53 protein-coding genes, 2 tRNA genes and 1 rRNA gene (1 of these 56 running past the window's edge) are annotated in these 57,671 nt (G+C 55.9%); 33 read left to right on the top strand and 23 right to left on the bottom strand.

Annotated elements, in window-relative coordinates; translation table 11 throughout:
* Both VGK23_02725 and VGK23_02720 read right to left on the bottom strand, forming a co-directional pair.
* On the bottom strand, positions 1 to 191 hold the beginning of the coding sequence (locus VGK23_02725; GenBank protein HEY3419444.1) for a VOC family protein. The gene continues 250 nt to the left of window position 1, outside the view; 191 of the gene's 441 nt are visible here — the first part of the coding sequence; the start codon lies at positions 189 to 191; the stop codon falls past the left edge of the window.
* 36 nt (positions 192 to 227) lie between these two features.
* The gene (locus VGK23_02720) at positions 228 to 746 is read right to left on the bottom strand and encodes a nitroreductase family protein (protein ID HEY3419443.1); all 519 of its coding nucleotides are present in this window, start codon (positions 744 to 746) and stop codon (positions 228 to 230) included.
* Positions 747 to 874: 128 nt separating this feature from the next.
* Here VGK23_02720 and VGK23_02715 point away from each other — a divergent pair, with 128 nt between their 5' ends.
* The gene (locus VGK23_02715) at positions 875 to 1,105 is read left to right on the top strand and encodes a KEOPS complex subunit Pcc1 (protein ID HEY3419442.1); all 231 of its coding nucleotides are present in this window, start codon (positions 875 to 877) and stop codon (positions 1,103 to 1,105) included.
* Positions 1,106 to 1,109: 4 nt separating this feature from the next.
* Here the strand turns inward: VGK23_02715 and tgtA are convergent, their stop codons facing one another.
* Positions 1,110 to 3,062 (bottom strand): tRNA guanosine(15) transglycosylase TgtA, encoded by a 1,953-nt coding sequence (gene tgtA / locus VGK23_02710; protein ID HEY3419441.1) that lies wholly within the window; start codon positions 3,060 to 3,062, stop codon positions 1,110 to 1,112.
* A 114-nt stretch (positions 3,063 to 3,176) separates the two neighbouring features.
* Here tgtA and VGK23_02705 point away from each other — a divergent pair, with 114 nt between their 5' ends.
* The 3 genes from VGK23_02705 to VGK23_02695 are packed head-to-tail and all read left to right on the top strand — an operon-like array spanning position 3,177 to position 4,390.
* Entirely contained in the window at positions 3,177 to 3,407 is a 231-nt protein-coding gene (locus tag VGK23_02705) for a hypothetical protein (GenBank protein ID HEY3419440.1), read from the top strand.
* A 48-nt stretch (positions 3,408 to 3,455) separates the two neighbouring features.
* Complete coding sequence (pth2, locus tag VGK23_02700) at positions 3,456 to 3,818, top strand: peptidyl-tRNA hydrolase Pth2 (protein HEY3419439.1); 363 nt, start codon at positions 3,456 to 3,458, stop codon at positions 3,816 to 3,818.
* The gene (locus tag VGK23_02695) at positions 3,818 to 4,390 is read left to right on the top strand and encodes a DUF99 family protein (GenBank protein HEY3419438.1); all 573 of its coding nucleotides are present in this window, start codon (positions 3,818 to 3,820) and stop codon (positions 4,388 to 4,390) included. The genes pth2 and VGK23_02695 overlap by 1 nt, the downstream gene beginning before the upstream one ends.
* Here the strand turns inward: VGK23_02695 and VGK23_02690 are convergent, their stop codons facing one another.
* Positions 4,391 to 5,071, bottom strand: a complete 681-nt coding sequence (locus VGK23_02690) for a hypothetical protein (GenBank protein HEY3419437.1) — start codon at positions 5,069 to 5,071, stop codon at positions 4,391 to 4,393.
* 290 nt (positions 5,072 to 5,361) lie between these two features.
* On the opposite strand from VGK23_02690, the gene VGK23_02685 reads away from it, so the two are divergent.
* From VGK23_02685 to VGK23_02650, 8 genes are all read left to right on the top strand, one after another.
* Positions 5,362 to 5,790: a 30S ribosomal protein S12 gene (locus VGK23_02685; protein HEY3419436.1), complete on the top strand. Its 429-nt coding sequence runs from the start codon at positions 5,362 to 5,364 to the stop codon at positions 5,788 to 5,790.
* Positions 5,787 to 6,386: a 30S ribosomal protein S7 gene (locus VGK23_02680; protein HEY3419435.1), complete on the top strand. Its 600-nt coding sequence runs from the start codon at positions 5,787 to 5,789 to the stop codon at positions 6,384 to 6,386. Before VGK23_02685 ends, VGK23_02680 begins: the two co-directional genes overlap by 4 nt.
* 17 nt (positions 6,387 to 6,403) lie before the next feature.
* Positions 6,404 to 8,599: an elongation factor EF-2 gene (locus tag VGK23_02675; GenBank protein ID HEY3419434.1), complete on the top strand. Its 2,196-nt coding sequence runs from the start codon at positions 6,404 to 6,406 to the stop codon at positions 8,597 to 8,599.
* Between the two features lie 86 nt (positions 8,600 to 8,685).
* Entirely contained in the window at positions 8,686 to 9,969 is a 1,284-nt protein-coding gene (tuf, locus tag VGK23_02670) for a translation elongation factor EF-1 subunit alpha (protein HEY3419433.1), read from the top strand.
* A gap of 37 nt (positions 9,970 to 10,006) precedes the next feature.
* Complete coding sequence (rpsJ, locus tag VGK23_02665; GenBank protein ID HEY3419432.1) at positions 10,007 to 10,318, top strand: 30S ribosomal protein S10; 312 nt, start codon at positions 10,007 to 10,009, stop codon at positions 10,316 to 10,318.
* A 106-nt stretch (positions 10,319 to 10,424) separates the two neighbouring features.
* On the top strand, positions 10,425 to 11,282 hold the full coding sequence (locus VGK23_02660; protein HEY3419431.1) for a mechanosensitive ion channel family protein: 858 nt from the start codon (positions 10,425 to 10,427) through the stop codon (positions 11,280 to 11,282).
* Between the two features lie 62 nt (positions 11,283 to 11,344).
* A complete protein-coding gene (gene ilvD / locus VGK23_02655; GenBank protein HEY3419430.1) occupies positions 11,345 to 12,994 on the top strand; it encodes a dihydroxy-acid dehydratase in 1,650 nt (549 codons plus the stop codon).
* 112 nt (positions 12,995 to 13,106) lie between these two features.
* Positions 13,107 to 13,180 (top strand) — tRNA-Ala (locus VGK23_02650).
* 251 nt (positions 13,181 to 13,431) lie between these two features.
* Here VGK23_02650 and VGK23_02645 read toward each other — a convergent pair.
* The 7 genes from VGK23_02645 to VGK23_02615 all read right to left on the bottom strand — a co-directional run bounded on the left by VGK23_02645 (position 13,432) and on the right by VGK23_02615 (position 19,805).
* Entirely contained in the window at positions 13,432 to 13,560 is a 129-nt protein-coding gene (locus VGK23_02645) for a CxxC-x17-CxxC domain-containing protein (GenBank protein HEY3419429.1), read from the bottom strand.
* A 250-nt stretch (positions 13,561 to 13,810) separates the two neighbouring features.
* A complete protein-coding gene (locus VGK23_02640) occupies positions 13,811 to 14,938 on the bottom strand; it encodes an SPFH domain-containing protein (protein ID HEY3419428.1) in 1,128 nt (375 codons plus the stop codon).
* Between the two features lie 37 nt (positions 14,939 to 14,975).
* Positions 14,976 to 15,458: an NfeD family protein gene (locus tag VGK23_02635; GenBank protein ID HEY3419427.1), complete on the bottom strand. Its 483-nt coding sequence runs from the start codon at positions 15,456 to 15,458 to the stop codon at positions 14,976 to 14,978.
* A 149-nt stretch (positions 15,459 to 15,607) separates the two neighbouring features.
* Positions 15,608 to 16,915 (bottom strand): anion transporter, encoded by a 1,308-nt coding sequence (locus VGK23_02630; protein ID HEY3419426.1) that lies wholly within the window; start codon positions 16,913 to 16,915, stop codon positions 15,608 to 15,610.
* 246 nt (positions 16,916 to 17,161) lie between these two features.
* A complete protein-coding gene (locus tag VGK23_02625; GenBank protein HEY3419425.1) occupies positions 17,162 to 17,383 on the bottom strand; it encodes a ferredoxin in 222 nt (73 codons plus the stop codon).
* Between the two features lie 130 nt (positions 17,384 to 17,513).
* Complete coding sequence (locus VGK23_02620) at positions 17,514 to 18,524, bottom strand: winged helix DNA-binding domain-containing protein (protein HEY3419424.1); 1,011 nt, start codon at positions 18,522 to 18,524, stop codon at positions 17,514 to 17,516.
* A gap of 855 nt (positions 18,525 to 19,379) precedes the next feature.
* The gene (locus VGK23_02615) at positions 19,380 to 19,805 is read right to left on the bottom strand and encodes a MarR family transcriptional regulator (protein ID HEY3419423.1); all 426 of its coding nucleotides are present in this window, start codon (positions 19,803 to 19,805) and stop codon (positions 19,380 to 19,382) included.
* A 113-nt stretch (positions 19,806 to 19,918) separates the two neighbouring features.
* On the opposite strand from VGK23_02615, the gene VGK23_02610 reads away from it, so the two are divergent.
* The 4 genes from VGK23_02610 (at position 19,919) to VGK23_02595 (ending at position 27,251) form a co-directional block, all read left to right on the top strand.
* Entirely contained in the window at positions 19,919 to 21,460 is a 1,542-nt protein-coding gene (locus VGK23_02610) for an MDR family MFS transporter (protein ID HEY3419422.1), read from the top strand.
* Positions 21,453 to 21,899 carry a universal stress protein gene (locus tag VGK23_02605; GenBank protein ID HEY3419421.1) on the top strand — a complete coding sequence of 149 codons (447 nt, stop codon included), beginning with the start codon at positions 21,453 to 21,455 and terminating at the stop codon, positions 21,897 to 21,899. The genes VGK23_02610 and VGK23_02605 overlap by 8 nt, the downstream gene beginning before the upstream one ends.
* A gap of 134 nt (positions 21,900 to 22,033) precedes the next feature.
* Positions 22,034 to 23,917: a fibronectin type III domain-containing protein gene (locus VGK23_02600; protein HEY3419420.1), complete on the top strand. Its 1,884-nt coding sequence runs from the start codon at positions 22,034 to 22,036 to the stop codon at positions 23,915 to 23,917.
* A gap of 406 nt (positions 23,918 to 24,323) precedes the next feature.
* A complete protein-coding gene (locus VGK23_02595; GenBank protein ID HEY3419419.1) occupies positions 24,324 to 27,251 on the top strand; it encodes a fibronectin type III domain-containing protein in 2,928 nt (975 codons plus the stop codon).
* A 323-nt stretch (positions 27,252 to 27,574) separates the two neighbouring features.
* Here VGK23_02595 and VGK23_02590 read toward each other — a convergent pair.
* From VGK23_02590 to VGK23_02570, 5 genes are all read right to left on the bottom strand, one after another.
* Positions 27,575 to 27,662: transfer RNA gene (locus VGK23_02590), tRNA-Leu, on the bottom strand.
* Positions 27,663 to 27,740: 78 nt separating this feature from the next.
* Positions 27,741 to 28,634, bottom strand: coding sequence for a type II methionyl aminopeptidase (map, locus tag VGK23_02585; GenBank protein HEY3419418.1), 894 nt, complete (start codon positions 28,632 to 28,634; stop codon positions 27,741 to 27,743).
* Between the two features lie 92 nt (positions 28,635 to 28,726).
* Positions 28,727 to 29,644, bottom strand: a complete 918-nt coding sequence (gene map, locus VGK23_02580; GenBank protein HEY3419417.1) for a type II methionyl aminopeptidase — start codon at positions 29,642 to 29,644, stop codon at positions 28,727 to 28,729.
* Positions 29,613 to 30,254: an L-threonylcarbamoyladenylate synthase gene (locus VGK23_02575; GenBank protein ID HEY3419416.1), complete on the bottom strand. Its 642-nt coding sequence runs from the start codon at positions 30,252 to 30,254 to the stop codon at positions 29,613 to 29,615. Before VGK23_02575 ends, map (VGK23_02580) begins: the two co-directional genes overlap by 32 nt.
* Complete coding sequence (locus tag VGK23_02570) at positions 30,255 to 30,896, bottom strand: MBL fold metallo-hydrolase (protein ID HEY3419415.1); 642 nt, start codon at positions 30,894 to 30,896, stop codon at positions 30,255 to 30,257.
* 118 nt (positions 30,897 to 31,014) lie between these two features.
* Here VGK23_02570 and VGK23_02565 point away from each other — a divergent pair, with 118 nt between their 5' ends.
* The 3 genes from VGK23_02565 to VGK23_02555 all read left to right on the top strand — a co-directional run bounded on the left by VGK23_02565 (position 31,015) and on the right by VGK23_02555 (position 36,419).
* Positions 31,015 to 32,148, top strand: a complete 1,134-nt coding sequence (locus VGK23_02565; protein ID HEY3419414.1) for a succinate--CoA ligase subunit beta — start codon at positions 31,015 to 31,017, stop codon at positions 32,146 to 32,148.
* Positions 32,145 to 33,029, top strand: coding sequence for a succinate--CoA ligase subunit alpha (sucD, locus tag VGK23_02560; protein HEY3419413.1), 885 nt, complete (start codon positions 32,145 to 32,147; stop codon positions 33,027 to 33,029). The genes VGK23_02565 and sucD overlap by 4 nt, the downstream gene beginning before the upstream one ends.
* Before the next feature lie 461 nt (positions 33,030 to 33,490).
* A 23S ribosomal RNA gene (locus tag VGK23_02555) occupies positions 33,491 to 36,419 on the top strand.
* 462 nt (positions 36,420 to 36,881) lie between these two features.
* Here the strand turns inward: VGK23_02555 and VGK23_02550 are convergent.
* Positions 36,882 to 37,280 carry a DUF61 family protein gene (locus VGK23_02550; protein ID HEY3419412.1) on the bottom strand — a complete coding sequence of 133 codons (399 nt, stop codon included), beginning with the start codon at positions 37,278 to 37,280 and terminating at the stop codon, positions 36,882 to 36,884.
* A gap of 135 nt (positions 37,281 to 37,415) precedes the next feature.
* Here VGK23_02550 and nifB point away from each other — a divergent pair, with 135 nt between their 5' ends.
* The 7 genes from nifB to VGK23_02515 all read left to right on the top strand — a co-directional run bounded on the left by nifB (position 37,416) and on the right by VGK23_02515 (position 46,036).
* Positions 37,416 to 38,696 carry a nitrogenase cofactor biosynthesis protein NifB gene (nifB, locus tag VGK23_02545; protein HEY3419411.1) on the top strand — a complete coding sequence of 427 codons (1,281 nt, stop codon included), beginning with the start codon at positions 37,416 to 37,418 and terminating at the stop codon, positions 38,694 to 38,696.
* Between the two features lie 6 nt (positions 38,697 to 38,702).
* Positions 38,703 to 40,337 (top strand): acetolactate synthase large subunit, encoded by a 1,635-nt coding sequence (locus VGK23_02540; protein ID HEY3419410.1) that lies wholly within the window; start codon positions 38,703 to 38,705, stop codon positions 40,335 to 40,337.
* 70 nt (positions 40,338 to 40,407) lie between these two features.
* Complete coding sequence (gene alaS / locus VGK23_02535; protein ID HEY3419409.1) at positions 40,408 to 43,086, top strand: alanine--tRNA ligase; 2,679 nt, start codon at positions 40,408 to 40,410, stop codon at positions 43,084 to 43,086.
* A 253-nt stretch (positions 43,087 to 43,339) separates the two neighbouring features.
* Complete coding sequence (locus tag VGK23_02530) at positions 43,340 to 44,053, top strand: 30S ribosomal protein S13 (protein ID HEY3419408.1); 714 nt, start codon at positions 43,340 to 43,342, stop codon at positions 44,051 to 44,053.
* A 9-nt stretch (positions 44,054 to 44,062) separates the two neighbouring features.
* Positions 44,063 to 44,797 (top strand): 30S ribosomal protein S4, encoded by a 735-nt coding sequence (locus VGK23_02525; GenBank protein ID HEY3419407.1) that lies wholly within the window; start codon positions 44,063 to 44,065, stop codon positions 44,795 to 44,797.
* Entirely contained in the window at positions 44,798 to 45,181 is a 384-nt protein-coding gene (locus VGK23_02520) for a 30S ribosomal protein S11 (GenBank protein HEY3419406.1), read from the top strand. It begins immediately after the preceding gene.
* Positions 45,182 to 45,193: 12 nt separating this feature from the next.
* On the top strand, positions 45,194 to 46,036 hold the full coding sequence (locus VGK23_02515) for a DNA-directed RNA polymerase subunit D (GenBank protein ID HEY3419405.1): 843 nt from the start codon (positions 45,194 to 45,196) through the stop codon (positions 46,034 to 46,036).
* 40 nt (positions 46,037 to 46,076) lie between these two features.
* Here the strand turns inward: VGK23_02515 and VGK23_02510 are convergent, their stop codons facing one another.
* A complete protein-coding gene (locus VGK23_02510) occupies positions 46,077 to 49,616 on the bottom strand; it encodes a DNA polymerase II large subunit (protein ID HEY3419404.1) in 3,540 nt (1,179 codons plus the stop codon).
* A gap of 28 nt (positions 49,617 to 49,644) precedes the next feature.
* Positions 49,645 to 50,643: a GTPase gene (locus tag VGK23_02505; protein ID HEY3419403.1), complete on the bottom strand. Its 999-nt coding sequence runs from the start codon at positions 50,641 to 50,643 to the stop codon at positions 49,645 to 49,647.
* A gap of 66 nt (positions 50,644 to 50,709) precedes the next feature.
* Between VGK23_02505 and VGK23_02500 the strand changes: the two genes are divergently transcribed.
* The 4 genes from VGK23_02500 (at position 50,710) to VGK23_02485 (ending at position 53,178) form a co-directional block, all read left to right on the top strand.
* Positions 50,710 to 51,447: an NUDIX domain-containing protein gene (locus VGK23_02500; protein ID HEY3419402.1), complete on the top strand. Its 738-nt coding sequence runs from the start codon at positions 50,710 to 50,712 to the stop codon at positions 51,445 to 51,447.
* Between the two features lie 78 nt (positions 51,448 to 51,525).
* Positions 51,526 to 52,134, top strand: coding sequence for a hypothetical protein (locus VGK23_02495; GenBank protein HEY3419401.1), 609 nt, complete (start codon positions 51,526 to 51,528; stop codon positions 52,132 to 52,134).
* A 79-nt stretch (positions 52,135 to 52,213) separates the two neighbouring features.
* Entirely contained in the window at positions 52,214 to 52,654 is a 441-nt protein-coding gene (locus tag VGK23_02490) for an Lrp/AsnC family transcriptional regulator (protein ID HEY3419400.1), read from the top strand.
* A 119-nt stretch (positions 52,655 to 52,773) separates the two neighbouring features.
* Positions 52,774 to 53,178, top strand: coding sequence for a cupin domain-containing protein (locus VGK23_02485; protein ID HEY3419399.1), 405 nt, complete (start codon positions 52,774 to 52,776; stop codon positions 53,176 to 53,178).
* Between the two features lie 82 nt (positions 53,179 to 53,260).
* On the opposite strand, the gene VGK23_02480 is transcribed toward VGK23_02485, so the two are convergent.
* From VGK23_02480 to VGK23_02470, 3 genes are all read right to left on the bottom strand, one after another.
* On the bottom strand, positions 53,261 to 53,488 hold the full coding sequence (locus tag VGK23_02480; GenBank protein HEY3419398.1) for a helix-turn-helix transcriptional regulator: 228 nt from the start codon (positions 53,486 to 53,488) through the stop codon (positions 53,261 to 53,263).
* Positions 53,485 to 53,871, bottom strand: coding sequence for a hypothetical protein (locus VGK23_02475; protein ID HEY3419397.1), 387 nt, complete (start codon positions 53,869 to 53,871; stop codon positions 53,485 to 53,487). The genes VGK23_02480 and VGK23_02475 overlap by 4 nt, the downstream gene beginning before the upstream one ends.
* Positions 53,872 to 53,982: 111 nt before the next feature.
* Positions 53,983 to 54,906 (bottom strand): 4Fe-4S double cluster binding domain-containing protein, encoded by a 924-nt coding sequence (locus tag VGK23_02470; protein ID HEY3419396.1) that lies wholly within the window; start codon positions 54,904 to 54,906, stop codon positions 53,983 to 53,985.
* Between the two features lie 90 nt (positions 54,907 to 54,996).
* Here VGK23_02470 and VGK23_02465 point away from each other — a divergent pair, with 90 nt between their 5' ends.
* The 3 genes from VGK23_02465 to mvk all read left to right on the top strand — a co-directional run bounded on the left by VGK23_02465 (position 54,997) and on the right by mvk (position 57,442).
* The gene (locus VGK23_02465; GenBank protein ID HEY3419395.1) at positions 54,997 to 55,635 is read left to right on the top strand and encodes a class I SAM-dependent methyltransferase; all 639 of its coding nucleotides are present in this window, start codon (positions 54,997 to 54,999) and stop codon (positions 55,633 to 55,635) included.
* Between the two features lie 143 nt (positions 55,636 to 55,778).
* Positions 55,779 to 56,387, top strand: coding sequence for a hypothetical protein (locus VGK23_02460; protein HEY3419394.1), 609 nt, complete (start codon positions 55,779 to 55,781; stop codon positions 56,385 to 56,387).
* Between the two features lie 92 nt (positions 56,388 to 56,479).
* Positions 56,480 to 57,442, top strand: a complete 963-nt coding sequence (gene mvk / locus VGK23_02455) for a mevalonate kinase (protein HEY3419393.1) — start codon at positions 56,480 to 56,482, stop codon at positions 57,440 to 57,442.
* A 26-nt stretch (positions 57,443 to 57,468) separates the two neighbouring features.
* Here mvk and VGK23_02450 read toward each other — a convergent pair.
* Positions 57,469 to 57,671, bottom strand: a 203-nt coding sequence (locus VGK23_02450) for an NAD(P)/FAD-dependent oxidoreductase (protein HEY3419392.1), incomplete at its 5' end; no start/stop codon positions are given.

Here is a 57,671-nt window from a genome sequence, read left to right as displayed (position 1 = left end):
CCGCCCCTCTCGATGAGCTCGATGACCACCCCTCCGAGATCGAGGAAAACAATTCGCTGGATGCCCGGCACTTTGGATTCCCAGTGGTTCGTCTCCACCGCGCCGAAGACATCGGTGTAGAACCTGAGCGATCTCTCGGCGTTCTGGACCTCCAGCGCTACATGCTCGAAACCTTCGATCATCTGGACCATGGGACCCTATGGACCTTCGGCATGAAGAAGTCTCCTTCACCATTTCTCCCTGTGCACGATGGTGTCCTGCTCCATCCTCGGAGAGGTCCGGCCGGAATCCTTGGGCCTGCCGATGGGGACCATGGCCACCGCCCTGGCGCATTCCGGCAGCTGCATCAGCCGCCCCACCTCCTTTTCGTCGAAGGCGCCCACCCAGCATGTGCCGTATCCTTGGCTGACCAGGTATAGCATCATGTTCATTACGGAGGCGGCGGTGTCCTGGATGGTGTACAGGCTCTCCCCTCTTTCACCGTAGTTCTTGATGCGGTTCATGTTGGTGCAGACCACGATGACGACCGGAGCTTCCTCCACGAACCGCTGTCCGAACGAGGCCTTGGACAGTTTCTTCTTCATCTCGCCATCCCTGACGATGATGAAGTCCCTGGCCTGCAGATTGCCTGCGGAGGGTGCCAGGTTGGCCAACCGGAGCGTCTCGTCGATGATGTCATTTGGTACGTCCTCGGCCGTGAAGCCTCTGACGCTGTGCCGTTCCTCGATAGCTTTCACAACATCCATGTGTGCACCTCAAGCTCTGATGGCACATAGTCGACCCCAACATAGATAAGCATTACATCTGCACGCGTCCAAGACCGATTCCAGACCGATCCGAACCGCTTATTACCCCGAACACACAATCACCTCCCGTGTCCGTTGAATGCGAGATCGAGATGGACCTGGAGAGCGAGGCTCAGGCCAAAGCGATACTGAAAGCGATCGAGCTGGATAACGGTCCCTACGCCAAAGCCACCATTTCCGGGAAGACCCTGCGTCTGGTCTGCGAGGCGAGATCGATGCCGTCCATGCTGCATACCCTGGAGGACCTGCTCGCCTGCATCAGGGTGGCCGAGGAGATGACCTGCGCTGGAAATAAGTGATGACCTAATCCTTCACGCCTTCGCGCACCTTCACCGCAATGCCCTTGGACATGGCCCTCATCTCATCCGGAACGAGCACCGCCCTTCCGATCGCCAGCATCCTGTCGTTCTGGTCGACGACGATCACCTCGTCCATCGGGCGGATATCTGGGTCGGCGTCGGTCACGAAACCGCAGAAAGCGTTCTTGCCTTCCCTGACGAACGGTATGGCATCATCCCGGACCATCACCCGGAGCCGTGGCGAAGGGAAGGCCTTCAAAAGCCTCCTTCCTGCCCCTGGCCTCATGGTGAAGAACCCGTCCTCCGCCCTCATCGACAGGATGTGCTCGCCATCGACGATGACGTTGCGGATCTTGTCCGTGTTCTTGGATTTGACCAGATCGACCTTGCCCGAGAACAGGGCATCGGCCGCCCCCTCACCGAACTGGTAGTCAGCGACCGCCCGGATCCGGTAAGCGTCAATGTCGAACGTCGTCTTCCCTTGGGCGATCTCGGAAAGCATCTCCAGGGTCGGTTCGCCGTCGTACATGAGCGAGAGCTTGTATGTCTGGCGGTGGGACTGCCTTTCCATCAGCTCCTTTATCCGCTCCTGGGTCTCCCGGTCGTTCGTGCTCGGGAAAAGAGACTGGGCGATGGGATACATCTCGTCGAGCTCGATCGGCACCGGGCCGAACGGGGTGACCACCATGAAGTGGGCGTCTGAGGTCTCGGAGATCCTGGCGATCTCGTTCGAGTACTGCCGGCCATAGGGCTTGCTGTTGTCGGCGAAACCGACCATTATCTCATTGCCCGGTTGTCGGTAGCGGGAGAAGATGCGTCTCTCGTAGCGCAGCATCGCCGGGCGGTTCAGCGATTCCGGCCCGGTGTAGAACATGGCACGGTCCCGGGAAAGCGGCTCGAACCTCTCCAGGTATTCGGTATGCTCGTGCAGCCGGCGGAGTCCGTCCAGCAGGGCCGGGTGGGAACGGCAGCGTCTTTCGGCCAGCTCCCAGATGTCCCCTTCCAGGATGGCGCGCCGGCATCTTTCGATCTCGGTGAGCGATGTGTACAGGTTGTGCCTGGCCAGCGTCATCAGCCTTTCGGACGGCTTCATGGCCTTGATCTGCTCGATGGTCTTTCCCACGCACGCCGGGCAGTCACAGTCGTTCACCTTCATGTCGGCCAGGTGCATGGTACCCTCCACCGTCATGAGACGGTCGTCACGGGCGAACTTGGCGTACGATGCGGAATCGAACATGTCACATCCGAGCAGGACAGCGAGCGAGAACACCATCGGATGTCCCGCTCCGAACAGGTGCACTGGCCGGGAAGGGTTGAGTCCCTTCTTCGATGCGACGATGACATCCACCAGATCTGCGAACCGGTATTGTTCCATGAGCGGTACCACGCCGCCCACCGGGTGGACATCGACCGGCATCGAGGCCATCTCCCGGGCGCAGTGCTCTCTGAGGTCGGGATAGACGGAGCCTTGGACCACTCCGGCGAGCATCATGCTCCCCTTCAGGCCGGCGGCCTCCTCTGTCCTCTCCAGGGTCACATCCACCGCGGCCGCGGTCTGTTCCTTGGTCCATTCCGGCTCGGTGAAGATGTCCAGGACCGTTCCGATGTCCGTTCCGATGTCCTTCTGGAAATTGACGATGTCGCTGTTCTTTAGGTCGACCTCACCGTACATATGGGATTGGAAGGTCCCGCTGTCGGTCATGATGACCCCGGGGAAGTCAAGGAGATCGTGGAGCTTACCGTCAAGCGCCTTCTCCTTCAGTACTGGATCGTTCCTAATGATGTACGAGTTGGTGATGAGTCCCTGGAAACCGAACACGTCGTACAGTTCCCTGGGCGAGACGGTGATCAGCCGGGGATTGATGACCGGAAGCAAGGCGGGCGTTTCCAGGATACCGTGGGCGGTCTCGAGTTTACCGATCCTGGCCAGTCCGTCCCTTTTTGTGATCTCGAACATTATTCATCCCAATGTGAGCAGGATATTAATATTCACTACCGAACCCTAGAATACCCGAAACCGGAACAATGCGTGGCAATGCTGAAATACCGGAAAGCACACTCGACCGTTCCGATGCCCGAGGTAGAGGAAAGCCTTCTGTTGGATTGTCCGAAGTGCGGTATCAAGATCACGGTGCCGGTGAACGCATGTCGGGAGGGTGAGCATTACCAATGTCCCATATGCACTGCGGATGTGTGCTTCCATTACACAGACGAGGAGCTGAAGGCCCTGGTCGTGAAGATGAGAAAGTTGCAGGAACGGGAGCTGTACAAATCATTCCCGATGACCTTCGGCGATCTCTGACCCGAGGAAAGCTTTTTACCCTCGGGGCAAATCATACAGCGAATCCAGATGGCATCTTTCAATTACAAAATGATCATAGTCGTGCGCAAGGACCTGAAGCTGTCCCCGGGCAAGATGGCGGCACAGGTGGCACACGCCGCCGTTAACTGTGCGCTGATCGCCAAGAAACGCAGCCCCATGTATTTTGACGCCTGGTACAACGAAGGCCAGAAAAAGGCGGTGGTCAAGGTGAACAGCCTTCAGGAGCTCCATGAGATCAAGACGGCGGCCGAGGCCGCCGGACTGGTGACCTCGCTGATCGTCGACGCGGGCATGACCGAGCTGCCGCCCAACACCACCACCTGTCTGGGCATCGGACCCGCTCCGGACAACCTGATCGACAAGGTGACCGGGCATCTAGGGCTGATGTGATGAAACGGCAGGTGCGCGTCCTGGGGATCGATGACGCACCTTTCTCTTTCAGGGACGGCAAGGTGCCCATCGTCGGCGTGGTCGTCCGTCTGCCGGGTTATGTTGAGGGGGTGATCGTCTCGGAGGTCACGGTCGACGGGGACGATGCGGACCAGGTAATCACCGACCTGATCCTGAGGTCGAGGTACCGGGAGCAGATCAGAATGGTCATGATCGACGGGACCTCGCTGGGCGGCTTCAATGTGGTGGACATCGATCGCCTATCAAAGGACACCGGCATCCCGTTCTGCACGGTCACCAGGGACCGGCCGGACATAGACTCCATGAGGGGGGCGCTGCAGAAACATTTTCCGGATTGGCAGCGAAGGATGGAGATCGTGGAAAGGCACAGACCGGTCCCGGTTCAGACTGGCCACGGTCCGATATTCGCTTCCATCACCGGCGCTTCTTCTGCGGAGATGGAGGAACTTCTGCGGGGGAGCACTATCCAAGGCGCGATACCGGAGCCGATCCGGATGGCCCATCTGATCGCCGCCGCGATGGTCAAAGGAGAATCTAAAGGCAATCCCTGATCAGGCAACGATGCCGGCCTTTACAGCCTCGACCAGCGCGTCAGAGGCCCCGGCCTGTCTTTCCAGGATTATCTCAGAGGATTGAGACCCCAACGGTTTGATGTGAATGTTCATCGCATCGGTCTTAGTGGAGAGCAGGAACCCGTTCTTGGTGGTGGTGACCTCGAAGGCCGTCCCCGAGGTCCCGAGCACGCTGATGACCTTGTCCCGGGCCTTGTCCGAGGTCAACCGGAGGCAGCGTTTGTCCATTTCGGCCAGGGTCTTTCCGTAGCGGTCGTTGAACGCGAGAACGACTATCAGGACCATCATCAGGCCTCCGATTATGGCGAAGGTGAGCGGTTGCTCCGGGTTGAGTCCCTTATATATTGATAACAGCGAGGCGGCGAAGACCGAGACCTCGGATATGTAGATCATGCCGAGCATCCCATTGACCAGCTTTTTCGGCATGACGTGTTTGGACCAGCATCGGAAGTGCAGGTCGCTGACCATTTTGGCAGGTATCACCAATACCGCAGCCGACAAGATCGACAGGACGAAGAATAGGTTGAAAAGCTCCTGCATCAGGACATATGAGAATAGCATAAGGGCAAAGAACGAAGGTATGACCACCGCTAGCCCATATTCAATTATTGTCTGAGCTCGCTGAAGCTGGTCAGCGCGGTCGCACGCTTTCTCTACCATGTCCCATCCCTGGAAATCATAATGCCCCCCGGATTCATAAATCTATGCCGTTTGGTCCGAACAATGTTTTTCATACCGCCGGGAAGGACCAAAATCTGACTTACGACATATTTGCAAATGATAGGAAGGGATATAAGTGAGTTGTACTTTCCATCGCTCAACATAAATCGCAGACGGTTCGCCATCCATACGTCAAAATTCGAGAGCCAGAGGGCACATTCGCAAACCCTATACTCTTAAATACGACATGCGGTATTGGGAGTCTGCTTCAGATAATGAAGGTGAATATATTGGCACGAGGATTATACACTGCCAGGAAGCTCTCATCAGACAGGCAGAAGTTCCGATGGAGTGACAGCTCTTATAAGAAGAGAATGCTCAAGCTCAAGGAGAAGTCTGACCCGTTGGAAGGGGCATCCCAGGCCAGGGGCATCGTACTTGAAAAGGTCGGTATCGAAGCCAAGCAGCCGAACTCCGGGATCAGAAAGTGCGTCAAGGTACAGCTGATCAAGAACGGCAGGCAGATCACCGCTTTCGCTGTAGGCGACGGCGCCATCAATTTCATTGACGAGCACGACGAGGTCCTGGTAGAGGGCATCGGCGGCAGAATGGGTCGTTCATACGGTGATATTCCTGGTGTCAGGTTCAAGGTCATCCAGGTGAACAACGTGTCCCTAAACGAACTGGTTAGGGGCAGGAAAGAGAAGCCAGTGAGGTGAATTCTTTGGCAGAAGAGACTACCCTTCAATTCAACAACATCCTGTTGTTCGGAAAGTTCGCAATGGCCGACGTCGTCGTAAAGGACGGCGGATTGGCCAAGTACATCAACCTTAGCCCGATATCTTTGCCGCACAGCGACGCGAGGCACGCGAACCGCTGGTTCGGAAAGTCCAAGGTCAACATCGTGGAGCGCCTGCTCAACAACATGATGAGGACCGAGGTCTACACGGGCAAGAAGATGAAGGCCTACCGTGTGACCAAGGACGCATTCGACGTCATCGCCGAGAGGACCAAGAAGAACCCGGTCCAAGTGCTCGTCGAGGCATTGGAGAACGCCGCACCGCGGGAAGAGATCACCCGGCTTCAGTTCGGAGGAATATCCGTCCCGAAGGCCGTCGATATTGCACCTTCAAGGCGTCTGGACATTGCCCTGAGGAACATCTCCAAGGGAGCGATCCAGGCATCGTTCAAGACAACAAAGCCCATCGAACTGTGTTTGGCCGACGAGCTCATACTCGCCGCCAAGAACGACATGAACAGCTTCTCCGTCGCCAAGAAGGAAGAAGTTGAAAGGGTCGCGCAGTCGGCACGCTGAACCAAAAGGTGGGATCTATGGGACGTAAAGAGGATAACATCGCAAAAGCCCAGGCCATTATGCGTACGCCGAAGTACATCCGCAACATCGGAACGGCGGCGCATATCGACCACGGCAAGACAACGCTCAGTGACAACCTTATCGCCGGCGCCGGCATGATGTCGGAGAACCTGGCAGGAAAGCAGCTGATGCTCGATTTCGATGAGCAGGAGCAGGCCCGCGGCATCACCATCAACGCCGCGAACGCCTCCATGGTTCACAGCTATGGCGGCCACGAATACCTGATCAACCTGATCGATACCCCGGGTCACGTCGACTTCGGCGGGGACGTCACCAGGGCCATGAGGGCTCTGGATGGCTGCATCATCCTGGTCTGCGCGGTCGAGGGCATCATGCCTCAGACCGAGACCGTCATCAGGCAGGCGCTCAAGGAGCGTGTCAGGCCGGTCCTGTTCATCAACAAGGTCGACCGCCTGGTCAACGAGCTAAAGGTCACCCAGCAGCAGATGCAGGAACGCTTCGTGAAGATCATCGCCGAGGTCAACAAGAGGATCAACGCCCAGCTGCCCGAGGATCTGCGCAAGTCGTGGCAGGTCAAGGTCGAGGACGGCTCCGTCGCCTTCGGTTCCGCTTACAACAACTGGGCAATATCCGCCCCGTACATGAAGAAGTCCGGAATATCGTTCAAGGACGTCTACGAGTACTGCAAGAACGAGGACCAGAAGACCCTGGCCAAGAGGTCCCCGGTCCATGAGGTCCTGCTCGACATGGTCATCACCCACGTCCCGAACCCGCAGGACGCACAGAAGGTCCGTATCCCGGTCATCTGGAAGGGCGACCTGGAGACCGATGTCGGCAAGGCCATGATGACCTGCGATTCCAATGGTCCGGTCACCTTCATGTGCACCAAGATCATCATGGACCCGCACGCTGGAGAGGTGGCCATCGGCCGTCTGTTCTCCGGTAAGGTCATCCGTGGCATGGAACTCAACATCGTCGGCATGGGAATGAACCGCTGCCAGACCGTCTCCCTGAGCGTCGGGGCGGACCGTATCCCGGTCGATGAGGTCGACGCAGGCAACATAGTGGCTCTCGCCGGACTGAAGGATGCCTTCGCCGGTTCGACCATCTCCACCGCCAAGGACATGGAAGCGTTCGAGAAGATCACCCACTACTCCGAGCCGGTGGTCACCGTGGCCATCGAGGCCAAGCACATGAAGGACCTGCCGAAGCTGGTCGAAGTGCTGAGGACCGTCGCAAAGGCGGACCCGTCCATCCAAGTACAGATCAACCAGGAGACTGGAGAGAACCTCCTGTCCGGAATGGGAGAGCTGCACCTGGACATCACCCAGTACAGGATAGTCAACGACCACAAGGTGGAGATCAAGGCATCTGCACCGATCGTCGTCTATCGTGAGTGCGTGAAACAGCACGGAGGCCCGTTCGAGGGCAAGTCCCCGAACAAGCACAACCGCTTCTTCATGGAAGTCCTGCCGCTGGAAGACGCCATAGTGGCCGCGATGAAGGCTGGCGACATAAAAACCGAAGGCAAGATAAAGGACCCGAAGGCACTGGCCAAACAGCTCAGCGACCTGGGAATGGACAAGGACCAGGCAAAGGGGATCGTTGGCTTCAAGGACAACAACATCCTGATCGATATGACGAAAGGTATCCAGAACCTGCACGAGACGATGGAATTGTGCAAACAGGCTTTCGATGAGGCAATGACCGTCGGACCACTCGCTCAAGAGAAGTGCGCCGGCGTGAAGATGCTACTGGTCGATGCCAAGCTGCACGAGGACTCGATCCACAGGGGACCGGGCCAGGTCATCCCTGCCACAAGGTCTGCCATCTATGGCGCCATGTGCATGGGAGAGCGGGTATTGTTAGAGCCGATAACCAAGATCTACATCAACGTCCCGCAGGACCTGATGGGAGACGCAATACGTGAGCTCCAGTCCAGGCGGTCCACCATCGAGGAGATCAACCAGGAGGGCATCAACGCGGTCATCGTCGCCAGGGCGCCGGTCGCCGAGATGTTCGGGTTCGCCAGCGCCATACGCGGTGCCACACAGGGCCGCGCTCTGTGGTCCACTGAGAACGCTGGCTTCGTGATCGTCCCGAAGGAACTGCAGCCGAAAGTTGTAGGCGACATACGCAAGAGGAAGGGCCTCAACCCAGAGCCTTACGACGCCGCATATTACTCTGGCTAAGGATGAAAAACCGTTATATATCAAGAACGGTATCGAGAAAAATCAAGCATATTACAGTATATAGAAAATAAAAAGGAGGATGAAAAATGGCATCAGAAAAGCCCCACATGAACATTGTGTTCATAGGTCATGTCGATCACGGAAAGTCCACCACAGTCGGTCGGGTGTTGCTCGAGACCGGCGCGATAGACAAGTTCGTCATCGAAAAGTACAAGAAGCTCGCGGAAGAGAAGGGAAAGGCAACATTCGAGTTCGCATGGGTCATGGACAACCTGAAGGAAGAAAGAGAGCGTGGTGTGACCATCGACGTCTCTCACAAGAAGTTCGTGACGGACAAGTACTACTTCACCGTCATCGACGCCCCCGGTCACCGTGACTTCGTCAAGAACATGATCACTGGTACCTCCCAGGCAGATGCAGCATGCGTCGTCGTATCCGCTTCCGACGGACCGCAGGCCCAGACCAAGGAGCACATCTTCTTGGCCAAGGTGCTAGGCGTCAAGCAGATCATGATCGCCATCAACAAGATGGACGCCACCAAGCCAGCCTACGACGAGAAGACGTTCAACACCACAAAGGAAGCCGTATCCGCCCTCCTGAAGAACATCGGCTACAAGCTGGAAGATGTACCGTTCATCCCGATCAGCGCCTACACTGGCACCAACATCCTGAAGAAGGGCACCGCGGAAATGCCGTGGTACAAGGGAGACACCCTGATCGAGACCCTCAATAAGCTGAAGGTCCCGCCGACCCAGGCCAACCTGGCCCTCAGGCTGCCGATCCAGGACGTCTACACCATCACCGGTATCGGAACCGTCCCAGTCGGACGTGTCGAGACCGGTACCCTGAGGCCGGACATGAAGGTCATCTTCATGCCGTCCAACAAGATAGGCGAAGTCAAGAGCATCGAGATGCACCACGAACAGCTGCCCCAGGCACTCCCCGGCGACAACGTCGGATTCAACGTCAGGGGTATCGCCAAGAACGACATCAAGAGGGGAGACGTCGCAGGCCCAGTCGACAACCCGCCGACCGTTGCCAAGACCTTCATCGCCCAGATCGTCGTCCTGAACCACCCGACGGCAATCCCAGTTGGATACACCCCGGTGTTCCACTGCCACACCGCTCAAGTTGCATGTTCCTTCATCGAGCTCCAGAAGAAGCTCGACCCGAAGACCGGCGCAGTTAAGGAGGAGAACCCGACCTTCCTGAAGACCGGCGATGTCGCCATAGTCAAGGTAGAGCCGACCAAGCCAATGGTTGTGGAGAGGGCAAAGGACTTCCCGCAGCTCGGCAGGTTTGCCATCCGTGACATGGGCGCTACCGTCGCAGCCGGTATGTGCATCGAAGTCGAAAAGAAGGAGATGTAAACCCCTTCCCTTTCCTCTTATATTTTGAGATGATCACATGGCACAGCGCGCAAGGATTTCACTGAGCGGCACGGACCCAAAGAAGGTCGACTCTGTCTGTGGACAGATAAAGCAGATCTCCCAAAGGACCGGCGTCGCTATACGCGGACCTATCCCCCTGCCTACCAAGAGGCTCCAGGTTCCCTGCCGGAAGAGCCCGGATGGAGAGGGCTCTGAGACATGGGACAGATGGGAGATGCGTATCCACAAGAGACTGATCGATCTAGACGCAGATGAGCGCGCCCTGAGGCAACTGATGAGGATTCAAGTGCCCGATGGTGTTAACATCGAGATCGTTCTCAGGTCCTAAACGCTTCAAACCAATTCCAGTATCAATTGAACAAATCCCTTCCCCTTAATTCTCTTTATTTTTAGACAGATACAATCTTATCCAGTATATTCTCATCGCCTAGACGATGGCTGAGGTGTTCGGCATAGACCTGGAAGGACTTGTCTACTTCTCGATCCTGATCTTCCTATCATTATCGGTAGGTCGGCTCGCGTATGCGATCTTCCGCAGGGGATTTGACACACGTATCGGTAAGAGACGTTCGAAGCTGATCGCCCGCTGGATCCAATATGCGATCATCGCGGCCGGTCTGTCATTCGGAATGATCACCTTTCTGAACATCGATTTCACGACGGTCGCCGCCGGTATCGGGTTGGTCGGTATCGTCATTGCGTTGGCCTCACAGCAGATATTGCAGAACTTCATGGCGGGAATACTGATGGGTCTGGAACGTCAGATCCAGCTGGAGGATTGGGTGGACATCGGAGGCACTCCCGAGACAAAGCCCGCCAGGGTCAAGGACATTACCCTGACGAAAACTGTCCTGTTGGACCCGCAGGGAAAATTTGTGGTCGTACCAAACTCCGTGATCGTCAGCAGCAAGGTGATCAACTACACCAAGGCGGGGTTCTTCGAGGTGCCGCTCCGGCTGACGCTCTCGCCGGAGGAAGACATCGATAGGGTGACTAGGATCATACTCGATGTTGCTGACAAGAACCCGTTCATCCTGCCCAATGTGCCTGGTGAAGAAAAGAAGGAGATAGACAGACTGATGCATCTGAGGCATCTCAGGATATTATTCGAAGGCAGGATATCGTACGATATGTTCCGGCCGCGGGTCCTTGTGTCGGACATCGCGGACGCGAAGATAACGCTCAGCATCCGCATCTGGATCAGGGAAGTGAACCGTAGGGATGACATCGTCTCCGGATTCCTGTCGGACCTGTTCCTAAGGCTGCATGAGGCCTCGGTCAAGCTCGCGTGATGCTGGCATTCTCGAAGTGAACAGATTATCTACTCCTTCCCATATTCAATGCCGGAGATAGCATGCGCAGCGATATCGTCACAAAAGGTATCGAGAAGGCACCAAGCCGAAGCCTTCTCAGGGCAGTTGGATTGACCGACGCGGACTTTTCCAAGCCGTTCATCGGCATAGCGAACTCCCAGAACGACATCATTCCCGGTCATATCCATCTCAATTCGCTCGTCGAAGAGGTCAGGCAGGGAATAATCGAGGCGGGAGGTGTTCCGTTCACCTTCGGTGTTCCAGGCATTTGTGATGGCATAGCCATGGGTCACGCGGGCATGCGATACTCGCTTGCCTCGAGGGAGACCGTTTCCGACTGCGTCGAGCTGATGGTCAAGGCCCATTGCTTCGATGGATGGGTCGGCGTTACCAATTGCGACAAGATCACTCCCGGTATGTTGATGGCCTCCGGCCGATGCGATCTGCCCACGATCATCGTCACCGGAGGGCCGATGGAGCACGGCGTGAACGGAAAGGACCGCCTGGACCTTCAGAGCGTGTTCGAAGCCCTGGGGGAGTACAAGGCAGGCAAGACCGACAAGGAACATGTGGAGCTCATCGAGGCCTGCGCCTGTCCAGGAGCGGGCAGTTGTGCCGGCCTGTTCACCGCCAACACCATGGCCTGCCTGACCGAAGCGCTCGGTCTGTCGCTGGTAGGATGCGGGACCGCCATGGCCGACAGCAGGAAGAAGCGTGAGATAGCCCGCGAGTCCGGACGGCGGATAGTCGAATTGGTGCGGCAGAACAAAACGCCCCGTTCCATGGTGACCGAGGATTCATTCAAGAATGCCATACGGGTCGATATGGCCATCGGAGGTTCGACCAATACCGCTCTGCACATCCCGGCTGTCGCGGCAGATTTTGGCATCAAGATCAGCCTCAAGACCTTTGACGAGTTCTCCAAGGAGATCCCGCATCTGACCAGCATAAGGCCCAGCGGTCCATACGTCATGGGGGACTTCGACCGGGCCGGCGGCGTTCCGGCGATCATGAAGCGCATAAAGGACCACCTGTACGACGAGGACACCGTCTCAGGAAAGACGATCCACGAGATCGCCGATGAGGCCAGGGTGACGGACGAAGAGTGCATAAGGCCGATGGACCGGCCGTTCCATGCTCAGGGCGGCATCGCCATCCTGTTCGGTAACCTGGCACCGGAAGGCTCAGTGGTCAAACAGGCGGCCGTCAGCGAGAAGATGATGCGTTACGAAGGGACCGCGCGATGTTTCAATTCCGAGGACGAGGTCAGCAAGGCCATATCCGAAAGGAAGATCGTTCCCGGTGACGTGGTGGTGATCCGTTACGAAGGACCGAAGGGCGGACCGGGGATGCCTGAGATGCTCGGGCCCACAAGCATGATAGCCGGCATGGGCCTGTCGGACTCGGTGGCGCTCATAACCGACGGCCGATTCTCCGGCGCGACCAGGGGACCTTGCATCGGACACGTCTGCCCGGAAGCGTTCGACAAGGGGCCGATAGCCGCGGTCATCGATGGGGACCGCATCCTGATAGATATTCCTGCCAGAAAGCTTGAGCTGGTCGGCGTCAGCGACAAGGAGATCAAGAAACGCCTGGAAAAGGTCGAGGTCGTCGACCGTCATCCGGACGGGATGCTGGCAAAGTATCGCAAGCTGGTCAAAGGGGCCAACGAAGGAGCGATCTGCAGGTAATGGATCAAAAAACCGTCGGATGGCGCTTATTAGAACGGTAGTCCTTTGTGATCCGAGATCGTCGTCTGACGGGAAACCTATATATTTGCCAGGACGTTTACGACCCCTAATTGGGCGGTTAGATCAGACCGGAAGATCGCCTGCTTTGCAAGCAGGAGGCCGCGCGTTCAAATCGCGCACCGTCCACTTTCTTATGATTTTATCGATCCTCACCACATTCTATGCAATGTCATTGTATCGTAGCATTGAGATTGTGTTACCACCGTTGATCATGGGAATTTGATGACCCTAAGGACATCGATCTCGAGATGGACGTTCCTACTTTTCGCGATCGAGGCTCTATAAACCTTCGTTTTCAGGTATGCAATGACGCGCATCGTCGCAGAATAAGCTGGATATGACTCATCAGAATAGGAAAAAGAATGAATTTGACAGGTTCAGAACCTGTCGTTTCTGGCGGGTTTGTGCTTTTGATAACAGTCCCTGCAATAGACCGGCCTGCCCTCGGTCGGCTTGAATGGAACTTCCGTCTCTGCCCCGCAGTCGGAACATTTTACCTTCGTCATCTCCCGGGGTCCTTCCTGTCTTGGTCGTCCCCCGTAGCCGCCACCGCCGCCTCTTGGTTTTCCACCATACATTACGATACCCATTCCTTTTTTGAACCGCACGATGCTGGTCGTGCAGAACGATAGTTGCTATGTTGCTCGTGATATAAAAAAGGGTCTGTTAGAAGCAGTCCGAAGGAGGAAATCGTGCCCTAAGGCGACACGCTGGCTCAATAGAAGGAAAAGAAAAGGATGATGAAAGGGGTTTGGATCAGGCGGAGCCATCGGGCGCGATCATCGCCGCCCTCTTCTTCTTCTCCATCTCCTTGATCGCCTCTGCAGCTTCGATCCGGTCCTTCTGGACGGCATCCTCGATGTTCTTGAAATCCGCCCTAAGTTCGTCTTGGGTCGGTATCGGACCGAGGATATCGTCGACCTTTCCGACCGCCCTCTCTATCTCCTCACGGTTGGATATGGACCGTTCCGGCGCCTTTGTCCCTCCACCTAGGTATTCGGAGACGTTCTCCATGAGTTTGGACACCTCGAACGGCAGGATGATCTTGGTCGCCTGTCCGTTGCCGATGGACTTCATCGTGTCCAATGAAAGTACCGTGAGCGCCTTCGAGTCCAGTGAGGCTGAACCCACGCTCAGTATCCTCAGTTTCTGTCCCTCACCTTGCGCGTTCAGGATGATCGCCAGGCGCTCGCCTTCCGCCTCCAGCACCTTAGCCTGACGAAGGCCTTCTGCCTGGAGGATCCTGGCCCTCTTCTCGCCTTCGGCGCTAAGGATCGCTGCGGTCTTCTGTCCGTCCGCCTTCAATATGGCCGCGCGCCTCAACCTTTCTGCCGAGGTCTGCTCCTCCATTGCCTGCTTGACCTTCGGGGCCGGGTCCACCTCACGTATCTCGACCGCCTCGACCTTGACCCCCCACTTGTCGGTAGCCTCGTCCAGCTTGTCCCTCAGATGAAGGTTGATCTTTTCTCTGTTGGAAAGGATCTCGTCCAGCTCCATATCGCCGATGACGCTTCTCAGGGTGGTCTGGGCCAGGTAGATGGTCGCTGCCCTATGGTCCGTGACCTCAAAGAAAGCTTTCTTCGGGTCTATGACCTTGACGTAAATGACAGCGTCCACATTGACCGGTGAATTATCCTTGGTGATGACCTCCTGTCTCGGAACATCCAGCACCTGCGTCCTCAGGTCGAGCTTCACCACCGTGTTTATCAGCGGCGTTACGAAGTTCATGCCTTGGTCGAGTATCCTGACATAACTTCCCAGCCTCATGTATACTGCCTGCTGGTAAGGCTGAACGATCTTCACTCCGCTCGTCACGATGACGATCACTGCGACAATCGCCAGTATCAGCAATCCGATGATTATTTCCAAAGTTGCGTCCGCCATTTGTTACCTCTCCTTTCTCTAGATCACTATCCCCGTATCACGGGCACTTCACTTCTGTGCGCGTTGGGTCATCGCATATCTCCTTCACGACGACGTGCACCCCTTCGCTGCTGACGACCACCACGCGCTTTCCCTTAGGTATCATCGTCTCAGACGTTGCCGACCAGGTATCGTGCTCGATCTCCACCTTTCCCCTCAGGGTGTGCGGATACACGTCCGTGGTGACGATCCCTTTCATGCCCACCAACGAGGTCGCTACGGTCGTCACAGGCGGTCCCGGTGGAGAGAGTCTCTGATACAGCTTGATGGTCAGCAGTGTGGTTGGCACAAGAACGATCACCGCTGCGATCGGTGCCCACCAGGTGAACAACGCATCTGGTATGAGTATGCCGATGACCCCGAGCACCATCAGTACGGTTGCGGGTACAATCAGGAAAGTACCAGGGGCATGCAACTCGAACAGCAGCATGAGCGTGCCAAGTACAATGAACCCGATTCCGAACCACACTCCCAATTCCATGTTAGAGCACAGCTACTTTCTCGCTATTTAAGGTATCATGCCTTTAGAGGAAACATTATCCTTAAACGGATAACAGGCACCCCAAATGGTACGATCGTGTGCCGGGCCAGACTGTATTTGCCCCGGTCCATCTAATTCCTGAGCATTCCCTAGAGCATCCCCAGCATCACGACCGACAGGAGCAATGTGATGATCGTGATCGGCAGCCCCGCTTTCATGAACTGCCAGAACGAGACCTCCACCCCCATCTTGTTCCCTGTTTCCACCACGATCACGTTCGCCGCCGCCCCCAGGATGGTGGCGTTCCCAGCCAGCGTGGAGCTCGTGACCAGTGCCAGCCAAAGGTTGTTGCTGCCGACGCTGGCCACGAAGGGAGACAGCAGCATCACCGCCGGAACGTTGCTGATCAGATTGGAGAGGATAGCGCAGAAACCGGTCAGCCCGGGTATGCTGGTAAGGCCCGAACCGCTGCTGGCCTGGAAAGTGCCCATCATCTCTGCCAGCAGGCCGGATGTTTCCACTCCCTTCAGTACCACGAAAAGCCCGACGAAGAACAGGATGAGGGTCCAATCGACCTTGCGCAACACCTCCACTGGCTGGATGGAACGGTTGAAGAACGGCAGGAACATGAGGACGGCCGCTCCACCGATGAAGGCCACCATGGCCAGTGGCAGGTTGATGTAAGGGGATAGGACAAATCCAATGAAGACCAGAACCAATGCTCCGAGCACCAGGTAAACGGAGCGGTGAACCGACGAGGGGGCTATCTCCATGACGGCCTTCTCAGCATCAATGGGTTTGCTCCTTTCACAGAGCCAGTATCGGCCGTTCCTTTCACACCCGTCCCTCAGGTCCTTCCTAAACACGACCCATATTAGGACGATAGCGATGATCAGGCACATCAATGTCACTGGAAGCAGTTTGCCGGTGAATTCGGCGAAGGTGATGTGGGACTGGGTGACAATGAATGCGTTCTGCGGATTCCCAACCGGCGTGGCCACGCTGCCGATGTTGGCCGACACCGCTTCCGCCACCAGGAACGGTATGGGATTCGCCTTGATCAAACGGCAGGCCCTGATCACGATCGGTGTGAACAGGAGCACGACCGTGTCGTTCAGTATCAGTGCCGACAGCAGCGCCGTTACGACCATCACCAGAACCAGGAATTGGAATTGGTTCTTTGAGGCCCTTATCATTCTGACCGATACCCAGGTGAAGAACCCGCAGAGCTCCAACGATACCACGATGATCATCATGCCGAGCAACAGGCCCAGGATGTCCAACTGGATGGAGGCGAAGGCCTGGTCGGCGGTGACGACACCGGATACGACCATCAGCGAGGCACCGAAGAGAGCTACCACTGGCCTTTCCAGGTTAAGCTTGCCGAATCGCCTAACCGAGATCAGAATGTAGGTCACCAGGAAGATGGCCAATGCCAGCAGCATCACGGTCTGCATCCTGGACCTGATTGCGTAACCTGCTCAAATATGAGACCGTCTCCCTATCGTTTTACAGCAAGTTGACCAGGTCTCCCCGCTCAGGTCTGGAAAAGGTCCCATGAGGATATGTTCGATATACTCGAGAATGCGGGAGATGGCCTCATCAATTTTCTCTGAATCGCCAGTGCCCGTTTGACGAAGTCGAATAATAGCATTAAGGATTGTTTATAAAAGAATGGTTAGGTCCCTCAAAGCGAGGGCCGATCAACCGATGGTGATCGCGTTATTTGGGCAGGCCATCGCTGCGCTCTTGGCGCTCGCTGCCTTATCGGCTGGGATGTCCCCGATAGACTTACTGCCCTTCTGGAACGATGGTAGGATCTCGCTGATGCCATTGTCTCCCTCAACGAATAGCTCTGGACATTCATCTCCATAACAAATCCCACATCCGCTGCACACTTTCTCGTCTATCCTTAAGCTTACCATAGAGCCGTTGACACAATTTAACAATAGTATATTGTTATTGGTCAGAGAATCATTTTCGGAAGATGTATCGAATATTCACCGTGATAAGAGAAAACCTGGCAAACAGGCGGATCCGGTCTGAAGATATGTATCAGGGTTCGTTCATGAAGGAAATGTACCTTTCTGTTTCCTCTGCCAATAGATCCTGTTCGTACCTATTTAGCTCGATGAATGTCCGGACCTTCACCTGCAACGACCTATTTTCGAAGACCCGTTTCCAAGTGCCTACGATCTCTCCATCAACGACAATGACGTTGGACAATTCTATGCTTCCCCGAGCATAATCTGGCTGATATCGGAAATCAGGTCTGATCATCGCCCGCCGGTCTCTGTATCCGACGGCATATTCGTCGTAATTTGGCAGAAGCCACAGCTTGGGGAGATCCCTGCAACCCTTTCCCTTATGGGGCGCCATCCAGTAGGTGGTCTTATCGATATCAAGGCGAGCTAGTTCGGCCTTGACCCTTTCAAGTCCATTGAGAGCATCCGATATCTTGAGCCCCGTCCACCAGGCGTAGTCTTGAAGGGTCGCCGGCCCATGCCCTTTGAAATACTGAATCGTTATCCGGTCCATTGCCTCATCGGGCCCCACATCCCGAAAGGCCGGAAGCCATTCATCGGTTAGGGCCAGGGACTGGCGGCTTCCTCTCCTTGGCCCATAGCATATCAGTCCATCGATATGGGCATATTGAACCAATAGCAGCAGGGCCAATCCCTTAACCTTTATGCCCTTTTCCAGCATGATATCCCCAAGCTCGTTGCGGGTCAATTCATTCCCATTCTGCAATGCATTTCTGATTATCTCTTGACCTTTTTCGATCGTGCCCTGAGCTAGTTCGATATGGTTCGACCTTACAATGCTCGTCAAGTTCTTCCGCATCCGCCCTGAGAACAGGTTCAACATCCATCGATAGTTTTCCGAGGGAACGATGTGTATGGTGTTCCGAAGGAGGGGCGATCGGACTATGGTGCGGTCGAGGAGAGCTTTTTCGACATTCTTGGCAGATGAATTCCTAGTGCGGAGTCCGATCGCCCACATCGCTGCGGTGTAATCCTGGGCCTGGACCGCTCCTAGGGACCGCACCGCTTCAAGGGGATCCATAAAGTGATCTCCGCAAATGCCCTGCGCGGTAAGTCGTCTTTGTCCGATCTCAAGATTCACCATGCTGATCGAACTCCCCGATCTAACGAGGAATGGAGGGTGCTCATATTATTTCCCATAGAGCGGGAAGCATTTCCGAACTAACCTCTTGCCAGTGTGCTGCTCTGATGTTCTGCTGACATGTCTGAAGTTGAGTATCATCGAGAATATCACGTCTCAACTGGCGGTTTGATATACGGTTTTTTAGTTATTCTCCCCAATGCCCAACCAAATACGTTGTCAAATCAAGTGTGCGATATGTAACGAATGGGCCGATTCTCCCGAACAATTCGAAACGGCGATGGCCTTCTTCACCTCTTCACTTGTGGGCAATACTGCTCGTTGCTCCTGGTGCGGGAAAATCACCCCGTGCAGCATCGAGAATATGCGATTCGATGTTCAGAAGGAATGCAGGGGAGGCGAATATATCAATGGAAAAGATGCAATCAAGAACGGAATGAAAAAGTAAGAAGGCTCTGGAAGTGTGATTCGAGGTATCTGGCGAGATATTCGGTCATCCATGTAGGTGGAATATAAGCCGCGACTTGAGCAAATGGCGCATGGAGCGGCCTCCACATCCGCCGATAATATCCATGCCTATTGATCCTCCAGTCATGGCTTCTTGCATCTGGCATCATTCATGGTCTTCCAGACGGATCGAAGGTGTTCGTCTTTCCTCATGCTTCAATATCTAAGACAAACCATTGGCTGGATCCAGAAAGATATGGAGATCTGAAAACCCAGGATGATCTCCTGTCGAAATGATCGAAATCCCGAGCAAGATAGGGGACAGCCGCATTCTTCCACTTTCTGATTTCAATATTTATACAGCTCATCCAGTCTTTTGTTCATCTTTGCGGAGATCTTTCTCAGGTTGTTGATGTCCTCGTCATTCAAACATTCGAATATCTGACCGAGGGCCTGGTCCAGGGTCGTCGTCGAGAGATCGAACGCTTCCTTACCTTTTTCCGTCAGGTACAATCTATATGTCCTGGAGGATTCTCCCCTGTTCTCCACGAAGCCATTGTCGATGAGGACCCTCACCACTCTGGTCGTGAATCCTTTGTCAACGCCCAGGGCCGTGCTCAGATTCTTCATCGAGATACCTTCGTTCTCGCCGATCTCCATGATGAAAGGCACCTGAGACGCAGTGAAATCCTTGTCCTTCAGTGTCCGGTTCATGGAGGAATCAAGGATCGATCTCATCTTCTTGAGGGGAATGACAAAGTCTCGATAGTCCATCGGATCGGACATGGATATGTCTGCTTTTAATAAAATCATATTCCACTTGTTAAGTCAACACGATTAAATAGCGAGTTGACTTGACAAGTCGAAACTAACTTGGAGATCATCAATTGAACACTAACGATTCGATCAGTTGGTCCAACATCGACCCGAAGCACCGCAGGCTCATCATGGCAGGTCTGATGTTGGGAATGCTGGCCGCATGTTTGGATGGGACCATCGTCGCCACCAGCGGCCCGAACATCGCTGCTCATCTTGGCGGCCTGGGTCTTTTTAGCTGGATGTTCACCGCCTATTTACTGTGCGAGACCATAGCCATCCCCATCGCTGGTAAACTGTCCGATCTGTATGGGAGGAAGCCATTCTTCCTGATCGGGCTAAGCCTGTTCCTTGCCGGTTCCGTCGGTGCGGGTTTCTCCTCATCCATGGAGATGCTCATCATCTTCCGTGCCATACAGGGATTGGGAGCAGGCATCCTGATGCCAGTGGCCACAGCCGCCATCGCCGATCTATACTCACCAATAGAGCGGGGAAAGATGCAGGGGGTCATGGGGGCGATCTTCGGGCTGGGTACGGCTGCAGGACCAATCCTCGGTGGGCTCATAACGGACTATATCAGCTGGAACTGGGTGTTCTTCATCAATGTCCCGATCGTGGCACTTTCGCTGTTCATGATCGCGAGGCAGTTCCCGTCGGTCGAGGTCGTCAATAAGAAGAGGATCGACTTCCTCGGCATGTCCGTCCTTGGCCTGTTCCTGTTGGACCTGCTGTTGTTCTTCACCTGGGCGGGAAGTGAGTTCGATTGGGTCAGCTACGAATCCGGATCGATGGTCCTGGCAGCGGCCGTGCTGCTCGGAACATTCATCTTCCTGGAATTCAGGGCAGAGGACCCGGTCATCGCACCGCGTCTGTTCAAGAACAGGACGTTCGTCTGCGGCTCCTTCGCCATGTTGATCTTCGGTCTCGGCATGACCGGGGCGATGGCCTACCTGTCGATGTTCAGCATCTACATCTTCGGACTATCGTCCAAAGAGGCAGGCTACCTTTTGATCGCCATGGTCGCCGGCCTAATAATCACAGCCACATTGAGCGGCAAGTTCGTCCAAAGGACCGGTTACAGGCCATGGGTCATCACTGGCCCGATAATTTCATGCGCCTCGATGGCGATGATGTCCACATTGGGACTCGGAGATAGTGTGTGGCTCTTCGTGGCCTACATATTCCTTCTTGGCGTTGGCCTCGGTTGCGTCATGGCGGTGATAATGGTCGCGGTCCAGAACAGTGCAAGGACGGACGAGATGGGGATGACCACATCCGGTGTCAACCTATTCCGTGCCATAGGAAGCACCGTGGCAACGGCTGTTTTCGCATCGCTCATCAACCTGCACATCGACGACGCGCTGAAAGGCAGTCTTGCGACAGAGGTCTATAACGCCGTGCCGCACAATACTGATATCCTTGCATACCTAACGGTCATGCCACAGTATTCCTCGCAGATATTGACGGCATTCGCGGACAGCGTTGATTTCGCCTTCCTGATCGGAGGCGTGATCCTATTGATGATGGTCCTGGTGGCACCGTTCTTGAAAGGAAACATTGTGAACGCAGAGGAGCCGCAGGTTCAGACGGCAAAGGAGCCTAAAGATGTATAACCGGATATTGATTCCAACAGATGGCAGCGAATATTCAAAAGAGGCAACAGACCACGGATTGGCCTTGGCGAAAATGACCGGTGCGGAGGTTACCGCGCTATTCGTCATCGACGAGGGTTCCATACTCGCCCGGAACATGCCAAACGTTCCCAATCTGGCTCCGACCTTGGAGGATGAAGGTGCCAAGGCCGTGGCCTATATCAAGAGCGAAGGGGAGAAGAGGAGGGTCAAGGTGAAGACCCGGATCGAACGAGGTTCGGCGGCCCAGGTGATAATCAAGGACACCAGGGACTTCGACCTGGTGGTCATGGGCACCCACGGTCGCTCGGGCGTCTCCAAACTGGTGATGGGGAGCGTGGCCGAGAAGGTCATAAGAATGGCCGAATGCCCGGTGCTCGTCGTAAGGGGCACGGTCATGCATAGAGGCGGCCCTAAGTGAGATAAGGCCAGTACTTATCGACCTCGGTCGTGCCATCCGTTCCTTCGACCGGATTTCCATAGCAATCGTTAACCTTAAATATCGAAATCCCTCCATAGGCCTCGAATCCTCATGAGGAACGGGAGGCAGAGGACATGAAGGCAATTACTGGCAGGGGATTTCTGATCCTCGTATCATTTTCACTGGTCATATCGATCTTCGCTTCAGTGGGAAGCATTGGTGATGTGCAGGCGAGCGAACCGACCTATGTGTCACATTCGCCGATCCACATCGCCAGTAACGACGATCTCTTGGCACTGAAGGCATCAGGTGGCTGCACCGGCTCGGGAACGGCGAACGACCCTTATGTGATAAGCGGTTTTGACATATCGGGGAACACGACCAGCGCGGGCGGCGCAGGCATATACGTCAGTGGTATCACCGTTCATCTGGTCATCAGCAATTGCTACCTGCACGGTAACAACAATGGAGTCGAGATCGTCAGATCGAGCCATGTCACCGTGACCGACAGCAACTGCAGCGGCAATGATCCTTACGGTATCTTCCTGAACAATACTGGGTATGACACACTTACCGATAACGTCTGCATCGATGCCGCCCATGGCATTTACACGTTCGGCTCGAGCAACAACATCATGAAGAATAACACGTGCCGGGCGACCAGGGCCTGCGCCATAATGATGGCCGGATCCTCAAGCAATAATGTCCTATCCAACAACATCTGCTATTCCAGCGGCGACAACGGGATCTACGTGCTCAACGGTTCAAATTACAACACCCTAACCAACAATACGCTGAGGGACAACGTCGGGCATGGTATCCATCTCGCTAATTCCGACTATAACAATGTGTATGGCAACGTCATTGTCGGGAACAATGGATCGTCGTCCGTGTACAACGCGTTGCATCCCCAATGCGCCGATACCGGCGTGGGCAACCGTTGGAACACCGGATCGTCCGGAAACTACTGGAGCGACTGGACGACACCAGACGCCAACATTGATGGCATAGTGGATAACCCCTATCCGATCGGCGAGGGCAGCAGCAAGGACAACCATCCCCTGGTCAACGTTCCGGGCACTACCGTTCCCGGCGCCCCTACCAATCTGACCTTCTCAGTGGATAATGGACAGGTAGGCCTTGCATGGAACGCGCCGGCCGATGACGGCGGAGCGGAGATCGACTACTACGTCGTCTACCAGAACAACGCCGATGTGGCGCACGTCGATTCCACCTCGACCATTATCAACAACCTAACGAATGGTCGGTCCTATGGCTTTGCCGTCGCGGCGCACAATTCCGTAGGGACTGGACCGAAGACGGCCGCCGTTTCGGTTACTCCGAACCCGGCCCCGACGGTTCCCGGCGTCCCAACCGGTCTGACCTCGGTACCAGGCAACGCCCACGTCTCCCTATCATGGACTACCCCAGATGGTGCCGGAGGGGTTGCGATCGATTACTACATCGTGTATCAGGACGGGATCGACATATCCCACCCGGCAACGGAATCGCAGAATGTCACCGGTCTGACCAACGGACAATCGTACAGCTTTACCGTGGCGGCACATAATTCGGTAGGGGTCGGAGGCCAAACGACGGCTGACACGGCCACGCCTACCTCCGGCGTCGAGGTACCCGGTGTACCGACCGACCTGACCATAACGGAAGGGGATGGGACCGTCACCCTGTCCTGGACCGCCCCATCGAACAGTTCCAACATCGATTATTACATCGTTTACCAGAACGAGGTCGATGTACGTCATACGTCCTTCACCACCGTCACCATCACCGGCCTGACCAACGGCGAGAACTATACCTTCGCGGTGGCGGCCCACAATTCGGGCGGCGTCGGAACCCAGTCATCGACCCAAACGGTATCGAACGGTGCGGCAAGCCCCAACGGTGCAAACGCGACAAATGGCAGCAACCTGTTATATTTCTCCGTGGTCCTGGCTATTTTGGCGGTTGCCATGGTCGCGGGATTCCTGGTCTTGAGGAGGAGCAAGAGGAAGCTGTGAGATTTTCTTTCCGATATCCTTCATCGGGCTCGCAGTTCCTGGAGCGCGTTGATCTAATGATCGATGGGCTCGTTTGACACTAGACGACCTTTTCTTAAACAATTAGTATGGAATCTCACCATTCCCTTGTGCACCAGACGATGATGGTGGGGCGAATTTGACCTTGATATTTCCAGATCAGAACAATCAATTCTCGATAAAAAGGATGTTCCGTTCACCTACCTTTTCCCAATCGTCTCTCTTTCAATATTGGACAATATTCACTCGTTGGCGCAAAACAAGATTAACTGGATGAGATAGTCTCCCAAAATCCTTAAGCTTTCTAGGCTCATAGTCTGTTCCAGTTCGGGGGAATCGTGTGAGGAAGAGTGCGGGAGCAATTGTAAATATCTTAGTCATAGGAATAATGCTACTTTCTAGTTCACTGGTAGTTTTCGGAATGAATACGGCAACCGCGGACCAAACTCCGACTGTGCCAGGAGTCCCGACCGGGCTCACAGCAGTCCCTGGTATTAACCATGTGACACTGAATTGGACTGCGCCAGTTTCTGATGGAGGCAGTACTATTGACTATTATACAATCTACCTAAATAATATCGCACTCCCAGATCATTACACTAGCCTTATGGCGGAAATCGATGGATTGACAGAAGATTATCGTTCATATGGATTCACAGTAGCGGCAAATAACGCTGCTGGGACTGGTCCACAATGTGATATGGTATACGGCATACCCATTACCGTTCCAGGACCTCCCAAGTATATTTACGCAATCCCTGAAGATGGGCAGATCAATTTTAGTTGGGCTAGTTCAGAATGGGGCGGCACTGTACTCTATTACATCGTTTATAAGGATGGTATCGATATTGTGAATACATCCAACAACAACGTGACGATCACTGGCTTAAACAATGGCCAGACATACGTTTTTTCTTTTGCGAGCCATAATCTTGCGGGAGACAGCGCACAAATCAATATCATAGCGATTCCGAGAGCAGTTCCCGAAGCACCGACCGATCTTTCAGCGACCCCTGGCAACGGCCAAGTGTCTCTAACTTGGACCGCCCCTGCCAATAGCTACGCGGCCGTCATCGATGGGTACACAATATATGCGGACGGGAATAATGTATGGGATACCACCTACAATTCAGATGCTTTAGCGACATCTACCATAATCCATCTGAACAATGGGCAAACCTACAATTTTACCGTTGCTGCTCACAGCTTTTATTCGACCGGTCATAGTACTCCATTTGGTTATATCGGGCAACAGTCCTCTGGTGTTTTAGCCACTCCGAGACCCGATACAACTAACGAACCAACCGACTTGTCTATGACGCCGGGCAATGAACAAGTCGTGCTATCATGGACACCTCCAAGCTATAATGGAGGGGCGGCGATCGATTATTATGTGATCTATCAAAACAACGTCGATGTCCATCACAACACCACCACTTCAGGAATAATCACGGGATTGACGAATGGTCAAACATATTCATTCACCGTCGCGGCTCATAACAGTGCAGGAATAGGCCATAATTCAAGCGCCATTCATTCAATACCATATGGTGTTCCTGATGCCCCCACCGGGCTGGCTGGGGCTCTCGCCAACGGAAAGATCACCTTGAACTGGACTGCACCTGTCTTCGATGGTGGCAGGGCGATCGATTACTATGTGGTATATCAGGACGGAGCTGCACTGCCTTATCACCTCACCGGTCCATCGACAATAATCGCCGGTTTGGTCAATGGTCAACAATATTCCTTCACCGTTTCCGCCCATAACCTGGCAGGCCTGGGTACACAGTCAACCCTTGTGACTGCTATGCCATCCCTAGCTCCTAGTGCACCAAGCGCCCCGACTGCTCTTTTGACCAATGCTGGAAATGCCCGAGCTTCTCTTACGTGGACAGCACCGACCAACAACGGAAGCTCATCGATCGACTATTATATCGTCTATCAGGATGGCATCGACATTGCTCATCCCTCATCAACAAGCCATGTGGTGACTGGGCTAACGAATGGAGTATCGTACAGCTTCAAAGTGGCTGCGCACAATACAGCTGGAACAGGACCACAGACCTCCAGTGCTTCAGCCACTCCAAGCGCACTGACCACGATCTTAACGGTCCCAAATACGCCGACCGGACTGACCGCTTCCCCGGGTGAAGGCCAGGTGTCTCTATCTTGGACAACGCCGGATAGTGATGGAGGGGCGGCCATCGATTTCTATATCGTCTATCAGGATGGAAGCGATGTTCAACATCCAACGATGACCTCCGCAATCATCACCGGACTAACAAATGGACAGACCTATGATCTCAGCATCGCCGCGCACAACCAGATCGGAACCGGGCTAAAGACCTCAAGCATTTCAGCAACTCCGAATCTATCCCCAACCGTCCCCGGAGAACCTATCGGATTGATCGCCACTCCAGGCAATTCCCAGGTGTCCCTTACCTGGTCAGCCCCGGGAAACGATGGAGGGTCGGTCATTGATTACTATCTGGTATATATCGATGGAACGGCCAGATCCGAACATTGCCTAACAACCTCAACGACGATCCAGGATCTGATGAACGATCATCAGTACAGCTTTGCCATCGTAGCGCATAACTCGATTGGCATCGGTGAATTGTCATCGGCGGTAATGGCGACTCCAACGACCATCTCTAAGATACCGGAGGTTCCGACCGGACTCGTTGCGGCACCAGGAAATGGACAGGTATCACTATCGTGGATCACTCCAAACAATAATGGAGGCGCCATCATCGATTTTTTCATCGTCTATCAGGACGGGGTCGACACCATCCATTCCGTCACAACCTCCGGGATCGTCACCGGCCTGACCAATGGGAAAACGTGCAACTTCACTGTGGCGGCACATAATTCGATCGGAACTGGAGCACAGACAACAGCGGTTGCGGTGACTCCGATTTCGAGCGTTGCAGTCCCGGGAAAGCCCACCAATCTGATCACCACGATAGACATAGCAAAGGTCACGCTGTCCTGGACAGCTCCGGCTGACGTTTCCTCCATTGATTACTACATCGTTTACCAGAACGGCATCGATATCAAGCACACATCCGGAACATCGGCTATGATCACCGGGTTGACGGAAGGGGAGAGCTATTCCTTTGCTGTGGCGGCGCATAGCTCAGGAGGGGTGGGAGCCCAATCATCGGCTCTGACCATCTCCCCTTCGAATTCCGATGGAGCGACGGCGCCCTCTGGTAATGACAACCTGGCCTATCTGTCAATAGCCTTAGCTCTTCTGGCCGTTGCCATAATCGGTTTGATCATCGTGATCAGGAATCGGAAGAATGGACAGTGAATGAAAAGTTGAGTCGTCACCGCCCCCGCGGAAGAGCTTGGCAATCTGGTTGCCATCTCGCATTGACCGGTATCAGATTGCGAACTGGTCGATAACTCGGCGAAGCTTGTCCGCATATCGTATGATCCAATCCCATTATGGATCGATGCGATAAGCAGGACGCCATTACATCTTTCAATTGAGACCGCCGAAAAGAGATCATGCCGAAGATCGAATGGGCATGGTTCGATGAAAGCAAGTTGAGCGGGAAATTCCATTCAACCAAATACCCAAAAAAGGGAATGCCCCGTTGACAGAAAAAATGCCTTCAGAAATGCAGGTGATGGTGCGAAGGGCCGGATTTGAACCGGCGAACCTCTGCAGGAACAGATCTTGAGTCTGTCGCCTTTGACCTGGCTTGGCTACCCTCGCATCAGTGCTCCTGCGTAATGCCGCTGGGCTAATTAAAGCTTCTGAGCCGGAGAACCTTCCGGCGGATACTGGCTGGGCTTACACCTTGGTGGTGATCTCGCAACGGTTCTTCACTATGACGAGCGTGTGCTCCGTCTGAGATACCATCCCCTGCCGCGCCTCGCGCAGCATCGGGTAGCTCATGATGACACCATGCCGGAACATGTTCTTCAGAAGGTGCGGCGCGTCCTTGTTCAGCTTCTGGCATTGCCGTTCACAGAACGGAAGTGTGGCGAACTCGGTCTTGATCAGTTCGAACAGGCGCATGGTGTCCGCATCCTTGAGCTGACGGTCGCGGATGATCCGATAGATGTTGCCCGCCTTGGCGTTGTCGACCTGGCCGGCCCCGTTGGTGGCGAAAGGCTCTACCGCGATGATCATTCCGTCCCTGACCTTTGTGGTCGTACCGTCGTCAAAGTTGGGTATCGAGAGCCCTGCATGTAGGTTGTACTGTTTCATCTCATGGCCGTTCAGATTGACCACGGGCCGAAAACCGGACTCCTTGATGCTGCGCTCGACAGCCCCTCCGATGGCGTTCACCGGCGTTCCATCAGCGATCATCTCGGTGGCGAAGGTCAATGCCCTCGCCGACGCTCCGATGAGGTCGGTCCAGTTCTTGGTGCCCACCTCGACCGTCGCGGCGGTGTCGCCGATGTATCCGTCGACATGAGCGCCGACATCGACCTTGACCACGTCGCCGACGGAGAATCGCATGTCATCATGCAGGTTCGGTGAAAAATGCGCCGCCACGTCGTTGACGCTGAGGTTGGTCGGGAATGCCACCTTGGCACCCTTCTCGCAGATGTAAGCCTCCACTTCCTCGGCCACCTTGACCAAGGGCACGTTCGGCGCCACCAGGCCTATGCCCAGTTCTCGCGCCTCGCCGGCGATCCGGCCGGCCTTCCTTACGCAGTCCAATGCATGCTCATCCATGTAGCACAGCCTCGACCTTCTCGATGGGTAATACCGCTGGGCTAAATTAAAGCTTATGAGCGTGAGAATCGGCTCTGACGGGCTGGCTGGACTCACACCTTGGTGGTGATCTCGCAACGGTTGTTGACGATCAGGAGCGTGTGCTCCGTCTGCGATACCATGCCATGTTTCATCTCCCGCATCATCGGGTAGCTCATTATCACTCCATGGCGGAACAAGTTCTTCAGCAGGTGGGGCGCATCCTTGTTCATCTTCTGACATCCGCGCTCACAGAACGCCATTGAACCGAACTCGGCCTTGATCTGCTCGAACAGGCGCATCGATTCCGCGTCCTTGAGCTGACGGTCCCGTATGATGCGATAGATGTTGCCCCCCTTGACATCGTCCACCTGCCCGGCGCCGTTCGTCGCGAAGGGCTCGACCGCGATGGTCATTCCTTCCCTGATCTTGGTGGCGGTGCCATCGTCGTAGTTCGGTATGGAAAGGCCCGCGTGAAGGTTATACTGCTTGACCTCATGCCCGTTCAGGTTCACGATCGGCCGGAAGCCAGATTCCTTGATGCTGCGCTCGACCGCTCCGCCGATGGCATTGACCGGCGTGCCGTCATTGATCATCTCGGTGGCGAAGGTCAGCGCTCTTGACGACGCTCCGATCAGATCGGTCCAGTTCTTTGTACCCACCTCGACGCTCGCGGCAGTGTCGCCGATGTACCCTTCCACATGGGCTCCGACATCGACTTTGACGACATCCCCGTTCTGGAACCGCGTGTCGTCGTGCAGGTTCGGTGAAAAGTGCGCCGCAATATCATTGATGCTGATGTTGGTCGGGAAAGCAAGCTTGGCCCCTTTTTCATAGATGTACGCTTCCGTCTCTTCGGCCACCTTGACCAAGGGAACGTTCGCAGCGACCAAGCTCACGCCAAGCTCGCGCGCCTCGCCGGCGATCCGGCCGGCCTTTCTGACGCAATCCAACGCATGCTCATCCATGTAGCACAGCCTCGACCTTCTCAATGGGGATCGCCCCCGGGCGGATGACCTCGACGTCGCCTTCGAGAAGTTGAACGATGGTGGATGGCTTGCCGATAGGGCTGGGTCCGCAATCCACGTAGATGGAGACGGACTCGCCCAGATCATCGATGGCGCTCTGGCACGTGATCGGGTTGGGCCGGGAGTGTAGGTTGGCGCTGGTGGAAATGATCGGACCGAACTCGTTTATCAACCTCAAAGCGAACGGGTGGTCTGGGATCCTGATCCCTACCTCAGGCGATCCGGCCGACACCATGTCCGGGACGACCGGCTTCTTCTGCAGCAAAAGCGTCAACGGTCCCGGCAGGAACATGTCGATCAGCTTCCGTGCGCGGTCGTCTACGAACGCCAGCTCTTCCAGCATCCGGGCGTTGCTCACGGCTATGGAGAGCGGCATATCATAGGGACGCTTCTTTGCCTTGAACACGCGCTTTACCGCCAGTTCGTCGAACGGGTCGGCGCCGAGGCCGTAGATGGTCTCCGTAGGGTACACGATCAAGTGACCGGAGCGCAGCTCCGAGACCACCATCTCGAACTTATCGTCCTGTATCTCGCATACCTTACCGCCGTTTGCATTGCCCTTGATTATTTCCATCTAGAGTTCCCCCAGGTATGTCAGTGCATCCTTGACGACCATGGCCGCGTCCATGTTTGTGCTTTCGCCATGTCCCGGATAGATTGCCTTGGGACTTAGGCTAATAAGGTTTCTCACAGAAGCCACGAGCTCCTTGCGGTTTCCGCTCTCCAGGTCCCATCGGCCCACCCCGCCGACGAACACTGTGTCACCGCTGATGAGGTCCCCGGTGCCCCTGTCAAAAAGGCATATTCCTCCGGCAGTGTGACCAGGCGTGTGTACCACTTCGAAGCGATGGTCCCCGGTCTCGAACACCTCTCCCCCCTTCAGGCGATTGGCCTTCACCGGGTCCATTTTGCTGGTATAGAAGTGAGCGGCTGTGGCTCTAAGGTCTGCCCTCTCCACCACGTCCGCGTCCAGCTCATGGATGTAGATCTCGGCACCGAACTCCTTCGAGAGCTTGGCCGCCCCACCAACGTGATCATAGTGCCGATGGGTCAGAATGATGCGGTCAGGCTGCTTCCCCTTGTTTAGGGAGCGCAGCTTGGCTAGAATCTTCGCATGATTTGAACCGGTTCCTGTGTCAACCACGAATGGGTCTTCCCCCGTAACCAGGAAGATGTTCGAATCTGGACCCATTCCAGCTATGCTCAGGATCGGCATCAAAATTCGAAAGTTAATCTCTCTATATATACTTTTGAGAGGCTTTTGCCTTACCCGTTTTCAAGTTGGGAAGCGCAAAGACGTTATACCATTCCAGTCGCTAGTGCGATTCGAGAACATGAGACTCTACGAGACCGAAGGCAAGGATCTGTTCCGGCAGTATGGGATCAAGGTCCCCAAGGGAAAGGCATGCAACTCCCCCGAACAGATCACATCCTGCCTAGACCATCTGGAGATGCCTGTAATGGTCAAGGCCCAGGTGCTCGCCGGAGGAAGAGGTAAGGCCGGAGGGGTGGTCACCGCCATGACCGTAGACGAGGCGATCGGAGAGGCGCGCAAGATATTCAATATCCAAGTGAAAGGGTTGCCTGTCAACGCCGTCCTTCTTGAGGAGATGGTGCGGAAGATCAAAGGCGAGGTATACCTTGGAATCACCATCGATCCGCGTCGCGGGATGCCTTCTCTGATCGTCAGCTCTAACGGAGGGACCGATATCGAGAACGTTCCCGCCTCACAGATCGCCACTTGGAGCATTTCACCGTTCATAGGCGTGCAGGACTATGTTATCCTAGGGGTGTCCCGCTTCCTCGGCATCGAAGGATCGCTCCAGGGACAACTGGGTGTGATCATCAGGTCACTTTGGGACCTTTATATGGAAAAGGATTGCGATCTGGTGGAGGTCAATCCCCTCCTGATGACAGAGGATGGGAACCTGGTGGCCGCAGACGCCAAGGTGATATTGAACGATGACGCGGTCTACCGGCACCATGAATTCAACAAACTGGTCGGCCGGGACCTGACCAAGCTGGAGAAGGAAGCAAGGATATCCAGTGTCAATCTGGTGCAGCTCGAGGGTGAGATAGCCGTGGTGGCGAACGGGGCTGGATTGACCATGGCAACACTGGACCTTTTGGAGCTGAATGGGCTACACGGCGGTCTCTTCGTCGACCTGGGTGGAACGGACGATCCCGGCCAAGTGGCCACCGCCATTGATCTGGCCATTGGGAAAAGGGCCAAACCACGACCGAAGGCACTGTTGGTCAGCGTCTTCGGCGGTATAACCCGGTGCGACACAGTGGCCGAGGGAGTGATCAAAGCGATAGGGTCGTCTGGACCTAAGTTTCCTATCGTGGTGAGACTGAGGGGGGTGAACGAAGACCGGGCGAAGGAGATGCTCGCCTCCGCCGCGATCCCTTTCACCAGGGACCTGGAATCCGCTATCGTAATGCTCAAGCAGGAGATGGTAGGATGAACCCTAAATTGACATTGTCCAAAGAAACCCCTGTGATCGTCCAGGGCATAACCGGGCACCAGGGAAGGATTCATACCGCTGCCATGAAACAGTTTGGCACAAACATCGTTGCCGGGGTGTCTCCCGGAAAGGCAGGGGCCTTGGATGATGGGACCCCTATCCTGGACACCGTTCATGAATGTATGGCGGAGTTCGGGGCTGAGGCGTCGGTCATTTTTGTTCCAGCTATCCACGCTAAGGAGGCTGCCTACGAGGCGATCGAGGCTGGCATCAGGACCATCGTCATGGTGACCGAGCACGTTCCCCCTCAGGACACTGTACGTATCGCCTATTATGCTCGGTCCATGGGGGTCACGATCATCGGGCCTAACTCGCCTGGGATAGCGATACCCGGAACCATCAAGTTAGGCATCATGCCGAATTCCATATTCATGGCCGGACCGGTCGGAGTGATCTCCAGGAGCGGCACGCTTACCTATGAGGTCGTCCAGTCCCTTACCGATGCTGGTATAGGCCAGACGTTGTGCATCGGGATAGGCGGAGATGCCGTGACCGGCACCAGCATGGTGGACGCCCTAAGGATGTGTGAAGGCAGGGACGATATCAAAGGCATCGTACTGATCGGTGAGATCGGAGGAGCCGCTGAGGAGATGGCCGCCGAGTATATCCAGGAAAACGCGTCCGTGCCGGTGGTATCATTCGTGGCTGGTATGACGGCGCCCGCGGGCAAGAGAATGGGTCATGCCGGGGCGATCATATCCAGAGGTACTGGATTGGCGGAGGACAAGGTAAGGAGACTAAGCGAAGCGGGGGTCGATGTGGCCACACGGATATCGGTCATTCCCAAGCTGATATCTACCGCCATGAAGACCACCAAATAGGCACGGAACGCATCATTTCGGTATGCTGGCAATGATCAGATTGGCGTTTACTCGATCGAACGGCACCATCGTAACCTATTAATGTAGGCAAGTCTTAGTCTACCGAGCTCATGTAGAAACCATGAAGCAAGGCCAGAAGCGGCGTAAAATACCCTTCTGAGAAAGCCTTAAATATCAAATGTGCGGTGAGGGGGTTACCTTGCCCAAACAGGCAAGAAAAGAACGCTGCCAACAAGAAGGTCGATGAAGATGGCAACGTTTATATATCCCCTCAAATATTGGGGATTTCACCGCAGCCGGAATAAATAGTCTGGCTCGTGAAAATTATGCTCAATGCACCCGGGAAATAACCTTTCGCCGGGGAAGTGGTAGAGAAGGTCGAGATTTGGAAGAGTTCTCGACTATTCGGTGATTACCAATCATACGCAACCTGGACGTGTGTTAAGCCGACAGTAAATTAGATAGCGGCGTATTGCTACGCCGATTGGGGAATGGCTCGGCTCGAGCGCCGAAGAAGGTCGTGTCAAGCTGCGATAAGCGTCGGGTAGGTGCAAGAAGCCTATGATCCGACGATTACCTAATGTGACTTCATATTCTTCGGAATGGTCCTTTACAGGATCGGGAACGCGGGGGATCGAAACATCCTAGTACCCGCAGGAAAAGAAACCAATAGGGATGCCGTTAGTAAAGGCGATCGAAAGCGGCACAGAGCAAACTGAATCCCTCGTAGAAATATGAGGGAGATGTGGTGTTGTGGACTTGGTTACTTCTTAATCGATCAACCAGAAATCTGCTGGAACGCAGTACCATAGAGGGTGATAGTCCCGTACGGATAAGTCGAAAAGAAGCTTGCCAATGTTCCTGAGTAACGTGCGTTGGATATCGCGCGTGAAGCTGGGAAACATTAGTTTCCAACTCTAAATACGTCTCGAGACCGATAGCGCAGTAGTAGCGTGAGTGAAAGCTGAAAAGTACCCTTGACGGGAGGTAAAAAGAGCCTGAAACCAATCGGCTATAAGTTGAGTGTGGCATGGAAGGGATGATGGCGCAAGCCGTACCAGTGTCCACTCGTCCGTTTCGAATAACGGGCCATGGAGTTCTGTTCAATGGCGAGGCTAAGATCTAGAAGATCGGAGCCGGAGGGAAACCAACTAGCCCGCAACCCGCAAGGGTGAGGGGCGAGGTGCGCTCGCCTGGAGTCATTGGAGGGATACCCGAAGCCAGTTGATCTATGCCTGGGTAGATTGAAGCCTTTCGAAAGGAAGGTGGAGGATCGAACCCGTAATGATGTGCAAATCTTTGGGATGACCTGGGCATAGGGATGAAAGGTCAATCAAAGCTGGAAATAGCTGGTTCCTCGTGAAACTAATCGCAGTTAGACCTCGATGGAGGTAGGTTATGTGGTAGAGCACCAATTGGGGGCTTAGGTGACGAAAGTCATCGGTCGCCTGTTGAACTCCGAACTTGTAACCACCGTAGAAGTCGGGAGTGAGGGCCTCTGGGGTAATCTTGGGGTCCATCAGGGAATGCAACCCAGCCAATAATTAAGGTCCCTAAATTCCGGTTAAGTGTAATAACAAAAGGCGTCTGTAGTCGAAGACAACTGGGAGGTGAGCTTAGAAGCAGCCATCCTTTAAAGAAAGCGTAACAGCTCACCAGTCGAGATTATGGGCCCTGAAAATGGACGGGGCTAAACCGGATACCGATATTATTGAGCACCGAAAGGTGATCTGGTAACGAGGTGACATGCATGGGTAGAAGCTAGGCCGTGAGGTCTGGTGGACCGTGTTTGTATAAGGATCATGGTAGGAGTAGCAGCAAAGAACGGTGAGAATCCGTTCCGCCGTAGGGGCCAGGGTTCCTCGGCAATGTTCGTCAGCCGAGGGTTAGCCGATCCTAAACTATTACTTAATCGAAAATAGTGAAAGGGAAACAGGTCAATATTCCTGTGCCGATTAACCTCTGTCTAGTACCTGACGCATCGGGATAATTCGAGCAGTCTTGTCTGGCTGTTCAAGTGTGTAAGCTTAGGAAGAACCGTAATGGTGAGAACTTTGCGAAAGCATGAGTAGGAGGACGAAAGTCCTCTTCGGACGATTCCTGGTGCCCATGAAAACGGTACTAGAGTCAGTTAATCGATCGTACCAAGATCTGACACAGGTGCCCCTAGATGAGAAGTCTAAGGCGTGTCGGCGAGAATTCAGGCGAGGGAATTCGGCAAATTAGCCGCGTAACTTCGGGATAAGCGGTGCCAGCAACGAAGGTTGCTGGTCTCAGTGACCAGGGAGCTCCGACTGTTTAATAAAAACACAGATCACAGCAAGTCCGAAAGGATTAGTATTGTGGTTGAAGCCTGCCCAGTGACGGTATCTCAAACTCGGGTTCAACCGAACGAAGGACCGTTAAACGGCGGGGGTAACTATGACCCTCTTAAGGTAGCGTAATACCTTGTCGCTTAATTGGCGACTTGCATGAAGGCCCAACGAGAGCTCTACTGTCCCCGCCTGGAAGCCGGTGAAACTAATAGTACTGGCGCACAATCCAGTATCTTCCACCTGAAAGCGAAGACCCCATGGAGCTTTACTGCAGCCTGTTGTTGTGGTATGAACCTGATTGTGTAGGGTAGGCGGGAGGCGTTACCCAGGAACCAGCGCTAGCTGGTCTCCGAGCCAACGATGAAACACCGCTCTTTTGGATTTGTATCACTTACTTCGTAAGAAGGACACCTATAGGTGGGCAGTTTGGGTGGGGCGCCACGCGCTCACAAAGGTAACAAGCGCGCCCAAAGGTTAGCTCAGGCAGGTCAGAAATCTGCCGGTGAATGTAAGGGTAAAAGCTAGCTTGACGCCGGTTCGGACAACAAGAATCGGCGATACGAAAGTAGGGCCTAGCGAACCAATCAACCTTCCTAATGGGGGTGATTGATGACAGAAAAGTTACCCTGGGGATAACTGAGTCGTCGCCAGCAAGAGTTCATATCGACCTGGCGGCTTGCTACTTCGCTGTCGGCTCTCCCTATCCTGGTGGTGCAGCAGCTGCCAAGGGTGGGGTTGTTCGCCCATTAAAAGGGATCGTGAGCTGGGTTTAGACCGTCGTGAGACAGGTTTGTTGCTTTTTGGTGGAAGTGTTTTGATGCTTGACGAGAAGGATCCTTTAGTACGAGAGGAACGGGGATCCGGTGCCTCTAGTTCATCAGTTGTCTGACAAGGCATTGCTGAGCAGCCACGCACTAGTTGATAAGAGCTGAACGCATCTAAGCTCGAAGTAACCTTGGAAAAGAAGCATCTTAGGACGCTCGTAAATGACGAGTTTGATAGAATCGGGATGTAAGTATCGAGGTTCGCCGAGGTATTCAGTCCGCGATAACTAATGTCCATTAGCCGCTATCACTGTCCGCTTACCAGCAATGGTAGGCTTTGGCTTAGCCGTTACACAGGTTGCGTATATCTAACTCTTCCAAAAAATCAATTTCTTTCAATTTTTGAACAATGTTTGAAGATCAGTGGAATCGTTATTCGAATTCTGCAAAGTTTTGAATGTGATTGATTTTTCCTGAGACAGTAATATTCTCGTGCAGTCAACAGGTGGGACCGCACGATTTGCGTATGATATCTTCCATTAGCATAATCGATTATCTTTTTTTCTTGAAGATCTGATGGATGAGCGATAGCGCTGCCCACAGTTTTGAGGTTAAGCCGGGCTCTGATAAGATCGAAAGGATCGGATTTCCGACGGTCAAAGGTTCCAGTACTATCAACAGGTGGAGAACCAGTTGCGTATCGGCATCTTCCATGCATGAATTTCTGATACTTTTCTGAGATCAACGGGTTTGAGCGGCAGCTCTAGGCCCGATCAAGGCATGTACATCGCATTTGTCGCTGTAGGAAATTGTCTTCTCAGATCGTTCAATTGCGGGTAGAAGATGATGATCTCGTCCGGTTTCTCCGGTTCCCGGTTGATCAAACGGGATATTAACCGGGTCTCAGCCTTGCCGATGACCTTCCAATATCCGTTCCCGTAGCTGGTGTCGGTCATAAGCAGGATCGGGATCTTTATCCGTTCAAGGTCCCATGGGTCAGCGCAGGACGCCAATTTCTTGAGCTCGTCCTTGGACACCTTGTATTTCCTGCCATCCTTGCCCTCATAGAATGGATCATTCTCATAGAGCATAGCGGCGAGCGATCTCCGTTTTGGAGGGATGTGCTCGTTCATATTGCGGATGAGCCTCTCCATCACCCTTTCGTCCAACATCCGTCCAAAACAATCACGGCCTAGTAGATTAATCTCTCCTACAGTGCCACGAAGCCCTGGAAATAGAGGTCCAGATGTATCGTAACAATTGACGATAGTATTCAATATCCCGCGTTCCAATGCGGTCGGGAGCATATGGAAGATAAGATATCCAACGAGCTTAGAGCGATACTGGATACGCACCCGTGCTATTCGGAGAAGGCCCACACGAAGTTTGCCCGCATGCACCTTCCAGTGGCTCCACGGTGCAACATCCAATGCAACTACTGTAATCGTAAGTATGACTGCACCAACGAATCGAGGCCTGGGGTCACCAGCGAGGTGCTTTCCGCTGAGCAGGCGGTGGAAAAGATACGCTATGTCAAAGAGCGCATCCCATATCTGAGCGTCATCGGCATCGCCGGACCCGGAGACCCGCTGGCCAATGAGGAGACGTTCAAGACCCTGGAGCTCGTGGGCAGGGCATTTCCGGAGCTGACGCTGTGCCTGAGCACCAACGGGCTGATGCTGCCGTCAACGGTCGACCGGCTGAAGGAGCTGGGGATCAAGTTCATCACGGTAACTGTCAACGCCGTCGACCCCAAGGTCGGGGCGAAGATATACGATTTCGTAGTGTGGGAGGGAAATACCCTCCGGGGCGAGGAGGCCGCGGCCAAACTGATCGAGAAGCAGATGGAGGGCATCAAGAAAGCCGTAGCCGCCGGTATGCTGGTCAAGATCAACACGGTCATGGTCGCAGGCGTCAACGACGATCACATTCCCGAGGTTGCCCGAAAGGTCAAGGCACTTGGGGCCTACGTCGTGAACATAATCCCTATGATACCGGTGCCGGGCACCAAGTTCGCCGAGATAAAGGCCCCGACCCCCGAACAACGTAAGAAGTTGCAGGACCTATGCGAACCAGACATCAAACAGATGAGGCATTGTCGTTTCTGTCGTGCGGATGCCATCGGACTGCTGGGCGAGGACCGTTCCGCTGAGTTCGCACATTATTCGTGCCAGGCCCGGGATATGCCGGTCAAGGGGGCCATTCAGATCCAGATGCAAGGTAACAACGTATACAAGGTCGCTGTGGCCACACTTACCGGAGAGAATGTGGACCTTCATTTCGGCCAGGCCAAGAAATTCTACGTATTTCGGGTGGAAGGGACGAACATTACGGAGTCAGACCCGATCTCGGTGGATCCAGTGCCGAACGTGGCGATGCTGGGGGACGCGCACAAGGGAAAGCTGGAGATGTTGGCAGAGGCGCTCCGGGGTTGCGATGTGGTGATCTCGGTGAGCATCGGCACCCCGGCCAAGGAATATCTGAAGGAAGAAGGGATACAATCCTACACTGCCAAGGGCCCGGTCAGGGCGGCGGTCAGAGAGTCGGTGGACTCGCTCTTCCAGGATCGGGCGAACACGTTCGAGTGAGGCGAGATGAAAGCTTCCAAGGTGTTGGTCAGCAGCCTGGAGAATGAGGGTGTGCAGTGCGTCTTCGGCATCCCAGGGGAGGAGAACATGGACACCATGGACGCCTTGGCAGACTCATCCATCCAGTTCATCCTGACCAAGCACGAGAACTCGGCCGCATACATGGCCGGAGTACAGGCCCGGCTTACCAACCAGCCAGGGGTCTGTCTGTCCACCCTCGGCCCGGGGGCCACCAACATGGTGAACGGCGTCGCGGACGCGTTCCTGAGCAATCTGCCGCTGATCGCGTTGTGCGGCCAGGCGGGGCAGAATCGGATGGACCCGCCCCAGAAACAGGTCGTCGACCTGATCAGTCTTTATAGGCCAGTAACCAAGGATTCGTTCGGTGTCCGAGCTCCCTCGACAGTGCCCATGCTGGTGCGTAAGGCATTCGACACCGCCCGCCGGGAAAGGCCGGGGCCGGTGATGCTCGAGCTGCCCGAGGACATCATGAAACAGGATTGCTCCGAGGCGCCGATACCGGTCTGCCCAATCATACGGGCCAGACATGAATCATCGGCGTTGACGCGCATAGCGGAGGTGCTTAACCGGGCAGAACGGCCGCTGATCCTTGCTGGGCATGGCGTGGTCCGCGCCGACGCAGGGAAGGAGCTAAAGGCGTTCGCTCGCTCGTGGAACATACCGGTGGCGCACACCTGGATGGGTTCCGGTGTGATGCCGTTCGACGACCCCCTCTCACTCAACACCGTCGGGATGCGCAATTTCGATACGGCCATATCCGCTTTCGAGGACGCGGACGTGATCGTGCTTGCAGGATACGATCCTCCAGAGTTCCAACCGCAGTTCTGGAACGTCGGTAGGCCGAAGACCATAGTCTACGTGGGCGAATCCCCGGTCGGTTACGCGCACAACCTGAACGTCAACATCCAGGTGCTGGGCGGCCTGAAGTACATGCTGAAGTCGCTCTACCGGATCGGGGTGCCGAAGCGCAGCTGGGTCTCGGACATTCGGGACCGGCTTTGGGAAGAGCTGAGTTCCGTCCATCCTGACGGAGCCGGGATGAACCCGAAGAACGCGGTCAAGGCGGTCAGGGAGGTGATGGGGCTGGGCGACATCGTCGTTCCCGACGTCGGCGCCCATCTCATATGGTTCGCGCGTAACTACCCGGTCCGCAGGGAGAACACACTGCTCTTGCCGAACGGCCTGATCACGATGGGGGTAGGCGTACCGGGTGCATTGGCGGCAAAGATGTGCCGTCCGGAAAGGGACGTGGTGGCGGTCGTTGGGGATGCTGGCTTCATGATGACATCAGCGGAGCTGGAAACCGCCAAGAGGCTCGGGGTGAACTTCGTCACGATAATCTTCAACGACTCCGGTCTCGGGCTGATCAAGGTGAAGATGAAGAGGAGCTTCGGCCGGGACTACGGCTGCGACTTCACCAACCCGGATTTCGTCAAATATGCGGAGTCGTTCGGAGCCAAGGGCTACCTTGTGGAAAGGGCGGACGAGCTGAAGGAAACGCTGAAGCGCTGCCTCAAGAACAAGGAATTGGCGGTCATCGACGCCAGGGTGGACTACTCCGGCAACGACGAGCTGTTCCGCCCTTCTTCCAAGGAAGGAAAAGGACGCCAGGAAGCGTAGATCCGGTCATCCGTCTTGGCCTGACCCACAGTGAATAAAGTTCATATAAGAACCGTCTCATAATGCGGCGATGACCGCTTCAGAGTTCGATCTCAAGTTCTTCCTGGACAATGGATTTATCAGGAAGCAATGCCCCAAGTGCGGGCGTCATTTCTGGAGCCTCGGCGATTGGCCTTCCTGCGGGGAGCCGCCGTGCGAGGAATACACATTCATAGGCAACTCTCCGATGAACAAGGTCCTGACCCTCCACGAGACCAGGGAGGCCTACCTGGGATTCATGGAACAGAACGGTCATGGGCGGGTCAAGCGCTACCCGATAGTGGCCCGCTGGAGGGACGATGTCTTCTTCACCCAGGCATCCATCTACGATTTCCAGCCATGGGTGCTGAACGGGGTCATCGATCCGCCGGCCAACCCGCTCACCATCTCCCAGACCTGCGTCCGGTTCAATGACATCGACAACGTCGGAAAGACCGGCAGGCACTTCACCTTCTTCGAGATGTGCGCGCACCATGCCTTCAACAAGGAGGGCAAGGAGATATATTTCAAGGACCGGACGGTCGAGCTGTGCCACCGGTTCTTCGCCGAGAGCCTGGGCACCGACCCGAAGAAGATGCGCTACATCGAGGAGTGGTGGGAGGGCGGTGGAAACGCCGGTCCCTGCGTAGAGGTCATTCTGGACGGCGTCGAGGTCGCTACGCTCGTATTCATGATGTACCGGGACACGCCCGAGGGCCGCAAGCCGATGAACATGACCGTGGTCGATACCGGCTACGGGCTGGAGCGCATCTGCTGGGTCTCCCAGGGCAAGTCGTCCGCGTATGAGGCGGTGTTCGGACCGGTCCTGCAGGACCTGAAGGACATCGTGGGCGTCACGTCCGATTCGCCGGTGCTCACCGAGTACAGCAAGGTGGCCGGCGCCACCAACATGAAGACCGCCGCCGACGTCCGGCGCATCCGTGAGATGACGGCCGCAAGGATCGGGATCAGCTATGAGGAGCTGATGAAGATAGTGACGCCGCTGGAGGACATCTACGTGGTCTGCGACCATTCGCGGGCGTTGATGATGCTCCTGAACGACGGCGTGGTTCCGTCGAACGTCCGCGAAGGCTATTTCGCCCGGATGCTGGTGCGCCGCGCGCTCCGTTCGATCCGGACGCTGGGCATCGATGTCAGGCTGGCCGACATGGTCAGCAAGCAGATCGATTACTTCGGGCCGATATTCCCCGAGCTGTACGCGAACCGCGAAGACATCATGAACCTGGTGCAGGTCGAGGAAGGCCGGTACTATGAGACGTTGGGACGCGGCAAGCAGCTGGTGTCCCGGATGACCAAGGACCTGAAGCCCGGGGAGAAGCTGGCCATCGACAAGCTCATAGACCTCTATGACTCGCATGGGCTGAATCCGGAGATCGCCAAGGAGTTCGCTCCCGACCAGATCGATGTCCCGGACAACTTCTATATGCAGGTCGCCAAGAAGCACGAGAAGCCCGAGGCTGAAACGGTCAGGAAGGAGGAGTTCCCGGAGAGCATGCCCAACACCCGCATGCTCTACTACGAGGACGCTGAGCTGACCGAGTTCGAGGGCAAGGTCATCGCCATCTACAACGGCGGCATCGTGCTGGACCAGACCGCCTTCTATCCGGAGGGCGGCGGCCAGGAATGGGACCTGGGCGTTCTCAACGGCCACAAGGTCACAAAGGTGATCAAGGCCAAGACCGCCATCATGCACTTCATCGACGGACCGACGCCGAAGATCGGCGAGACGGTCAAGGGACACATAGACAAGGAAAGGCGTCTCCAGCTGATGCGGCACCATACCGCCGCGCACCTGATCAACGGCTGCGCCCGGAGCCTGTTCGGGAACCATGTGTGGCAGGCGGGGGCGCACAAGGCGGTCGAGGAAGCGCGTCTGGACATCACCCACTTCGAGAACCTCAGCGTGCAGCAGCGCGACCAGCTGGAACGCGACGTGAACAAGGTGGTCCTGGAGGACCTGAGGATCAACATCGGGTTCATGCAGAGGGACGTGGCGGAGAGGCTGCACGGCTACCGGCTCTATCAGGGAGGGGCGGTCCCGGGCAAGATCATCCGGGTGGTGGAGGTCGTCGGACTGGATGCAGAGGCATGCGGCGGGCTGCATTGCAGCCACACCGGCATGGTCGGTCCGGTCCGGATACGTCGGACGCACAGGATCCAGGATGGCATAGTCAGGATCGAGTACACCGCCGGCATGGCCGCGGTAAGGGAGATCCAGAAGGACAAGGACATCGTGGAGGACCTGGTCGAGCGGCTGAACACCACCCCGGACAAGATCGCCGAGAGCGTGGACCGGCTGAACGCCGACCTGAGGGACCAGAAGAAGCGCATGGACCAGTTCGCCGGCGTGTACACCGAGATGAAGGCGAAGCAGCTGGCATCGGCGGCCGTCATGCTCGGGGACACGCGCGTCGTGGTGCACATCGCCGAGGGCGAGGAGGACCCAGAGCAGCTGTCCAAGATCCTTTCTGGCATGAGCAACGTCATCGCCGTCATCGGGGTCAAGGAGAAGAGCGCCAAGGTGTTCGTCTCCAAGAGCGCCGACGTCGATGTCGACTGCCGTGCGGCACTGAAGGAGATCATGAAGCTGGTCGGCGGGGGCGGCGGCGGGAAGAAGGAATATGCCACTGGCGGAGGCGGAGATCCGGAGAGGCTGCACGACACGTTCGACAAGGTGCCAGAGATCCTGCGCACCATGTGCCGGAAATGAGCTCCAGCAAATATTCCTGTCCCCTCCCAGGACGTTCGTGTCCTGGGAAACCTTATATACGACCGATATCTTGACTGAGTCCTACCAGAGCACCTAATGTGCTCGGAGCGGTCGCTCCTGAGAGCGATCGGTTCCCGGACTGGACCCCTATCCAGAGATGGGAACTGTACCCGGCGCGTTTGAGCGTCGTGGAGATACTCCAAAGAGGGGAGATTCAGAATCATTGGATCTGCAGTACACCGGAGGAATACCTTTGGCTGACAAGGAAAAAGAACCAAAGACCGAAGAGTCGCAAAAGGCCGAGAAGCCCCAGAAGGAAGAGAAGAAGGGCAAGGAAGGCCATAAGAAGGATGATAAGGCCCCGAAGGCGGAAGTCGTCGAGAAGAAGGAGCCGACCAAGGCCATCATCAAGCATGAGAATGCCAATTTCAAATACATCGTCCGTATCGTCAACACCGACCTGGACGGGGAGAAGACGGTCATCATCGCCATTCAGGGAGTGAAGGGCGTCGGTAACCGGGTCGCCGATATCATCGTCAAGAAGGCGAACGTCCCCAGGAACGAGAAGATCGGTAACATCAGCGACGAGAAGATCGAAGAGATGGAGAACCTCATCTCCACCTACGCCGATTTCGCGCCCACATGGGCCATCAACCGGCAGAACGACCTCGAGACCGGTGACGACATGCACGTGGTCGGCATCGACCAGGACGTCATGCTGAAGGACGATATCAACCGCATGAAGATGATCAAGACCTACCGCGGCGTAAGGCACGAGACGGGCCAGAAGGTCCGTGGCCAGCGCACTAGGTCGAACGGAAGGACCGGACTTACCCTCGGTGTCATGAGGCAGCGGCTCCAACAGGGAGGCGGCAGCGAGGACAAGGGCGACAAGGGCGAGAAGAAGTCGGCACCATCAGCCGCCCAATCGGCAGCCGCAGCAGCGCCGAAGGAAGTCAAGAAATAAGGTGTTACTATGGGAGACCCTAAATTTCCACGCAAGGCCTTTAACACGCCCTCCCACCCGTGGCAGGGCGAGCGCATCAAGGAAGAGGCCATCGTTGTCAAGGAGTACGGCCTGAAGAACAAGAGGGAGCTTTGGAAGGCAAAGACCCAGGTCAGGAACCTGAGGAAGCAGTCCAGGGACCTCCAGGCCCGGACCAGGACCGGCGAGGAGCAGGCCAAGCTTGAGGCCAGGAACCTGCTGACCAGCTGCGCCAGGATAGGCCTCCTGCCGATGGAGGGCGCCACCCTCGACGATGTGCTCGGTCTACAGACCAAGTCCATGCTCGAGCGCCGGCTCCAGACCATCGTGATGCGCAAGGGATTCGCCATCACCCCCGGTCAGGCACGCCAGTTCATCATCCACGGACACGTGGCCATCGACGACCGCAAGGTCACCATACCGGGCTACATAGTGACCCGCGGGGAAGAGGACAAGATCGTCATCAACCCACGCTCGCCCATCGCCAACGACACCCACCCGCTGCGCATCTCGCAGCAGGAAGCCCTGGAGCTGCGCGCCAAGAAGCCCAAGAGGGAGCCGCAGTTCGAGGACCGGAGAGGCGGCAAGTTCGGAGGCAGGGGCGGAGGCGGCTTCGGCAAGCCGAAGTTCGTCAAGAAGGTCCCGAGGGAGGCAGCCGTCGCAGCCGCAACGGTCAACGCGCCGGCCGTCCCGCTCGACCTACCAGAGGACAAGGGGGTACAGTAAATGGGCAAATGGGGCATAGCCAACGTCTTCGCGAGCTACAACAACATAATAATAACGCTCACGGACATAACCGGTGCAGAGACCATAACCAAGGCCACTGGCGGTATGGTCGTGAAGCAGGCCAAGGACGAATCCTCGCCGTACGCGGCCATGAGGGCAGCGGAGAGGGTCGCCGAGATCGCCAAGGAGAAGGGCATCGAGGGCATACACGTCAAGGTGCGCGCTCCTGGTGGAAACAAGTCCGCCTCGCCCGGTCCGGGCGCTCAGGCAGCGATCCGGGCACTGGCCCGTGCCGGCATGAAGATCGGCCGCATCGAGGATGTCACTCCGGTCCCGCATGATGGCACCAAGAAGAAGGGTGGCCGCAGGGGAAGAAGGGTGTAAGAGGTTCCAAACATGGACGTGAAGATAATCGAGATGACCGAACACCAGGCCAAGTTCCTGGTCTCGGACTCCAGCCCGGAGGAGGCCAACGCACTCCGCCGGGTGCTCATCTCCGAGATCCCGAAGATGGCCATCGAGACTGTGGAGTTCCACCTCGGACCGATACGGGACGAGGAAGGGAACGAGTTCGAGAGCGTCAGCCCCCTGTTCGACGAGATCGTGTCGCACCGGCTGGGTCTCGTGCCGATCCCCTCCGATCCAAGCCTGTTCGTGCCCAAGGACGCCTGTACATGCGCCGGGGAAGGATGTCCGAGCTGCACCATCATGTACTCCCTCAACAAGAAGGGACCGTGCGAAGTGTACTCAGGCGACCTGGAGCCGCTCGGTTCCGAAGATTACCGGGTCAAGGACCAGCTCATCCCGATCGTGAGGTTGGGGGCCGGGCAGGCCATCCTGGTATATGCCTCGGCCGAACTGGGCATCGGAAAGAAGCATGCCAAGTGGCAAGCCACCTCGGGTGTCGGCTACAAGTACCTGCCAAGCGTCAAGATCGACATGTCCAAGTGCGACAATGGCGGGGCATGCATCGATGTCTGCCCGAAGAAGATCTTCACCAAGAAGGACGGCAAGGTCACGGTCGAGAACGAGGTCTCTTGCACCATGTGCATGGCCTGCGTCGACGTATGCAAGAACAACCAGGCGGTCAAGGTCGAAGGGGACAAGAGCAAGTTCGTGTTCGAGTTCGAAACGGACGGTTCGGTCACCGCCAAGCAGGCACTGGTGAAGGCGCTCGCGATCCTGGAACAGAAGTTCGAGGATTTCCGCGAGCTCGTCTCCACCTTGGAAGCGGCCTAAACCATTCAAACCCCATTTTCCTCATTTTTTCTGGATACTCTCAATCATCCAGCCTGGGGCTTTCGTCCGTTTCCTCCGGCTCCTCTGCGGAGAAATCGTCGATGCTCTCCTCCGATGCCGGCTCCGCCTCGCAGCCAGCCCCGTCATAGATGTCCAGGGAGCAGACCATGTTCGACTTCTTCTTGCCCTTCAGCTTGGCGTTCTCCTTCTCCAGGATGAAGTCGTCGATCGAGATTTCCTCGTCGTCGATCTCCCCGCCGAACATCGACTGGATCGAGCTCTCCATCAATCCGATGCGCTGCCTGGTGTAGTTCGGGAGGCCATATTCCTTGCCGATCAGCTTGGTGATCCTGAGATATTTCTTGACGCTGCCCTCGGCCACCGTCATGGTCAGGTTGTTGCCGCAATAGCACCGGCCGGTCAGCGGAACCCGGCGGTAGATGTGTCCGCATTTGGTGCAGCGGACCTTCTGTCCGGAGAACGCGCCCAGGTTGCCGATGAGGTCGGGCATGAAATGCTTGGTGACGATGCGGTGTGCCACATCCATCTTGTCTATCGCCCTGATCTCCTTGGCCAGCACGAACTGGGCCTGGAGCTTGTTCATCATCGATCCGAGCGTCTTGTAGGCGCTGAAGACCGGACCTTCGGCGATATCGTTGGTGTCATGGGTGTATCCGAATCCCTCGTATTGCAGCAATGATTTGATGCGCCCGCCGACCAGGTCCATGCTGTCCTGGACCTCCTTCGGGGCCTTCATGGCCATGGTTGCCTCGTAGAACGCCAGGGGGTATTCCCAGAGCACGTCCACGTTGTGCGCCTCCTTGTCGATCTCGTTCGGGTCGAGCCTGGTGGCCAGCACCAGCGGGGCGTCCATTAGGCCGCCGCGGGAATCCGGAAGGTACTCCCGGGAGAAGTTCAGGAGGCCGTCCAGCAGCAATGAGACGCTGTCCTCGTCCCCGTCCGCGTTACGTCTCTTGGCAGCATGGAAGAACGGATGCCCATAGCATACGTGGGCCTCGGTGAACCCGATGATGCGGCACAGGATGCCGCCGGAGGTGTGCGGGGCCAGGCCGATCGCCAACGCTCCGATCAGGTCCTCCCTGGTCCGGGCGTTGTAATAGCGGGGCTGGCCATAGAACTTCTCCAGCTCGTCGTCCACGAAATCGGCGACCTTCACCAGGTAATCGCCGCAGACCTTCGCCGGGACGATGTCCTGGACCCTCAGCTCGCAGACCTGTTCCCCGTCGGTCAGCGGATAGCCGTGTGCGTCACGGTCATATCCGAGCAGCTTCGCCCTCTCCAGCGAAAGACCGATCTCCCGCGGGCGGAAGTGGGTCAGGGGCACGTCGGTCATGTCGTAACGGATGGTGCCGTCCTTGTTCACATGGATTCCATGTTTCCACCTGAGGATGCCTTTCTCCAGCGGTTCCGGGGTGCGGTTCTTGGAGATCAGCCCGATCACTCCCTTCAACTTCTCTGGCATCGGTTCGTTGACCCTTTCGGCAGCCTTCTCCAGCAGTTCGTCCACCGGGATGGATTGGACCTGCGGCTTCTCACGCGGGACGGTATGGGCGCCGCAGTCGCAACGGCAGAGTATGGTGTTGGCACCGCATTCCGGGCACACCCGCACACCGACCGATGCGTTGACCGCTCCCGCCTTCTTCCTTGAGTATGTTCTTCCGTTCTCGTCCCTCTTCTCCGACTGGGCCGAGCGGGCGACCGTGTCGATGAACCGCTGGGCTCCTCCGGCAGTCCCCACTGGGAACAATGCATGGGGGGGCGGGCTGAGCAGCCTTTCCTTGGCCTTCTCCGGACGCGCCATCCTGGTGCCGATGCGGGTCACGGCCCTGGCCCTCACGGTCACGCCCATGGCGGCGGAAACGGCGTCCAGGGAGCTCTCCCCGGCCAGTTCTGACCTGGCCACCACCCTCTCGCCCTCCACGCCCAGCCCCAGTCCGGCCAGGAGCGGCATGGCGTACCTGGTGAGGATAAGGTCATCGCCGTAGACCGTATGCAATGCGCCCAGGTTCTCTATGGTGCGTTTCGTGCCCGGCTCGATGCGAACTGCCAGGGACCGGTTGATCCATTTGCCCTCCCTGAGGAGGTGTTCGCGCAGAGCCGCCAGTTCCTGGACCTTGATGTCATACCAGAAGAGGTTGTATTTCGGATGGAGCGGGACCCGGTACTTCTTGGATATCTCCAGCGCCCTCTCGAACGTGGGCGGGTCCAGCCAGTCATCGGGAAGCTGCCATTCGCTCGCCGCCAGGAGCTCCTGTTTATACCATTCGATGGCATAATCGCCCTGTACCAGGACGTGGTTGTTCTCCACGAACTCTCCGAACGGGAGAAGGACCTCCCCCAGATCGACGATCTCCACGATCTCTGTCTTTACCGCGTCGGCCTCGGCCATGGTGTTCGCCTGGATAAGGTCGCCGCTCTTGAGCAGAAGGATCGGTCCTTCGATCGAATCGCACGGGGTGATCGCCCCCGCTTTCCCCGGCCGCTCGATCTTGATCTGGGTGCCGATGGCCAGGAAGTCATCCACCGCCCTCATGGTGGCCGGGCTAACGGCCAGTGCGGCCAGTCCGGTCGTCCTTCCCCTGCCGTATCGCAGCCGCAGCCCGCCGGGCCGTGACGGATGGCTCAGCACCGGACGGCCAGCCAGCATGTCCTTGAGGTACTTGTAGTCCGGCTTTACCTTGTTGTCGCCCTTCTCTCCGGAACCTTTCTTCATCTTGTTGTACTCGGAGATGAAGTCCCAACCGTCCATCTTGAGGTTCTTGACATGCTTTTCCAGCTTCGGTGCCTTCAGGCAAAGGCCTTCCGATATGACCAGCGCCACGCCTCCCCGGACGGCGTTGGTCCCGATGCGTGGCAGATCGCGGAAGCCGGAGATCTCGGCATCCTCGGTCTTCTCTCCGTCCACGCAAACTGGGCAGTTCTTGTAGATGAGCTCGATCTCCTCGTTCGACGGCAGATACTGGAGATGCTGCTTCATCTTGTAGAGTGGGATCTCCTCCTTCAGGCGTTCCACCTCCTGGAAGGTGGGTATGTACCTGCCGATGCCGAACTCTCTGCGAACGACGTCCGCTATCAGGACGCTCATTGCCTGGCCGGTGCCTCCCGCCGCCCTGATGGGTCCGTTAAAGAAAACAGAAACGTACTCGGTGCCGTCGCCATTGGTCCCGATCTTGACCGCCCCGATGCCGACTATCGGCGCCACCAGGATGCCCTCGGTCAGCACCGAAAGTCCCACCCGCACCGCCCGGTCGAGCGCCTCCTCCCGGGTCTTGGCCGGGAACTTGGCCACCTCCTTGGCCACCAGCAGCGAGACCTCCTCCCGGCTTTCGTGGGTGAGGCTCAGCTCCCGTATGCGGTCGGCCACACCCTCCACGTGCCAGTCGGACAGCTGCTGTTCCACCCGGGCTGCCAGGTCCTCGGCCTGGGGTATCTCCACGAACGTTTCTGGATCATAGCCCTGCTGACGCGCAAGCTTCGCTATCTCATAACAACGGTCGTTCTCGCGGTACATGTCTTGGAAGTACCGCTTCATGTTGTCGCTGCAGGCGAGTTCCTTCATCCCGCATCCCCTGAAACAAGAAGTTATTTCACGCCAGCGGTTCCATTGGCATGGCCGCTGCCTCTGTCGATTTAAGGACCCTTACGATCTCATCCCTCAGCTCATCCAAGTTCTCGCCTGCCATGGCGGAGATCTTGATGCGGTCGCTGTCAGTGCGAACGAGGTCGACCTTGTTCTCGACCTCGATCATCGGGATGCCATCGAAGGATTTCTTGATCGATTCCAACAAGTGCAACTGTTTCTCATAGCTGTAACCGGATGTCTCCGACGGGTCGAGCACAAAGACTATGACATCGGCCAGATGCTTCAATGCCAGGACGGCCTGGAGCTCGATCTCGTTTCGGTCCTCCAGGGGGCGGTCCAACAACCCCGGAGTATCTATGATCTGGAACTTTCTCCATCCCTTCTCGAAATGACCAACGCCGATGCCCTGTGTGGTGAAGGGGTAGGCTGCGATCTGCGGCTTTGCGGTGCTGATCCTGTCCACCAACTGGCTCTTGCCTACATTGGGGAAACCGGCTATCACCACCGCCGGCATCGAGTTGTCGAAGTCCGGGACCTTGCGGAGCTCCTCGCGGGCCATCTGAAGGAATTTCAGGTCCTTGTCTATCCTCTTCAGGACGGACGAAATGCGGCCATAGTACTGCTTGCGCTCATTGTCCATCGAGTCCAGATCGGTCGCTCGGCGCACCTTTCCGGTGTACTCCCTCTGTAGCTCGCTCACCTTCTGGGCTGCCCATTCTAGTTTGGACAACGCCTTCTTCAGCTCATCGACGCCGATCAGGACGTTTATGAGCTCGGCAACGAACTCGTTCCGGTCGTTCAGCGATGGGAATGCCCGATTGTACTTTATGAGAATGGTAGAGATGATGTCCGCTGTGGCCATGATGCGGGCCCCGGACTTGCGCTGGATCATGTCGAACTTGGAATCTCCCTCCGCATCGATCTTGACCGCCCTGCGGAACGCCTTGTCTAGGATCTCATCGGCGTCCATTATGGTGGGTATCCTCTTTCTTAGGTTCAACACAAAAGATTCCTAAAGCGAAGGGTGGTATTAATCTATGTCTCAATACAGTCCGGGAGGTGCATCCATATGTCACTAGAGACCGATTGCGAAATCAAGCTCAAAAAGGACGGCGAGACGGTAATCGACGCCCGCCGGGCGTCATTTCTGGAAAAGATAATAGAGTTGGGGTCGCTCGACACCGCGACGGAGAGCATCGGCGTGTCGTTGGGAGAGGCCAAGGTTTGGCTTCAATCGATCGATGAGGCCATCGGGGCGAACGCCCTGACCTATGCCTCGGACGGCAAGGTGCTGCTGACCGATGAGGGCAGGTCTATTCTAGATGAGTTCCGGACCCGGTCGAGGATGGCGACCTCCCAGGTCCAAAATATGTGGAAGAAGCCGTGGGTTACCACCGACGGCATTGTGGTGATCGAGGACCAAGTGGTCCTGATCAAAAGAGGGAGGGAGCCGTTCAAGGGCATGTACGCCCTCCCCGGTGGGATCGTCGAATACGGGGAGACCGTCGAGGAGTGTGTCGTCAGGGAGATGGAGGAGGAGACCGGACTGAAGACCGAGGTGTTGGACCTGGTCGGCGTCTATTCCGCCGCCAACAGGGACCCTAGAGGGCATTTCATCACCTTGGCGTTCAATCTAAAGCCCATCTGTGGCCAACTGACCGGAGGGGATGATGCGGCCGAGGCAGTGTTGTTCCCGCTGAAGGAACTGCCGGTGATGGCATCGGACCATCGTGTGATACTTTATGACGCCCTGATGAAAAGGGGTCAATACGGCTCCTCAGTGTTTCAGGACCGCCCCGAGCTCTAAAATGCACGCCAAACACCTGACCGCGGGGGCAGAATCGTAGCTAATCTCTAGTAGCTATTAGTGTTATTCCCCTAGCAGATGGCGAGCATCACCGAGGTTATCATCAGTATCTTCAGTCCGACCAGTGTCGTGGGCGGACTGATATGCATATTCCTGTTGTTCTATATCGACGCCATCATTTTTCCGACAGTGCCGGAGCTGTTCACGGTGGGCATCTTCGCACTGCAGACCCAGATATCGACCCTGGGATTTGGCATCCTGATCCTGATCACCATCGCTGTCTCCGAGGTCCTGGGATTCTGCACCTTGTACTATGTGGTTAGGAAGGTCAGGGTCCCGAAGTTGATCCAAAAAGGCGTGGATAAATTCCAGGCATTCCTCATCTATCCAGATGAAAGGATGATCTTGGTGAACCGGGTCGCCCCCATCCTCCCTTTCATGGGAGCCTTTGCTTCGATGTGTAACTGGAGCCTCAGGAAATCGCTTACTTTTGTCCTCATCGGAGGCATTGCGAAATATGGGCTCATTCTACTGGCCAGCGGGCTCTTCATCGCCTACTGGGACAGTTCTACGGCCACGACCGTTGTGCTGGTCATGGTCATCGTCGTGATAGCACTCTCTTTCGTCGCCTCATACTTCCGTAAAAAGAAGATCATTGGGCAGCGCGGAAAATGCGAGATACCCTGACCATTGGCCATCGAAAGCAAAGCCAGTAGTGGACATATAAGGAAAAGTATTTCTAAAGCGAGGCCACAATCATCCTCCGATGAAGCAGGACGAGTTGGACCGACTCATCCTACAGCTTTTGCAGAAGAATGGAAAGCTGACCAACGAGGAGATCGGTCGCATGCTCCAACGTTCCCCATCGACCATCCGCGACCGGATCAAGGGGATGGAGGAGGACCGGACGATCCTTGGTTATTCGGCGATCGTGGATGAGAGAAGGGTAGGCATATTAGCGGACGCCTATGTCTCGGCCGAGATCGATCCGAAGAAGGAATCGTCGGCGCTGACCGGACTCCTGGAACTCCAAAGCGTTTCGGAGATACTGCATGTCACCGGGGACCGGCGGATCATGTTCCGTATCAAGGCTGCCGACGACAAGGAATTGTTGGCCGTGCTGGACAAGAAGATACAGCCACTCGGGTTCGAGAAGATGGAGATATCCTACGTTATGGACCATCTTATCAGCTATCCAGGCCTATAGGCGGTCGGAATCTCCCAACGTGAATACTGGAAAACACCTTCTTCCCTCAGTTACAAATACCGGGGGCTCTGTCATTTTTCCCCGGGAAACCAAGTCTACGAGATTTTGGTGGAGTAAACATGGTCAAGAAAGGCTTTGTAGGAAACATTGAAAAGGATACGAACAAGAACACCGATTTCCGCCGGGTGATCTATACTGGCAAGTTCAGTCAATTAGTACTCATGACCCTGAAACCAGGGGAGGAGATCGGAATGGAGGTCCACGATACCGTCGACCAATTCTTCCGGTTCGAGGCGGGAGAGGGCAAGGTAATCATCGATGAAGTGGAACACGTGGTCCACGACGGAATGGCAGCGATCGTCCCGTCGGGAGCCTGGCACAACGTGGTCAACACCTCGAAGAAGGATGATCTGAAGCTGTACACCATCTATTCTCCCCCGGAGCACCAGGACAAGGTCGTTCGGCACACCAAGGCGCAGGCATTGGCGGAGCCGGAAGAATACGACGGAAAACCGACCGAGTGATGCAACCAGGTCGGTGCCGGTTCTGAGGGGAAAAACACGGTCTCTGAATAAGGCCATGAATTCCCCGGTCCCGACCTGAACTCTATTTCTTTTTAAAGGCCCCATCCTCTTTCAATTCATCATCGAAAAAGAACAGGTCATCGATCTTGGAATCCAGTGCTTTGGCCACATCATGTGCCAGGCGGAGGGAGGGATTATATTTTCCCCTCTCCAGGAACACGATGGTCTCTCGCCTGACCCCGACCCTGTTTGCCAGGTCCTCCTGGGTCATGTTCAGCCTTGCACGGTTCTCCTTTATGGTGGTCCTCACTCCACATCGCCCTCCCGGCCAAGGTACCAGTTGAATGCCACCATCGATATGACCATGACGATGATCAGTGAACCGACCGCCTGCGGCATTCCGATCTTGTAGCCTCCGCCCATGCCATATACCATTGCCATGAAGCCGATAAGGACCAGAACAGAGTACCATGAGTATGTGGCGGCCCTCGTTCCGATCCTGGCGATCCTCTCGTCCTTAAGGGGCTGGTGCAATCCCAGGAACTCGAAAAGGCCTCCGCCGAAAAGACCGAGACCGGCAAGGATCTCCACCCAAAGGAAACCGTCCAGGGTGTCGTTCAGTATCATCAGGATTCCGCATCCGATCAGGGCGGCCCCGCCGATGTACACGCTGATCGCTCTCGCTTTGGCCATGCTTATGCTCATTATTCCACGCTTCATCATTGTTATGTAATTCTAACAATTAGTGATGTAATTATAACATATCTACTTAAAAGTTATCTATTTCTAACACCTAACGATTTTTCACTTATCGTTATGACTTTCGAGGAGCACTTTCAGATTCCTCGGGAATAGGGAAAGGTCCAGTCCGGAGCAGTCCAGCTTCTCCATGATCTCTTCTGCGTCCTCGTTCTGGTAGTCGCCTTGCAATAGGTAATCGGTCTCCTCTTCGGTATAGACATCCCCATCGACGAATGAATCGAGATGGTCCCGGTCCATTGGACACACCTCTTGGCATCTCATGCATCCGACGATGGCGTTATGGGCGGACGATCCGATCCTCGCTGGAAATCCCTTTTCGGAAGGCATCTCGTTCAAGAACGTCAAACAGCGTTCCGCCCGGATCAGGAACCGGTCCTTGCCTATCGCTCCGGTGGGGCAGGCCCGAAGACATCGATCGCATTCCGAGCATTCAGCCATCACCTCTCTGCTCTGCCAATCGTCAGTTTCCATGTCCATGTCCGTAAAGAATACGGTCAGCCTGTAGAAGCTGCCGAGGTCCTCCACATAGGTTATGTTGTTCTTCCCGTACTTCGCCAGGCCACTCCTGGAGGCCAGCGTCTTATATGGTAAAATGGCCTTTGACACCTTGCCTTCCGGCAGTGCCGCTTCCAATATGGATCTCACTTTTCTGTCAATATCCTTCACGTTCGCATAGGTAGGCGGGACCCGGCACCGTAGCTCCTCGCCTCGGTGAGTGAATGTAATGGTGATTCCAGATGTTGGAACGGCAACGATGAACAGGGACTTTACGGTCGGCGGCATGACTTCCGTCTCGTAGCTGAATTTCGACATGTACAGATCGAAGAATTCCTGGTTCAGCAGACCTTCGTCCTTGAGCGCCTGAATGTCGGCACCGATGTCAACGACCCTCTTCACAGGAACGATCCTCGCCCGCATACCCGCTTCGTTCAGGCGGCGCAATGCCTCCTCTGCCCTGGAATTCATCTGAATGGCGGGAGGGTGGGGGCACGACTTATATTTACTGCCGATCTTGTCCGGTCAGTTGGACAAAACGTCCTGCCATGGTGCATCTAGATGCCCGAAGAACTGAGCCTGGGGCGGCGTTGCCAGATATGGGATGGAGAGTATTCCACCAAAGGTCCTCTATGGAAGGGGGCACCAAGGCAATCGATCGACCTTCCGCCGGGATCGGTCGTCCTCGAGGTCGGTTGCGGCAGCGGGAAGACCGTCTCGGGAATGAGCGGCGTCCGTGTGGTAGGGATCGACATCTCCTCAGTGGCACTTGACATGTGCCGTGCCAGGTATTGTTCGGAGGGCCAGGAGTATGCTCTGGCCGATGCAGGCAATCTCCCGTTCAGGACCGGGACCTTCGACGTGGTCACCTGCTTCCACGTTCTGGAACACCTGTATCGACAGGAGAGGGAAGGATCGGCACGGGACATCGTTCGGGTCCTGAAACCCGGCGGGGAGGTCCGCTTCAAGGCCTTCTCCAGGTCGGACATGCGCTACGGAAGGGGAAAAGAGGTTGAGCCAGGTTCGTTCATCAGGGGCACAGGTGTGCTGACCCATTACTTTCTAGAGGAGGAGGTGCGGGAGCTCTTTGCGGGAATGACGGAGACGTCGTTCGAGGAGATCAGGATCGAGAAGACGATCATGGGTCAGGACGCGCTCAGGTCCCGTCTGAGCTTTGTTTTCAAAAAACCGTGGGAATAAAATGATGCAATAAGCTTAATAACCCTCCTCAGAATCACACAGATAGAAAAAGCCACAACGGGATAATGACCGAGACCAGACGTCCTGTCCGTTCGTTCGGGGGCGTGTTCTGCGGCCCGGTGTAGATCGAGGAGGTTAACGATTTGGCAGCAACATCATCAAAGAAGAAGGTAACCAAGCCAGCAGCAAAGAAGCCAGCCCCCAAGAAGGCCGCCGCCAAGAAGCCGGCCAAGAAGGTGGAGGAGAAGTCCGTGGCAGAGGAGGTCATGGAGCAGGTGCAGGAGCACGAGGAGCACTGCGAGTGCTGCGGTGGCGATGACTATTCCGAGAAGAACGGACCCAGATCCTACGTCCTGCGCGATGTGTGGTATGAGAGCCTGAACGAGGTGATCGCCAAGGAGGACATGCCCGAGGATAACAAGCGCGAGATGCTTTTCCTCACCCTCAGCAATGCCATACTCGACCTGGTAATGGACATCATACCCTCGGATTACGCTAAGGTGGTCGCGGACAACATCGACGACTTCCTATCCGTCACAGTGGTCAACAAAGAGAACAACATCGACCTGCTGGCCAAGTTCAAGGAGGATTTCGTCAAGGAGAAAGGCGACACCTTCGAGGACGATGAGCAGTTACAGGCAGCGCTTGAGGAATTCGAGGAAAAATGGTGGAACGCCAAGCGCAAGGACCTCAAGGGCAAGACCCCCAACGAGGCACTGGAAGAGGCATCGAAGCGCTACGGGATCGCCTGAAGGAACAAACTCCTTTCCAAAATCCCTTCTCATTTTTCTACCTGGCCTTACGGACAATGCTTATTACTGGATTCACCGATGAGGAGGCGTCCATGTCGAAAGGCAAAGGGTTGAGCGTGGTGGCATCGGCGCCGGGCAAGGTCATCCTCCTGGGCGAGCACGCAGTGGTCTTCGGCCAACCGGCCATAGCGGTGGCCATCGATCAGCGGCTGCTCTGTTCCATCACCCCGTCGGACTCGTTCACTCTCAACGGACATCCTTTGAACGAGAGGACCCATGCCTATGTAGGGGTAGCGACCAGCATGTTCTGGAAGGGCGGTCCGCTGGCCATCGAGACCACGTCGGAGTTCCCGTCGGGCTCTGGGTTGGGCTCGTCCGCGGCCGTGTCCGTCGCAGCCTTGGGGGCCATAGAGGCGATGCAGGGGCAGCTTGAGGTAAAGAACGTCGCCCGGAACGCGTTCGAGATCGAATCATTGGTCCAAGGCCGGGCCAGTCCGATCGACACATCGACCAGTGCGCATGGAAAAGGGATATTCGTCAACAATGTCAAGGGCGACGATTTCATATGGGAATTGGCCAAGGACACCAGGCACTGGGACATCCATCATTGCGAAGTGCCGGAGCTGAACCTGGTGGTCGGGTTCACCGGCATATCGGCGGCCACCGGGCCGCTCGTCGCCAAGGTGAAGCGGTTTGCGGACAAGAGCCGGTTCGCCCGCGAGGTCATCGAGGAGATCGGTCAATTGACCATCGAAGGTCGCGAGGCTCTCCGTCACAACGATCCGGTCAAGCTCGGTTCGCTCATGACCCGGGACCAGAAGCTGTTGGCGATCCTCGGTGTATCGTGCCAGGCATTGGACGACCTGATCGACGCCTCCCTCCCGCTGTCCTACGGGGCCAAGCTGACCGGGGCCGGTGGCGGGGGAAGCATGGTGGCGCTCACGGACCGGCCGGACCAGGTGGCCGAGGTGATCAGAAGCAAGGGAGGATATCCCATCAAGGTCAGGACCGGCGTGCCTGGCGTGACAATAGAAACGCCCGATGTCAGAAAATAAAGGAAGAAGGTTATTGGTAAGACGTTTTAGATAAGGTCCTCGAACTCCTTGACCAGCTCGGGGTGCTTGTCCTTGATGGCCTTGAGGATGTTGAACACCGACATCTTGTCCACGCCCGCCGTCGACAGCGTGTCGATGACGCTATCGAGGGTCTTATCGGAAAGGGTCAGGAACTTCTCCTTGGCCATCCAGTTCCGGTACAGCCGCTCCTCCATCTGCTCGCGCCATC

The sequence above is a fragment of the Methanomassiliicoccales archaeon genome (assembly GCA_036504055.1).
Classification (GTDB): Archaea; Thermoplasmatota; Thermoplasmata; order Methanomassiliicoccales; family UBA472; genus DASXVU01.
Note: the sequence above shows the minus strand (reverse complement) of the source record. Positions and strands in the feature narration are given on the sequence as shown.

Bases quoted from the DNA above. Each gene is read 5' to 3' on its own strand.
- VGK23_02720 (HEY3419443.1), bottom strand. From the start codon at position 746: ATGGATGTTGTGAAAGCTATCGAGGAACGGCACAGCGTCAGAGGCTTC.
- tgtA (HEY3419441.1), bottom strand. From the start codon at position 3,062: ATGTTCGAGATCACAAAAAGGGACGGACTGGCCAGGATCGGTAAACTC.
- VGK23_02705 (HEY3419440.1), top strand. From the start codon at position 3,177: ATGCCCGAGGTAGAGGAAAGCCTTCTGTTGGATTGTCCGAAGTGCGGT.
- pth2 (HEY3419439.1), top strand. From the start codon at position 3,456: ATGGCATCTTTCAATTACAAAATGATCATAGTCGTGCGCAAGGACCTG.
- VGK23_02695 (HEY3419438.1), top strand. From the start codon at position 3,818: ATGAAACGGCAGGTGCGCGTCCTGGGGATCGATGACGCACCTTTCTCT.
- VGK23_02690 (HEY3419437.1), bottom strand. From the start codon at position 5,071: ATGGTAGAGAAAGCGTGCGACCGCGCTGACCAGCTTCAGCGAGCTCAG.
- VGK23_02675 (HEY3419434.1), top strand. From the start codon at position 6,404: ATGGGACGTAAAGAGGATAACATCGCAAAAGCCCAGGCCATTATGCGT.
- tuf (HEY3419433.1), top strand. From the start codon at position 8,686: ATGGCATCAGAAAAGCCCCACATGAACATTGTGTTCATAGGTCATGTC.
- rpsJ (HEY3419432.1), top strand. From the start codon at position 10,007: ATGGCACAGCGCGCAAGGATTTCACTGAGCGGCACGGACCCAAAGAAG.
- VGK23_02660 (HEY3419431.1), top strand. From the start codon at position 10,425: ATGGCTGAGGTGTTCGGCATAGACCTGGAAGGACTTGTCTACTTCTCG.
- ilvD (HEY3419430.1), top strand. From the start codon at position 11,345: ATGCGCAGCGATATCGTCACAAAAGGTATCGAGAAGGCACCAAGCCGA.
- VGK23_02645 (HEY3419429.1), bottom strand. From the start codon at position 13,560: ATGACGAAGGTAAAATGTTCCGACTGCGGGGCAGAGACGGAAGTTCCA.
- VGK23_02640 (HEY3419428.1), bottom strand. From the start codon at position 14,938: ATGGCGGACGCAACTTTGGAAATAATCATCGGATTGCTGATACTGGCG.
- VGK23_02635 (HEY3419427.1), bottom strand. From the start codon at position 15,458: ATGGAATTGGGAGTGTGGTTCGGAATCGGGTTCATTGTACTTGGCACG.
- VGK23_02630 (HEY3419426.1), bottom strand. From the start codon at position 16,915: ATGCAGACCGTGATGCTGCTGGCATTGGCCATCTTCCTGGTGACCTAC.
- VGK23_02625 (HEY3419425.1), bottom strand. From the start codon at position 17,383: ATGGTAAGCTTAAGGATAGACGAGAAAGTGTGCAGCGGATGTGGGATT.
- VGK23_02620 (HEY3419424.1), bottom strand. From the start codon at position 18,524: ATGGATCCCCTTGAAGCGGTGCGGTCCCTAGGAGCGGTCCAGGCCCAG.
- VGK23_02615 (HEY3419423.1), bottom strand. From the start codon at position 19,805: ATGGACTATCGAGACTTTGTCATTCCCCTCAAGAAGATGAGATCGATC.
- VGK23_02605 (HEY3419421.1), top strand. From the start codon at position 21,453: ATGTATAACCGGATATTGATTCCAACAGATGGCAGCGAATATTCAAAA.
- VGK23_02600 (HEY3419420.1), top strand. From the start codon at position 22,034: ATGAAGGCAATTACTGGCAGGGGATTTCTGATCCTCGTATCATTTTCA.
- VGK23_02595 (HEY3419419.1), top strand. From the start codon at position 24,324: ATGCTACTTTCTAGTTCACTGGTAGTTTTCGGAATGAATACGGCAACC.
- map (HEY3419418.1), bottom strand. From the start codon at position 28,634: ATGGATGAGCATGCATTGGACTGCGTAAGGAAGGCCGGCCGGATCGCC.
- VGK23_02575 (HEY3419416.1), bottom strand. From the start codon at position 30,254: ATGGAAATAATCAAGGGCAATGCAAACGGCGGTAAGGTATGCGAGATA.
- VGK23_02570 (HEY3419415.1), bottom strand. From the start codon at position 30,896: ATGCCGATCCTGAGCATAGCTGGAATGGGTCCAGATTCGAACATCTTC.
- VGK23_02565 (HEY3419414.1), top strand. From the start codon at position 31,015: ATGAGACTCTACGAGACCGAAGGCAAGGATCTGTTCCGGCAGTATGGG.
- sucD (HEY3419413.1), top strand. From the start codon at position 32,145: ATGAACCCTAAATTGACATTGTCCAAAGAAACCCCTGTGATCGTCCAG.
- VGK23_02550 (HEY3419412.1), bottom strand. From the start codon at position 37,280: ATGTTGGACGAAAGGGTGATGGAGAGGCTCATCCGCAATATGAACGAG.
- nifB (HEY3419411.1), top strand. From the start codon at position 37,416: ATGGAAGATAAGATATCCAACGAGCTTAGAGCGATACTGGATACGCAC.
- VGK23_02540 (HEY3419410.1), top strand. From the start codon at position 38,703: ATGAAAGCTTCCAAGGTGTTGGTCAGCAGCCTGGAGAATGAGGGTGTG.
- alaS (HEY3419409.1), top strand. From the start codon at position 40,408: ATGACCGCTTCAGAGTTCGATCTCAAGTTCTTCCTGGACAATGGATTT.
- VGK23_02525 (HEY3419407.1), top strand. From the start codon at position 44,063: ATGGGAGACCCTAAATTTCCACGCAAGGCCTTTAACACGCCCTCCCAC.
- VGK23_02520 (HEY3419406.1), top strand. From the start codon at position 44,798: ATGGGCAAATGGGGCATAGCCAACGTCTTCGCGAGCTACAACAACATA.
- VGK23_02515 (HEY3419405.1), top strand. From the start codon at position 45,194: ATGGACGTGAAGATAATCGAGATGACCGAACACCAGGCCAAGTTCCTG.
- VGK23_02510 (HEY3419404.1), bottom strand. From the start codon at position 49,616: ATGAAGGAACTCGCCTGCAGCGACAACATGAAGCGGTACTTCCAAGAC.
- VGK23_02500 (HEY3419402.1), top strand. From the start codon at position 50,710: ATGTCACTAGAGACCGATTGCGAAATCAAGCTCAAAAAGGACGGCGAG.
- VGK23_02495 (HEY3419401.1), top strand. From the start codon at position 51,526: ATGGCGAGCATCACCGAGGTTATCATCAGTATCTTCAGTCCGACCAGT.
- VGK23_02490 (HEY3419400.1), top strand. From the start codon at position 52,214: ATGAAGCAGGACGAGTTGGACCGACTCATCCTACAGCTTTTGCAGAAG.
- VGK23_02485 (HEY3419399.1), top strand. From the start codon at position 52,774: ATGGTCAAGAAAGGCTTTGTAGGAAACATTGAAAAGGATACGAACAAG.
- VGK23_02475 (HEY3419397.1), bottom strand. From the start codon at position 53,871: ATGGCCAAAGCGAGAGCGATCAGCGTGTACATCGGCGGGGCCGCCCTG.
- VGK23_02470 (HEY3419396.1), bottom strand. From the start codon at position 54,906: ATGAATTCCAGGGCAGAGGAGGCATTGCGCCGCCTGAACGAAGCGGGT.
- VGK23_02465 (HEY3419395.1), top strand. From the start codon at position 54,997: ATGCCCGAAGAACTGAGCCTGGGGCGGCGTTGCCAGATATGGGATGGA.
- mvk (HEY3419393.1), top strand. From the start codon at position 56,480: ATGTCGAAAGGCAAAGGGTTGAGCGTGGTGGCATCGGCGCCGGGCAAG.